At 55.6% G+C, this 57,671-nt stretch carries 52 protein-coding genes and 1 tRNA gene (2 of these 53 running past the window's edge); 36 read left to right on the forward strand and 17 right to left on the reverse strand.

Annotated elements, in window-relative coordinates; genetic code table 11:
• Window positions 1–448 carry the 5' portion of a S9 family peptidase gene (locus LG383_RS03460; protein ID WP_225758322.1) on the reverse strand. 431 nt of this gene lie to the left of the window's left edge, so 448 of the gene's 879 nt are visible here — the first part of the coding sequence; its start codon is at window positions 446–448; its stop codon lies beyond the left edge, outside the window.
• 128 nt (window positions 449–576) lie between these two features.
• On the opposite strand from LG383_RS03460, the gene LG383_RS03465 reads away from it, so the two are divergent.
• The 8 genes from LG383_RS03465 to LG383_RS03500 all read left to right on the forward strand — a co-directional run bounded on the left by LG383_RS03465 (window position 577) and on the right by LG383_RS03500 (window position 14,860).
• Complete coding sequence (locus tag LG383_RS03465) at window positions 577–2,238, forward strand: Mur ligase (RefSeq protein ID WP_225758323.1); 1,662 nt, start codon at window positions 577–579, stop codon at window positions 2,236–2,238.
• Window positions 2,239–2,247: 9 nt separating this feature from the next.
• Window positions 2,248–2,943 (forward strand): cysteine protease LapG, encoded by a 696-nt coding sequence (lapG, locus tag LG383_RS03470; protein ID WP_225758324.1) that lies wholly within the window; start codon window positions 2,248–2,250, stop codon window positions 2,941–2,943.
• Window positions 2,944–2,952: 9 nt separating this feature from the next.
• The gene (lapD, locus tag LG383_RS03475; protein WP_225758325.1) at window positions 2,953–4,899 is read left to right on the forward strand and encodes a cyclic di-GMP receptor LapD; all 1,947 of its coding nucleotides are present in this window, start codon (window positions 2,953–2,955) and stop codon (window positions 4,897–4,899) included.
• A 26-nt stretch (window positions 4,900–4,925) separates the two neighbouring features.
• Window positions 4,926–5,267 (forward strand): tryptophan synthase subunit beta, encoded by a 342-nt coding sequence (locus LG383_RS03480; protein ID WP_106994696.1) that lies wholly within the window; start codon window positions 4,926–4,928, stop codon window positions 5,265–5,267.
• A 267-nt stretch (window positions 5,268–5,534) separates the two neighbouring features.
• Complete coding sequence (locus LG383_RS03485; protein ID WP_225758326.1) at window positions 5,535–9,695, forward strand: retention module-containing protein; 4,161 nt, start codon at window positions 5,535–5,537, stop codon at window positions 9,693–9,695.
• 181 nt (window positions 9,696–9,876) lie between these two features.
• The gene (locus LG383_RS03490; protein WP_225758327.1) at window positions 9,877–11,226 is read left to right on the forward strand and encodes a TolC family outer membrane protein; all 1,350 of its coding nucleotides are present in this window, start codon (window positions 9,877–9,879) and stop codon (window positions 11,224–11,226) included.
• 96 nt (window positions 11,227–11,322) lie between these two features.
• A complete protein-coding gene (locus tag LG383_RS03495; RefSeq protein WP_225758328.1) occupies window positions 11,323–13,509 on the forward strand; it encodes a type I secretion system permease/ATPase in 2,187 nt (728 codons plus the stop codon).
• Complete coding sequence (locus LG383_RS03500; RefSeq protein WP_106994699.1) at window positions 13,496–14,860, forward strand: HlyD family type I secretion periplasmic adaptor subunit; 1,365 nt, start codon at window positions 13,496–13,498, stop codon at window positions 14,858–14,860. Before LG383_RS03495 ends, LG383_RS03500 begins: the two co-directional genes overlap by 14 nt.
• A gap of 42 nt (window positions 14,861–14,902) precedes the next feature.
• Here the strand turns inward: LG383_RS03500 and LG383_RS03505 are convergent, their stop codons facing one another.
• From LG383_RS03505 to LG383_RS03535, 7 genes are all read right to left on the reverse strand, one after another.
• On the reverse strand, window positions 14,903–15,442 hold the full coding sequence (locus tag LG383_RS03505; protein ID WP_106994700.1) for a DUF2058 domain-containing protein: 540 nt from the start codon (window positions 15,440–15,442) through the stop codon (window positions 14,903–14,905).
• An 89-nt stretch (window positions 15,443–15,531) separates the two neighbouring features.
• Complete coding sequence (locus LG383_RS03510) at window positions 15,532–16,071, reverse strand: isochorismatase family protein (RefSeq protein ID WP_225758329.1); 540 nt, start codon at window positions 16,069–16,071, stop codon at window positions 15,532–15,534.
• A 125-nt stretch (window positions 16,072–16,196) separates the two neighbouring features.
• Complete coding sequence (locus LG383_RS03515; protein WP_106994702.1) at window positions 16,197–16,418, reverse strand: hypothetical protein; 222 nt, start codon at window positions 16,416–16,418, stop codon at window positions 16,197–16,199.
• 375 nt (window positions 16,419–16,793) lie between these two features.
• Window positions 16,794–17,465 carry a retron Ec48 family effector membrane protein gene (locus tag LG383_RS03520; protein ID WP_225758330.1) on the reverse strand — a complete coding sequence of 224 codons (672 nt, stop codon included), beginning with the start codon at window positions 17,463–17,465 and terminating at the stop codon, window positions 16,794–16,796.
• A complete protein-coding gene (locus LG383_RS03525) occupies window positions 17,455–18,636 on the reverse strand; it encodes a reverse transcriptase family protein (RefSeq protein ID WP_225758331.1) in 1,182 nt (393 codons plus the stop codon). Before LG383_RS03525 ends, LG383_RS03520 begins: the two co-directional genes overlap by 11 nt.
• Before the next feature lie 364 nt (window positions 18,637–19,000).
• Entirely contained in the window at window positions 19,001–19,912 is a 912-nt protein-coding gene (locus LG383_RS03530) for a hypothetical protein (RefSeq protein WP_225758332.1), read from the reverse strand.
• A gap of 33 nt (window positions 19,913–19,945) precedes the next feature.
• Window positions 19,946–20,518 carry a recombinase family protein gene (locus tag LG383_RS03535; RefSeq protein WP_225758333.1) on the reverse strand — a complete coding sequence of 191 codons (573 nt, stop codon included), beginning with the start codon at window positions 20,516–20,518 and terminating at the stop codon, window positions 19,946–19,948.
• 153 nt (window positions 20,519–20,671) lie between these two features.
• Between LG383_RS03535 and LG383_RS03540 the strand changes: the two genes are divergently transcribed.
• Complete coding sequence (locus LG383_RS03540) at window positions 20,672–20,932, forward strand: pyocin activator PrtN family protein (RefSeq protein ID WP_225759503.1); 261 nt, start codon at window positions 20,672–20,674, stop codon at window positions 20,930–20,932.
• 1,082 nt (window positions 20,933–22,014) lie between these two features.
• On the opposite strand, the gene LG383_RS03545 is transcribed toward LG383_RS03540, so the two are convergent.
• The 5 genes from LG383_RS03545 to LG383_RS03560 all read right to left on the reverse strand — a co-directional run bounded on the left by LG383_RS03545 (window position 22,015) and on the right by LG383_RS03560 (window position 26,250).
• A complete protein-coding gene (locus tag LG383_RS03545; protein ID WP_225758334.1) occupies window positions 22,015–23,550 on the reverse strand; it encodes a DUF927 domain-containing protein in 1,536 nt (511 codons plus the stop codon).
• The gene (locus LG383_RS03550) at window positions 23,526–24,719 is read right to left on the reverse strand and encodes a toprim domain-containing protein (RefSeq protein WP_225758335.1); all 1,194 of its coding nucleotides are present in this window, start codon (window positions 24,717–24,719) and stop codon (window positions 23,526–23,528) included. The genes LG383_RS03545 and LG383_RS03550 overlap by 25 nt, the downstream gene beginning before the upstream one ends.
• Window positions 24,720–24,867: 148 nt before the next feature.
• On the reverse strand, window positions 24,868–24,993 hold the full coding sequence (locus LG383_RS22990; RefSeq protein WP_370635125.1) for an integrase arm-type DNA-binding domain-containing protein: 126 nt from the start codon (window positions 24,991–24,993) through the stop codon (window positions 24,868–24,870).
• Between the two features lie 165 nt (window positions 24,994–25,158).
• Window positions 25,159–25,233, reverse strand: a tRNA-Arg gene (locus LG383_RS03555).
• Window positions 25,234–25,308: 75 nt separating this feature from the next.
• A complete protein-coding gene (locus LG383_RS03560; protein WP_225758336.1) occupies window positions 25,309–26,250 on the reverse strand; it encodes a formate/nitrite transporter family protein in 942 nt (313 codons plus the stop codon).
• Between the two features lie 315 nt (window positions 26,251–26,565).
• Here LG383_RS03560 and mlaA point away from each other — a divergent pair, with 315 nt between their 5' ends.
• Window positions 26,566–27,318, forward strand: a complete 753-nt coding sequence (gene mlaA / locus LG383_RS03565; protein ID WP_106994704.1) for a phospholipid-binding lipoprotein MlaA — start codon at window positions 26,566–26,568, stop codon at window positions 27,316–27,318.
• A 47-nt stretch (window positions 27,319–27,365) separates the two neighbouring features.
• On the opposite strand, the gene fadL is transcribed toward mlaA, so the two are convergent.
• Window positions 27,366–28,703 carry a long-chain fatty acid transporter FadL gene (fadL, locus tag LG383_RS03570; RefSeq protein WP_106994705.1) on the reverse strand — a complete coding sequence of 446 codons (1,338 nt, stop codon included), beginning with the start codon at window positions 28,701–28,703 and terminating at the stop codon, window positions 27,366–27,368.
• A gap of 371 nt (window positions 28,704–29,074) precedes the next feature.
• On the opposite strand from fadL, the gene LG383_RS03575 reads away from it, so the two are divergent.
• The 4 genes from LG383_RS03575 (at window position 29,075) to sixA (ending at window position 33,669) form a co-directional block, all read left to right on the forward strand.
• Window positions 29,075–29,359, forward strand: coding sequence for a YfcZ/YiiS family protein (locus LG383_RS03575; protein ID WP_106994706.1), 285 nt, complete (start codon window positions 29,075–29,077; stop codon window positions 29,357–29,359).
• Window positions 29,360–29,515: 156 nt separating this feature from the next.
• A complete protein-coding gene (gene fadI, locus LG383_RS03580) occupies window positions 29,516–30,826 on the forward strand; it encodes an acetyl-CoA C-acyltransferase FadI (protein WP_225758337.1) in 1,311 nt (436 codons plus the stop codon).
• On the forward strand, window positions 30,826–32,973 hold the full coding sequence (gene fadJ, locus LG383_RS03585; protein WP_225758338.1) for a fatty acid oxidation complex subunit alpha FadJ: 2,148 nt from the start codon (window positions 30,826–30,828) through the stop codon (window positions 32,971–32,973). Before fadI ends, fadJ begins: the two co-directional genes overlap by 1 nt.
• Before the next feature lie 210 nt (window positions 32,974–33,183).
• Window positions 33,184–33,669: a phosphohistidine phosphatase SixA gene (gene sixA, locus LG383_RS03590; RefSeq protein WP_106994737.1), complete on the forward strand. Its 486-nt coding sequence runs from the start codon at window positions 33,184–33,186 to the stop codon at window positions 33,667–33,669.
• A 45-nt stretch (window positions 33,670–33,714) separates the two neighbouring features.
• On the opposite strand, the gene smrB is transcribed toward sixA, so the two are convergent.
• Entirely contained in the window at window positions 33,715–34,266 is a 552-nt protein-coding gene (smrB, locus tag LG383_RS03595; RefSeq protein WP_106994709.1) for an endonuclease SmrB, read from the reverse strand.
• 157 nt (window positions 34,267–34,423) lie between these two features.
• Between smrB and prmB the strand changes: the two genes are divergently transcribed.
• The 6 genes from prmB (at window position 34,424) to LG383_RS03625 (ending at window position 38,991) form a co-directional block, all read left to right on the forward strand.
• On the forward strand, window positions 34,424–35,356 hold the full coding sequence (gene prmB / locus LG383_RS03600; RefSeq protein ID WP_106994710.1) for a 50S ribosomal protein L3 N(5)-glutamine methyltransferase: 933 nt from the start codon (window positions 34,424–34,426) through the stop codon (window positions 35,354–35,356).
• A 76-nt stretch (window positions 35,357–35,432) separates the two neighbouring features.
• On the forward strand, window positions 35,433–36,518 hold the full coding sequence (gene aroC / locus LG383_RS03605; RefSeq protein WP_106994711.1) for a chorismate synthase: 1,086 nt from the start codon (window positions 35,433–35,435) through the stop codon (window positions 36,516–36,518).
• 2 nt (window positions 36,519–36,520) lie between these two features.
• A complete protein-coding gene (gene mepA / locus LG383_RS03610; RefSeq protein ID WP_225758339.1) occupies window positions 36,521–37,345 on the forward strand; it encodes a penicillin-insensitive murein endopeptidase in 825 nt (274 codons plus the stop codon).
• The gene (locus LG383_RS03615) at window positions 37,345–38,154 is read left to right on the forward strand and encodes a sulfite exporter TauE/SafE family protein (protein ID WP_106994713.1); all 810 of its coding nucleotides are present in this window, start codon (window positions 37,345–37,347) and stop codon (window positions 38,152–38,154) included. The genes mepA and LG383_RS03615 overlap by 1 nt, the downstream gene beginning before the upstream one ends.
• Entirely contained in the window at window positions 38,154–38,699 is a 546-nt protein-coding gene (locus LG383_RS03620; RefSeq protein ID WP_106994714.1) for an elongation factor P hydroxylase, read from the forward strand. Before LG383_RS03615 ends, LG383_RS03620 begins: the two co-directional genes overlap by 1 nt.
• 13 nt (window positions 38,700–38,712) lie before the next feature.
• A complete protein-coding gene (locus tag LG383_RS03625; protein WP_106994715.1) occupies window positions 38,713–38,991 on the forward strand; it encodes a YfcL family protein in 279 nt (92 codons plus the stop codon).
• Between the two features lie 35 nt (window positions 38,992–39,026).
• Here the strand turns inward: LG383_RS03625 and mnmC are convergent, their stop codons facing one another.
• Window positions 39,027–41,030 (reverse strand): bifunctional tRNA (5-methylaminomethyl-2-thiouridine)(34)-methyltransferase MnmD/FAD-dependent 5-carboxymethylaminomethyl-2-thiouridine(34) oxidoreductase MnmC, encoded by a 2,004-nt coding sequence (mnmC, locus tag LG383_RS03630; protein ID WP_225758340.1) that lies wholly within the window; start codon window positions 41,028–41,030, stop codon window positions 39,027–39,029.
• Window positions 41,031–41,188: 158 nt separating this feature from the next.
• On the opposite strand from mnmC, the gene fabB reads away from it, so the two are divergent.
• Window positions 41,189–42,406, forward strand: coding sequence for a beta-ketoacyl-ACP synthase I (fabB, locus tag LG383_RS03635; RefSeq protein WP_225758341.1), 1,218 nt, complete (start codon window positions 41,189–41,191; stop codon window positions 42,404–42,406).
• A 67-nt stretch (window positions 42,407–42,473) separates the two neighbouring features.
• Window positions 42,474–43,652, forward strand: coding sequence for an MFS transporter (locus LG383_RS03640; RefSeq protein WP_225758342.1), 1,179 nt, complete (start codon window positions 42,474–42,476; stop codon window positions 43,650–43,652).
• 89 nt (window positions 43,653–43,741) lie between these two features.
• Here the strand turns inward: LG383_RS03640 and flk are convergent, their stop codons facing one another.
• Window positions 43,742–44,746, reverse strand: a complete 1,005-nt coding sequence (gene flk / locus LG383_RS03645; protein ID WP_225758343.1) for a flagella biosynthesis regulator Flk — start codon at window positions 44,744–44,746, stop codon at window positions 43,742–43,744.
• A gap of 113 nt (window positions 44,747–44,859) precedes the next feature.
• Here flk and pdxB point away from each other — a divergent pair, with 113 nt between their 5' ends.
• The 14 genes from pdxB to hisM all read left to right on the forward strand — a co-directional run.
• Complete coding sequence (gene pdxB, locus LG383_RS03650) at window positions 44,860–45,996, forward strand: 4-phosphoerythronate dehydrogenase PdxB (protein WP_106994720.1); 1,137 nt, start codon at window positions 44,860–44,862, stop codon at window positions 45,994–45,996.
• Between the two features lie 67 nt (window positions 45,997–46,063).
• A complete protein-coding gene (locus LG383_RS03655; RefSeq protein WP_225758344.1) occupies window positions 46,064–47,077 on the forward strand; it encodes an aspartate-semialdehyde dehydrogenase in 1,014 nt (337 codons plus the stop codon).
• Window positions 47,077–47,889 carry a tRNA pseudouridine(38-40) synthase TruA gene (gene truA, locus LG383_RS03660; protein ID WP_106994722.1) on the forward strand — a complete coding sequence of 271 codons (813 nt, stop codon included), beginning with the start codon at window positions 47,077–47,079 and terminating at the stop codon, window positions 47,887–47,889. Before LG383_RS03655 ends, truA begins: the two co-directional genes overlap by 1 nt.
• A gap of 27 nt (window positions 47,890–47,916) precedes the next feature.
• Window positions 47,917–48,576, forward strand: a complete 660-nt coding sequence (locus LG383_RS03665) for a DedA family protein (RefSeq protein WP_106994723.1) — start codon at window positions 47,917–47,919, stop codon at window positions 48,574–48,576.
• A 142-nt stretch (window positions 48,577–48,718) separates the two neighbouring features.
• Window positions 48,719–49,624 carry an acetyl-CoA carboxylase, carboxyltransferase subunit beta gene (gene accD / locus LG383_RS03670; RefSeq protein ID WP_039030948.1) on the forward strand — a complete coding sequence of 302 codons (906 nt, stop codon included), beginning with the start codon at window positions 48,719–48,721 and terminating at the stop codon, window positions 49,622–49,624.
• 68 nt (window positions 49,625–49,692) lie between these two features.
• Complete coding sequence (gene folC, locus LG383_RS03675; protein ID WP_106994724.1) at window positions 49,693–50,961, forward strand: bifunctional tetrahydrofolate synthase/dihydrofolate synthase; 1,269 nt, start codon at window positions 49,693–49,695, stop codon at window positions 50,959–50,961.
• A complete protein-coding gene (dedD, locus tag LG383_RS03680; protein ID WP_225758345.1) occupies window positions 50,951–51,646 on the forward strand; it encodes a cell division protein DedD in 696 nt (231 codons plus the stop codon). Before folC ends, dedD begins: the two co-directional genes overlap by 11 nt.
• A 185-nt stretch (window positions 51,647–51,831) precedes the next feature.
• Window positions 51,832–52,320, forward strand: coding sequence for a colicin V production protein (gene cvpA / locus LG383_RS03685; RefSeq protein WP_106994725.1), 489 nt, complete (start codon window positions 51,832–51,834; stop codon window positions 52,318–52,320).
• A gap of 33 nt (window positions 52,321–52,353) precedes the next feature.
• Window positions 52,354–53,871 (forward strand): amidophosphoribosyltransferase, encoded by a 1,518-nt coding sequence (purF, locus tag LG383_RS03690; protein WP_106994726.1) that lies wholly within the window; start codon window positions 52,354–52,356, stop codon window positions 53,869–53,871.
• A gap of 88 nt (window positions 53,872–53,959) precedes the next feature.
• The gene (locus tag LG383_RS03695) at window positions 53,960–54,529 is read left to right on the forward strand and encodes a UbiX family flavin prenyltransferase (protein ID WP_106994727.1); all 570 of its coding nucleotides are present in this window, start codon (window positions 53,960–53,962) and stop codon (window positions 54,527–54,529) included.
• A gap of 297 nt (window positions 54,530–54,826) precedes the next feature.
• A complete protein-coding gene (gene argT / locus LG383_RS03700; RefSeq protein WP_106994728.1) occupies window positions 54,827–55,609 on the forward strand; it encodes a lysine/arginine/ornithine ABC transporter substrate-binding protein ArgT in 783 nt (260 codons plus the stop codon).
• Window positions 55,610–55,851: 242 nt separating this feature from the next.
• Window positions 55,852–56,634: a histidine ABC transporter substrate-binding protein HisJ gene (hisJ, locus tag LG383_RS03705; RefSeq protein WP_032612831.1), complete on the forward strand. Its 783-nt coding sequence runs from the start codon at window positions 55,852–55,854 to the stop codon at window positions 56,632–56,634.
• An 88-nt stretch (window positions 56,635–56,722) separates the two neighbouring features.
• Entirely contained in the window at window positions 56,723–57,409 is a 687-nt protein-coding gene (locus LG383_RS03710; protein WP_225758346.1) for a histidine ABC transporter permease HisQ, read from the forward strand.
• A protein-coding gene (hisM, locus tag LG383_RS03715; protein ID WP_106994730.1) for a histidine ABC transporter permease HisM crosses the window boundary here: on the forward strand, window positions 57,406–57,671 show its 5' end (the start). 448 nt of this gene lie beyond the right edge of the window; the window shows 266 of its 714 coding nt (coding positions 1–266); its start codon is at window positions 57,406–57,408; its stop codon lies off the right edge, out of view. Before LG383_RS03710 ends, hisM begins: the two co-directional genes overlap by 4 nt.

Raw genomic sequence — 57,671 nt, forward strand, 5'->3', positions numbered from 1 at the left:
CGCTGAGGATAAAACGCTGAATACCGTATCGGGCTTTGATGGCGTCGAGGCTTGCCGCGATCGCCTGAAACTCTTCCGCCTGGCGGCGGCGGTAGTGGTTGCCGCTGGAGCCGTAGGTGCCGGGACGAGCGATAATAATCGTCGGCAATCCGGTCTGGCGCAGCATGGCCCGGGCCTGACGGCGCTGAGCGTTGGCGGTATTGCCGGGAATAGCGTCCGGGGAGCGTTTAATCTGCGCGACCCGGTCGCCTTTCAGTACCACCAGGGCCAGGGGAGCGTCACGCAGCGTGCCCGCGCTGAAATAGCGCATGCAGGCTTCGCCGCTCGGGTACTGCACCCAGACGGCGTCGTTGCTGGTTGGACAGTGTTGTCGGCTGGGCGGTTGGTTCCACAGCAGGGGCGTCTCAGCGTAAGCGAAAACGCTTATCAGCAGCAGAAATCCTGACACACACCATCGACTCACAACACCGCCCCGGGGAAACAACAGACATACAGAATACACAACTTGTCATACATAATGGTATCATCGGTTAGGATTTTTCTGACAGGGTGCCTCTGGCGTTTTCAGGAGTTAACATGCCGCTCAGCGACTTACTTGCGCAAACCCGCCCGGCGATGGAATTGCTGGACGTTGCGCCTAAACCGTCGATTTGCCCCACCTGGGCGATCTTTTTTAGTGCCTCCGACAGTCAACGCCGTGCCCAGATTGTGCAGGGTTGCGGCGACACCTTTGAACAGGCCTGGCAGCAGGGGGCGCAGGCGCTACAGCAGTGGCAACAGCAGAGCGGCACTGACGTCTGCTGGCTGCGGGTTGACCTTGTCGATAAGGTGGAGGCATTGCGCTGGGACTCGCTGGAAGCCCGACTCGGCAAAACCAAGCGTAACTATTTTCGCTATGGCCTGAGCCTCGATCCGGCGTTTCGCTACGCCATGCTGGAGCAGGAGATTGCCGCCAACGCGCTGCTCTACCACGGTGACCACGGCGTCGCCACGCCGAATGCCAACAACCTGGCCCATTTCTCCCGCCGTCGCTTCGGGGCGGTGCTGAACTGGCCCGAACAGCCTGACCAGACGCTCTGGCGCTTCACCACCCGGGCGCTGTTTTGCGACGGCGAGCAGTTGCTGCCCATCGAATCGACCGGGCGTAACAGCGGCTATCGCCAGCTCCCCGACTGGCAGGCGACGGCCCTGGAGCCGATGATCGCCTCGGCCACCGACTATCTGGCGCGCCAGATCACTGCTACCGGGCGCTACCACTACGGCTGGTTTCCCTGCTTCGATCGCGCCATTCCGACCTATAACGCCCTGCGTCACGCCAGCTCGACCTATGCCCTGCTTGAAGGCTGGGAAGTCACGCGCGAGCCAGAGCAGTTCGCGGCCATCGAGCGGGCGCTAAACGACCTCTGCACCAGCTTCATTCGCACCTGTACCCTGCCGGATAGCAGCGAGGCTGATTTCCTGGTGGATACCGGGGATGAGATCAAGCTTGGCGGCAACGCGGTGTGCATCCTGGCGATGGCGAAATACAGCGAGCTGACCGGGGATAACCGCTTCCTGGCGCAGATGGCGCGGCTGGCGAACGGGATCGGCTTTATGCAGGATCCGCAGACCGGCGGGTTTGTGCATGTACTGAATGCCGGAGATCTCTCTCTTAAGGCGGCGCACCGCATTATCTATTACGACGGCGAAGCAGCCTTCGCGCTGATGCGCCTTTACGGCCTGACGAAGGCCCCGCGCTGGCTGGAGATGGTCGAGCGGGCGATGGATTACTTTATCGCACAGAAGCACTGGCAGGCCCACGATCACTGGCTCAGCTACTGCGTCAACGAGCTGACGCTCTACCGGCCGCTGGAGCGTTACTACCAGTTTGGGCTGGATAACGTGCGCGACCACCTCGATTTTGTCCAGAACCGGGTTACCACCTATCCCACGCTGCTGGAGCTGATGATGGCGGCATCAAAGATGATCGCCCGGCTGGAGACCTCGCCGCATAAGCACCTGCTGGCTGGCTTCGATATGGACGTGTTCAACCAGGCGCTGGAGACCCGCGCCCGCTATCTGGCGAATGGCTTTTTCTGGCCGGAACTGGCGATGTTCTTTAAAAATCCGCCGCGGATCGTCGGCAGCTTTTTTATTCGTCACCACAGCTATCGGGTGCGGATCGACGACGTCGAGCACTACCTCTCTGGCTATGTCGCGTATCGCCAACGCTGGCGCGCCCGGTCAGACGAGCAGTAAGCCGCCTCTATGCGACCTCTTCGCTCCCTCATATCAGTGCGTTGTCGACGTTGGTTGTCGCTCTGGCTGGTGGCATTGCTGGTTATCTCGCCAGGGCTCGGTGCCGGGTGGGATTTCAGCGCCATCAGCACCCGCACCGAGCGGCTGTATGGCCCGGCCACCCCCGCCGCCCGACAGCGGATCGCTGAGTGGGCGGCCTTGCTTAACACCCCGTCGCAGGGCACGATCCAGGACACGTTAAAGCAGGTAAATCAGTTTTTTAACGCCAGAATGGCTTTTCGGGATGATATCGTCGTCTGGAAGCAGCAGGATTACTGGGCAACGCCGATTGAATTTCTGCGTAAAGGGGCAGGGGACTGCGAGGACTTTGCGCTGGCGAAATATTTCACCCTGCGTGAAATGGGCGTACCCGCGAACCAGTTACGTATTACCTATGTAAAAGCACTCGAACTGAATCAGGCGCACATGGTGGTGACATGGTATTCCACCCCCACGGCGATCCCGCTGGTTCTGGATAATCTGAAAACCGCCATCCTGCCGGCCACCCAGCGTACGGACCTGCTTCCGGTCTACGCGTTTAACGGCGAAGGGCTCTGGCTGCCGCAGTCCGGCGGCAACAAACGCGTGGGCGACAGCAAACGGCTCTCCCGCTGGCAGGATCTTCTCACCCGCATGCGTGCAGAAGGATTTGAAATTAATGAATAGGATAGGGCCATGTCTCTTTATAAACAGCTACTGATCGGCATCTGTTTATTTACGTTTGTCATCTTCTGCGGCAACTTCGTGGTAACCCTTGAGAGTTCCCGCGAGCAGTACCGCAATCAGCTTAGCGCCCACGCGCAGGATGCGGCGACGGCGCTGGGGCTGTCGCTGACCACCCATATCGACGACCCGACGATGACCGAGCTAATGGTCAACTCCATCTTCGACAGCGGTTATTTCTATCGCATTCGCGTGATCGACATTAAGACCAATAAACCGATCATCGAGCGCAGCGATGTGCCCCAGAATACCCGCGTTCCGCAGTGGTTCGTGCGGCTGGTGCACCTCAACCCCGGTGAAGGCGACGCCATTGTGATGCGCGGCTGGACGCAGGCCGCCCGGGTCGAGGTGGTCAGCCATCCGATGTTCGCCCTGGCCCGCCTGTGGAACAGCATTGTCGCCAGCTTTTTGTGGCTGACCGGCTGTAGCCTGCTGTTCCTGCTCGCCGCCACCCTGCTGTTACGGCGTATGCTGCGCCCGCTTAACTATATCGTCGACCAGGCGATGGCGATCACCCGCCGTGAGTTTCTCAATGTATCGGCCTTGCCGAAGACCCCGGAGCTGCGGCGGGTGGTTGAGGCCACCAACATGATGGTGACCCAGCTTAAGGTGTTATTCAGCGATCAGGCCCGGCGCACCGAATCCCTGCGTCAGGAGGCCTATCACGACAGCCTGACCGGGCTGAGCAACCGTCGGGCGTTTGATATGCAGCTGCAGTCGCGCCTGAGCGATGAAGAGAACCCTGCCGGACACATCATGCTGCTGCGGGTCCAGGATCTGATGGGGCTCAACCAGCGTCTGGGCGGGGCGAAATCCGATCAATTGCTGGTGGCGGTGGCGGATATTCTTAGCGGTCTGCAGCGCAACTATTTTCACAACGAAGGCTTTGTCGCCCGCGTGCGCGGCGGGGAGTTCGCTATTATCGCCCCGCTGATGCTGGGGCAGGATCTGGATAACCTGAGCAACACCCTCACCACCCAGCTGAAGGCGCTGTCTGAAACCGGCATGAGCGACCTTTCGCCGGTGGCCCACTTCGCGCTGGTGCCTTTTAACGTCGGCGATACCCCGCAGGCGGTGCTGGCGCAGGCGGATCAGGCCCTGGCGAGAGCGGAAACCGAGATGCGCTTCTTTGCCAGCCCCGATACTGCCCCGGCCGGTGAGCGCGAAGAGGATCATCACAGCTGGTACACCCGGCTGGACGCGGTGCTGACCAACGGCGCCTTCGAGCTCTTCTCGCAGCCGGTGTATGCGTGTAATAACCCGCATGTGGTGCTGCACCATAAGATCCTCGCCCGCATTAAAACCCGGGAGGGTGAGCTGGTGCCGGCGGGACGCTTTATGCCGTGGATCCACCGTCTCGATCTCAGCCGTCGCATGGATATCGTGATGCTCCAGCAGACCCTGCAGGAGCTGGCTAAATCGCCGCGCCCGCTGGCGCTGAGTATCAGCGGTGCCAGCGTGGCTGACGACCAGAGTCTGAAGGCTCTCCTGCAACCGCTGAAAGGCGCGCCGCAGCTGGCGTCCTGGCTGACCCTTGAACTCGATGAGAACGAGCTTCCCGACGTCGAACGCGTCAACGTGCTGGTCAGTCGCCTGAAGGCGTTGGGTTGCCGTCTGGGGATCCAGCATTTTGGTGGTCGCTTCCATCTTATTGGCAATTTACCGCAGTGGGGTCTGGCCTGGATTAAAGTCGATGGCAGTTATATTCGCAATATAGACAGTGAAGATGATAAGAAACTGTTTATTGAGGCCATTTACTGGGCAACCCGCCAGATTAATCTTCCCCTTATTGCCGAACGAGTGGAAACAGCTGGGGAACTGGCGATTCTGGAAAACATTGGCCTGCATGGTGCGATGGGGCGCTATTTCGCTGACGCCAGTACACTGGGTAGAAATTAACCTCACAGAGTGAGTGGAGGCTGAAAATGTATTACGTAGAACGCGATACGGAAAGACGAATTATACGGGTGGAGCTGACGCCTTTTACCACCATGACGGAACAACATGATCTCTGCACCCCCGAGATTGACGAGTGGATGCGCCAGCGAGAAATCCGTGAAGCCACGCTGTATCAGCTGCGGCAGAGCGATCTGGAGATGGTGCGTGTGCTGGAGGATTTGATCGAGGTGCTGATGAGCAAAGGCGTCATCACCATTACCGACCTGCCACCGGCCGCGCAGGCGAAACTCACCAGCCGCGCGCAGGCGCGCCGCTCGCTGAGTGGTCTGGAAGGGTTAATCGCGGATGATGACGAGGGGCTTATTTAAGCTGCCTTCATTACCTGACGGATTAATAGGGAGCCAATAGCCTGGCTCCCTGTTTTGATAGTGCATACCTTTTTAGATTCCTATTTATTCATGTCATCAATTAATATAGGGGGCTGACACGGACCTGCATCAATAAATTTCTTATTGAGAGGCGTATCCTTGTCAGCGTTGCACAGCAAATTACTAATACAGATTTAATTCTTTTTTAGCATTCTAAGCCTGAGTAAGGGATGAATTGGGCATGTAAAGGATTGAGGGAAAAAATATATGAGCGGCGTATCCGGGATCGTCAAAGCAGTAATAGGGCAGGTATTCGCAGTCAGTCCTGACGGCAGCACAAGGTTGCTGACGGAAGGCGACAGGATCCTCGACGGGGAACAAATTCAGACGGGCGCGACTGGCGCGATTACCTTATCGCTGGCGGATGGCAAACAGGTAGATCTGGGCCGTGACAGCCACTGGGACAGCACAGGGCACGTGACCACTGACGCCACGGCGTCCGAGCAGCAGGACGTGGCTGCTATTCAGCAGGCCATTGCCGACGGGCAGGACCCGACGCAGACCCTGGAGGCGCCAGCCGCAGGTCCTCAGCCCGTTAATTCTGGCGGTGAACCAGGCGGCAGCGGCGGCGGGTCGCATACCCACGTCGTGCTCGATTTAACCGCTGAGATTGTTGACCCTGATGCGGGCTACCCGACGACCGGCCTTGATTTCCCCGATGATGAGCCCCCGGAAGAATTAACGCTGCTCGATAGTGATGATTCGGATGCGGATGCGGATGCTGATGCAGATGCCGATTCTGATGCAGACGCCGATGCGGATTCCGATTCTGACTCAGATGCGGATGCGGATGCCGATGCGGATTCCGATTCTGACTCAGATGCGGATGCCGATGCCGATGCGGATTCCGATTCTGATGCGGACGCCGACGCCGATGCCGACGCCGATGCAGATGCGGATGCCGATTCTGATGCAGACGCAGATGCCGATGCGGATGCGGATTCCGATGCAGACGCAGATGCCGATGCGGATGCGGATTCCGATGCAGACGCTGATGCCGATGCGGATGCGGATTCCGATGCAGACGCTGATGCCGATGCAGACGCCGATGCCGACGCGGATGCGGATTCCGATTCTGATGCTGACGCCGATGCCGATGCCGATGCCGATGCCGATGCCGATGCCGACGCGGATGCCGATTCTGACTCAGATGCGGATGCAGACTCAGATTCTGATGCCGATGCAGACGCTGATGCAGATGCTGATGCGGATGCTGATGCGGATGCCGATGCGGATTCCGACGCCGACGCCGACGCCGACGCCGACGCCGACGCGGATGCGGACACCGATTCTGACTCAGATGCAGATGCAGATGCGGATGCCGATGCAGACGCTGATGCAGATGCAGACGCGGATGCCGATGCCGATTCTGATTCAGATGCAGACGCTGATGCTGACGCAGATGCGGATGCCGATGCGGATGCCGATGCTGACGCAGATGCGGATGCGGATGCCGACGCAGATGCTGATGCTGATGCAGATTCTGATGCCGACGCCGACGCCGACGCCGACGCCGACGCCGACGCGGATGCGGATGCGGATTCCGATTCTGATGCAGACGCTGACGCCGATGCTGATGCCGACGCCGACGCCGACGCCGACGCCGATGCAGATGCCGACACCGACGCCGACGCTGATGCAGATGCAGACGCGGATGCCGATGCCGATGCCGATGCCGATGCTGATGCTGATGCAGATGCGGATGCGGATGCGGATGCAGATTCTGACGCCGATGCGGATTCAGATGCGGACGCTGACGCGGATGCGGATTCCGATGCAGACGCCGACGCCGACGCCGATGCTGATGCCGATTCTGACTCAGATGCGGATGCAGACTCAGATGCAGATTCTGACGCCGATGCCGACGCGGATGCGGACTCCGATTCTGACTCAGATGCGGATGCCGATGCAGATGCCGACGCTGATGCCGATTCTGATGCAGACGCTGACGCTGATGCCGATTCTGATGCAGACGCTGACGCCGATGCCGATTCTGATGCAGACGCTGATGCCGATGCCGATTCTGACTCAGATGCGGATGCAGACTCAGATTCTGATGCTGATGCGGATGCCGACGCGGATGCGGACGCCGATGCGGATTCCGATTCTGATGCCGATGCGGATTCCGATTCTGATGCGGATGCGGATGCGGATGCGGATGCCGATTCCGACGCTGATGCCGACGCCGATGCCGACGCGGATGCGGACGCCGACGCGGATGCGGACTCCGATTCTGACTCAGATGCAGATGCGGACGCTGATGCGGATGCTGATGCCGATTCCGACGCGGATGCGGATGCCGACGCGGATGCTGATTCAGACGCTGATGCCGATGCGGATGCCGACGCGGATGCAGATGCAGATGCCGATGCGGACGCTGACGCGGATGCCGATGCCGATGCCGATGCGGATTCCGATGCAGACGCGGATGCCGATGCTGATGCGGATGCGGATGCGGATGCAGATTCCGACGCGGATGCGGATGCCGACGCGGATGCGGATGCCGACGCGGATGCGGATGCCGACGCGGATGCGGATGCCGACGCGGATGCAGATGCAGATGCAGATTCTGACGCTGATGCAGATGCAGATGCAGATGCAGACTCAGATGCTGATGCTGATGCTGATGCTGATGCTGATGCTGATGCGGACGCCGACGCCGATGCAGATTCTGACGCCGATGCGGATTCAGATGCGGACGCTGACGCAGATACCGATGCGGATGCAGATTCCGATGCAGACGCCGACGCTGATGCCGATGCGGACGCTGACGCGGATGCCGATGCGGATTCTGATGCAGATGCGGATGCTGATGCCGACGCGGACGCCGATGCGGATGCGGATGCGGATGCCGATGCTGACGCGGATGCCGACGCAGATGCAGATGCCGACGCAGATGCCGATGCCGATGCCGACGTCAAACTGACCGTTACCGTTACCCCTGGCGATAAGACGACCGAGACGTCAGATGACAAAATCATCCACATCAACGGCGGCAGCGGCGATCCGAACGGGTACGATATCCAGAACGGTGTCATCGTGGCGATCGGCAGTAACGTGCATGTCTGGCTGACCCCGGATAGCCCGGACGGCAAGATTCAGGGCGACTTTGTGCCGAAGGCCGACAGCCCGGATCAGATCCACTACTACACCAGCCAGGGTAACGCCAACGCCAACAATGGCGATAAGACCCATACCGATATCTTTGTGGTGGGTGATCATACTGGTGGCTACTACCAGCAGGGCGACTGGTCGCAGGATCACTATGAATTCCGACCGCTCAACGGCATTACTGGCAACCAGGGCTTACCGCAGAGCAGCGTAGGTAAGGACTATATCTTTGTTCAGGGTAATGAAGCTGACTACACCGTCACCGGTGTCGATCATCCGCAGAACGGCAAAAACAACGACATAGACAACCTGCATGTGGTCGATAACGATACCGGGAAGTCGCCATTCCAGAATGCCAACGGCATCGAGGGCGTTGTTTTCGGCGACGGGCCTTCCGGAACGCACGGCGGCGATACCACCGTCACCACCACGGCCACCCTGAACCTCGACGTGAATCTGGAAAGCTCAAACAGCAGCGACCATCTGACCAGCCTCACGCTGGGGGGCATTCCTGAGAATGCGACCTTTACGGGTAACTACACCAGCGTCAGTTACGACGCGGACAACAAGGTCTACCACCTGACCTTCGATAACGACACCTCGCACTTTACCGGCCAGGTCACTGTTGAACTCCCGAACGGTGAGAGCGATTTCGGTGACATCACGCTGGAAGTAGGCTCTACCGCCGACAATCAGCACCAAAGTGACTTTACCATTGACGGTAAAGAGGGCGGCACCGTCGTCAGCGAAAGCCACGGTGGGGAAGAGCATGCAGATGACGCTGTTGACGACGATCACCCTCTGATGGCCAGCCACAGCGTTGAGGAGAGCCATACCGATCATGACGGCGAGGCGAGCGATAAGCTGTCGCATACCGGCAGCCTGGATGCTGACGATCACGCTGCCTCGTTAATTGATGACGATAATCTGATGCTCAACACCACCGCAGCGCTAACGGCCGATCATGCTGGTGATGCGCTGCTGAACGATGCGCAGAGTGAAACCCTCACTACGCTGCAGAGCGCCGGTCCGGATCAGGACGAGCAGCTGAACTTTAGCGATCTCATTCATGACGAAGAGCATAACGATCTCAGCACCCTGATTCAGGCCGGGCCGCAGAGCGATGCGGCGGATGGCCCAGCGGAGATCGAACATGTTCCCGCTGAAGGTGGCGAGATAGCCGGAACGGAAGGTTACGATGCCGGAAACGAAGCGATGCTGGATAACTTGATCGCCAAACCGGAAGATCACGCCTGATCGGCTGCCGCGCAGAGTGCGGTTGGGCTCTGCGCGGCAACAACGATGATTTGAATTCAGGTCAGACGAAGGATCCCGTCCGATCATAAACCCGCAGGATGCATTTTATCCCTCGGTCTGATGGGATTTTCTCAGGTGGATAATGATCCACACTCAAGGGATGTGAAGGAAAAACAACAAGATGAAACACTATAGTCAGATTATGATGGGTGCGGCGCTGGTGTTGAGCGCCACGCAGAGCCAGGCCACTACCCTGGAGCAGGCCGTAAAAGACAGCCTGCTGTGGCACCCGGAAGTTAACGCGTCGGTAAACAGCCGATATTCCGCCGATCAGGATCTTCGCGCCGCCAAAGGTGGCTATCTGCCGACCCTGGATCTCACTGCTGGTACCGGTTGGGAGCAAACCGATAACGCCAGCACCCGTGCAGGAGGCGATCATCTGCGTGATTTGCACCGCAGTGAATCCGCTATCAACCTGCGCCAGAACGTCTTCAATGGTTTTGCGACCACCAGCGAAGTGGGCCGCCAGAAAGCGACGGTCAACTCCCGGGCCTGGACGGTGCTGAATACCAGCGAATCCACCGCCCTGCAGGCGATCCAGAGCTATCTCGACGTGCTGATGCGCCAGAAGATGGTGGCGCTGGCAGAAGATAACCTTAAGAATCACGAGCGGGTATTCGATCAGATCCGCCTGCGTACCGAGCAGGGCGTGGGTCGTCAGGCAGACTTTGAGCAGGCTCAGGCCCGTCTGGCACAGGCGCGCAACAATCTGCTGACCGAGCAAACCAACCTCGAAGACTCCCGCGCTAACTACCAGAGCGTCACTGGCAAAGAGCCTGATACTCTGGTGATGCCCGCTAAAATCGCGGTTCCCGCCTCGCTGGATGCTGCGCGTTCGGTGATGCTGGAAAACAACCCGCTGCTGAAACAGGCCGATGCCGATGTGGAAGCGACCCGCCAGCAGTATGAGGCGGCAAAATCGCGCTTCTACCCGGATGTGAACGTTGAAGTTGGACGTACCATGGATAACAACATCGATGGCACCCGCGGGCACAGCCAGGAGTGGCAGGCGATGCTGCGCATGCGCTACAACCTCTATAACGGCGGCAGCGATCAGGCCACGCTCACCTCTTACGCCTACAAAATGAAAGAGGCGGAGGATGTGAAAAAGAATGCCCAGCGTCAGCTGAACGAAGATCTGCGTCTGGCCTGGAACGCCCTGAGAAACGCCCACCAGCAGGTGCCGATCGCCAAAGAGTATGCCGATCGCAGCGTACAGGTGCGTAGCGCCTATCAGGAGCAGTTCAGCCTGGGCGACCGCACTCTGCTCGATATGCTCGACAGCGAAAACGAAGTATTCAGCGCCCAGCGCCGCTACGTTGAGCTGCAGTTTGTCGACATGTTTACCACCTATCGCATCAACGCCCGTACCGGTGAGCTGCTCAGGAACCTGAACATTCAGGCGCCGTCGGCAGCGCAGCCGCTCGATCAGGCGCAACGTACCCAGGCAGAGCTGCCTGAGTTAAAATAGGGCCTTTGAAGGCTGACGGGGGTTATTCCGGCTGACACCGGGACAACCCTCTCTTTTTTATCTGCGGCATCGGTCTGCAGAACACTGAGGCAGAGAATGACGCCTGATATTGACTCCTCCGATCGCATTGAGACCACCCCGCAGGCGCAGGGCAGGCAGGATCCGCGGCAAAGCCATGACGATCCGCTCCTGGATGCGCTGATGATCGTCTGTAAATTGCATAACATTGCCACCAGCCGCAATGTCCTGACTACCGGCCTGCCGCTGGAAGCCCATACCCTGACGATTGAAACCTTTCCGCGCGCTGCCGGACGGGCAGGGCTCAAGGCGCGGGTGGTGCAGCGTCCGCTGGAAAACATTACTGCGATGTCTCTGCCCGCTATCCTGCTGCTGAAGAACAAGCAGACCGCGGTGCTGATTGGCTGGGATGAGCAGCAGCGCGCGCGTCTGCTGCCCAGCGAAACGGAAGGCGGTGAGATTACCGTATCCCCCGAGACGCTGGCGGAAAACTACAGCGGCCGGGTGATTTTTATCTCCCCGGAACATGAATTCGATGCCCAGCCGACGGCCACGCTGCCGCGCACTACCGCCTGGTTCCAGGACACGCTCAGGCTGTCGAAATTCCTCTACGTGGATGCGGTGGTCGCCAGCTTCCTCGTGAACCTGGTGGCGCTCGCCGCCCCGCTGTTTGTAATGAACGTCTATGACCGGGTGGTGCCCAACCAGGCCACGGCCACCCTGTGGGTACTGGCGATTGGCATCAGCATTGCGTATGTGTTCGACTTTGTACTGAAGATCCTGCGCGGTATTTGCCTCGACCTGGCGGGTAAAAAGACCGACCTGGTGGTCTCTTCGGCGCTGTTCGAGCGGCTGCTGGGGATGAAGATGAAGCTCCGCCCGCCGCGGGTGGGGAGCTTCGCGCAGAACTTCCAGGAGTTCCAGTCGATCCGCGACTTCCTGTCGTCGCTGACGCTCACCGCCTTTATCGACCTGCCGTTTACCCTGCTGATCCTGCTGGTGATTGGCATCATCGGGGGGCCGCTGGTGTTTATCCCGCTGCTCTGCTATCCGCTGGCGCTGCTGGTGAACTGGCTGATCCAGCGCCCGCTGATGTCGCGGGTCAAGAAAACCTATCAGCTCTCCAACGAACGCCAGGCGATGCTGGTGGAGACGCTCACCGGCCTGGATGCCATCAAGATCAATAACGCCCAGAGCGAGCGCCAGTATCAGTGGGAACACCTCACCGGCCAGCTGAGCAAGCTGGAGCTGCGGGTGAAGTCGCTCTCCTATGTGGCGGTGAACTTTACCGCCTGGCTGCAGCAGTTCAGCGGCGTGGCCATTATCGTGGCCGGGGTCTACATCATTATTGGCGGCAACCTGAGCATGGGCGGGCTGATTGCCTGCTACCTGCTGCACCGTCGCGCCATGATGCCCATCGGCCAGCTGTGCAGCCTGATCACCCGCTACCAGCGGGCGCGGATGACTAAAGCCACTATCGATCGGATGATGAACCTCGAGCAGGAGGTGCAGGATGACGAGGTGCCCCTGAAGCGGGAAACGCTCTCCGGCGCCATTGAGCTGCGCGACGTCACCTTCGTCTACCCGGGCAACCAGTACGCCTCGCTCAGCAATGTGTCGCTGACCATCCAGCCCGGCGAGAAGGTAGGGATCATCGGCCGCAGCGGGTCGGGCAAAAGCTCGCTGGCGAAACTGCTGGTCGGCTTTTATCAGCCGGACAGCGGCAATGTGCTGATTGACGGTATTGATGCCCGCCAGATCGATGTCCACGATCTGCGCCACAACATCGGCTATGCCCCGCAGGATATCCATCTGTTCAGCGGCACCCTGCGGGAGAATCTGGTCTACGGCGCCAGCTACGTTGACGACGAGACCATGCTGCGGGTCGCCACCCTCACCGGGGTGCACGAGTTCGCCCGTCGCCATCCGTCCGGGTACAACATGCAGGTAGGCGAGCGGGGGATGAGCCTCTCCGGCGGCCAGCGGCAGGCGGTGGCTTTAGCGCGTGCGCTGCTGCTCGATCCGCCGGTACTGCTGATGGATGAGCCCACCAGCTCGATGGATAACACCAGCGAAGATCTGATTAAAAAGGCGCTGATACCGGTCATCAGCAACAAAACGCTGCTGATGGTGACGCATCGTGCCTCGCTGCTGACCCTGGTGGACCGTCTTATTATTGTCGACAACGGCAAAATTATTGCCGACGGCCCGAAAGAGAGCGTCATGAGCGCGCTGAAGAAGGGACAAATTCATGCGAATCGTTGAGTCGCTTAGCCGCCTGATGAGCTGGCTGTCAGGAGATAAACAGCCCGCACCGTTCACCACTAACGAGGTCAACAAAGCTCTGCTGGATGATGCCCCGCGAGTGGTGCGCGTCACGCTGTGGGCCATCTTCGCCTTCTTTATCGCCATGATCCTCTGGGCGTCGCTGGCGAATATTGATGAGGTGACGCGTGGGGAAGGGCGGGCCATTCCCTCCTCGCGCCTGCAGAAAGTGCAGAACCTTGAAGGCGGGATCGTGGCCGAGGTCTTTGTGCATGAAGGGGAGGTGGTGAAAGCCGGGGCGCCGCTGCTGCGTCTGGATGATACTCAGTTTCGCTCCAACGCCGGGGAGTCCGACGCCGATCGGCTGGCCCTGCAGGCACGGATCCAGCGTCTGACCGCTCAGCTTGACGATGCGAAAACGCTGACCCTGGCACCGGAGATTGTGCAGAAGGCGCCGGATATCGCCAATGGTGAAATGGAGCTGTTCGCCAGCGTTAACAAACGTATCCAGAGCGAGCTGGACGGACTCAACGAACAGCTGGTGCAGAAGAAGCAGGAGCTGCTCGACTTCCAGGGCAAGGTCAGCCAGTACCGCCGTAGCCTCGGGCTGCAGCAGCAGGAGGTCAGTATGTCTGAACCCCTGGTGGCCAAAGGGGCAATCTCAAAAGTAGAGGTATTGCGCCTGCGTCGTGGCGTGGTGGAAACCCAGGGACAGCTGGACTCGGTGCTGCTCGCCATTCCCCGGGCGGAAGCGGCCATCAAGGAGATTGAGAGTAAGGTCAGCGAAACGCGGGGGCGTTACCGCAGCGAGGCGCTGGGGCAGCTCAACGAGGCGCGAACCGATCTCAGCAAAATTGAGGCCTCGGGCAAGGCGATTTCCGACCGGGTGAACCGCACCCTGGTGACTTCCCCGGTGCGCGGCGTGGTCCAGCAGCTGCTGGTCAACACCATCGGCGGCGTGATCCAGCCGGGTAACGACCTGGTGGAGATTGTTCCGCTGGACGATACGCTGCTGGTGGAAGCGAAGATTCGCCCGCAGGACATCGCGTTTTTACGTCCGGGCCAGGAAGCGACGGTGAAGTTCACCGCTTACGATTACACCATCTATGGCGGACTAAAGGGCACGCTGGAGCAGATCAGCCCCGACACGGTGACCGACAAAGACGGGAAGAGTTTTTACATTATTCGTCTGCGCACCGACAAAAACCACCTCGGTACGGATGAGAAACCACTGTTGATTATTCCGGGGATGGTGGCCTCGGTGGATATTATTACCGGTAAGAAAACGGTGATGGCCTATCTGCTGAAACCGATCCTGCGCGCCAGAGCGGAGGCGTTCCACGAGCGTTAAGAAGGGAGACAGACCACCTCCTGGAGAGGTGGTCTGTCAGTATTACCACATCAGATCGTCAGGCACGACAAAATCGGCGTATGGATCGTCTTCGTCCTTCGCTTCCTGAGTCAATTCGCTGCTTAACACGATATAGCTCGCATCACGCTGGGAAATTTTCTCGGCAACGATGGCGGGGATAATCGCATATTCGCTCTCACGGCCCGCGTCGGCAACCAGACGCGCAATGGCGAGACGGCCATTGATCAGCTGTGCTTGCGTGGTTTTATCGACATAGATTTTTTTGATCAGGTTATCGTCGGTGAAGTTAAAACCGATATCGCCTTTTGCCACCACGATCCGGTTCATCTCGATTAACTGCTTGATCTGCGCCTTATACTCTTTCGCCAGGGCGGCCTGCTTTTGCTGCTCGCTTAACGCTTTATCACGTTCAACCTGCGCCTGCTTATTCACTTCAACCGCTTCGCGTGCCTCACGCGCCTGCACGCGGGATTTTTTGGCGGTGCGCTGCACTTTCGCCATTTTTTTGCTGGTGACTAAGCCAGCTTTAAGCATCTGCTCTTGTAGTGTGAGTTTGGTCATGTTCGTTTCTGAAATCCGTCAAATGATTGGCAGATTATACCCTGGAGCGTTGGTGGCGTGCCAGGTGATGGACGCCCGGGGCACAGTATTCAGGAAAGCTGGAACGCCGCGGCGTCGGTAACCTGCGCAAAACCGGCGTCGAGCAGACCCAGGGTCACATCATGAATGGCCTTTGCGCTGAGCTGATGGCTTTCCAGCTCAAAGCTGAGTACCGCATCTTTTAGCACCGTCATCTTTAACCCCAGATCGGCGCCCATTCTGACGGTTGAGTTAACACAAAATCCGGCCACAGCACCGATAACCACCACCTCAGCAATATGCGCCTCCTGGAGATAAGCCAGTAATCCCGTTGAGCTGAACGCGGAGGAGGTGTGTTTAATAAATACCGGTTCGTCAGCGCGCTCTTTGAACGCGTCAAGAGGCTGGCTTGATGGCGAGCTGTGATGGAGAGGAGAACCCTGCTCAGGCGTCTGGTGGCGTACGTGGATGACGGGGGTGCCAGAGGTTCTGAATTTTTCAATTACCGAGGTCATGTTTTCAATGCTGTTCTGAGGGAAGTAATCCACGCCCTGCTGGATTCTCTCTTTTACAAAATTCTGCATATCGATGATGAGTAGCGCTTTTGACATATTACCCTCTGTAAACCGGACTGGTGGCATGGTGAGTCAGCGTTCTAGAGTAACTGTTTTTGCTCAGAGGCGTCAGCGCCCTGGTTTGGTGGGGGGGAGCTCCGATAGTCCGGAGCTCTGGCGTCTTAGCGAACCACGTTACCGTGCTGTACGCAGCGACCATCGTTGCAGTTAACGGCATCCACTCTGGCGGCGCGGTGGTTTCTTGCCTGCGCGGTCACCGTCGCGGCAGCGACCGGATGCGCGGAGTTTGCCACTACCGCAGCGCGCTCAACCGGGTGAAAGATAACCCCGGCAAAGGCAGAGCAAGGAGCGATTAAGGCCAGAACGATCAGGATTTTTTTCATGTGCTTTCTCCGTTGTTTTTCTGAGGTGCGAATTCGTTTTAACGGCGCGAGAGTACAGCACAGCGATGTGGGACGTTGTGTGTATGGGTGCTATTGGGGAACGGAAGACGGGAGAATGTCCCCTGCAGGAATCTAATTTAATCTTAAATGACTGATTTTTATATTTATTTTTGTAATTTATTTTAAGGGGAGATCCTTTAAGAGATAAATTATCTAGTATGATTGGCAAAAGTACTCAGGTTCTTAGCAACTACTAAGTGGTCGATATGTAACCTAAAAGGTAAAGCTATGACAAATTGGCAATATTGTCAGCTCCCGGTAAGATTATAAAAACAACTTTATAATCTAGGACTGCTACGCGTTTCTCATTTCTTGTTAATTTGTCTCATTTTCCTCAATTATGATGCCAAACCATACTTCAATTATCTCGATCATTAAAAAGCAAATTGAATTAATAACTTCATCCATTCTTTCGAGTTCTATTTCATCATCTACTTTAAAACCGAAGGTAATAGCTATAACAAGAATGCTATCCTTATATTTTTCCTTTTTTTCTTCAGGTAGTAAGTTTATTTTTCCTTGTGAATTTTTGAGTTTAAAATAAGACTCTATTTTTTCTTTTGCTTTCGTGTTAAATTTCAATTCATCATCAAAAAGAGAATTGAATAGCTTTTTTTTATTTAATGCCTCTATCAGATGCTCTTCTTCATTGTGATGTTCTTTTAAATACGAATAAAAATCCCGTTCTTTGTTCAACATATTGTTGTTTTTAGTATTTTTTATTGCTAGTTGGTAATTATATAAACCGATGAAAAACACAAAAACAGGGATAAAAATCAGTGATTGTTTTAAAATTGAAATGGGTGTTTCAAATATTTTTCCAGCAGAAACAATACATTTTTCAGTCAAGCAAATAACTAAGTCTCGATTGCTAATGATATCGAGAAAACTGATTACAGCCAAAACGATTAATGAAATGAAAGCTATAATAATTAATGTAAGAAGAGTGAAGGAAAAGGAACTTGCAAGTATGGATTTAATTTTCATTTTTAATTGGACTTATTAATTTTAAGCGAAGCTTAAATTCATTTGCCTCTACTGGGTAAAGTTTTTTCAAGATCTCAATGCGAAATATGACTTGGAAATATCTTCTCAAATATCTTTCAGTATTGCCACATACAGCATAATCCTTTGATAAGTTAGAAATTACTCTATTAATTCTTTTTATTTCTTTATGTTCAGGAAGAGGGTCGCAATGCCTCGAAAGCAGTTTTTTTAAAACAGGATAATCTGGGCAATTAACCCTTTTTAATTTGGTTGTTTTACCTTTTACAGAAAAATAGGAATTATGATAATTTTTGTCCATTCGAATTTTATCATTCCCATAGCCTGTTTTTACAATTCTGTTAACTTGTGTTTTTATAACAAGCCTTTCATTCTTGGTAAATCTTGGTGATGATTCTTCTATGCATAGACCATGCACTTTAAATGATTGAGTTGAATGAGTTGAAAGAAGTTTAGTTTTTTTATCATTAATAGTTAATTCTTTCTGCTTGATGAAATCTGAAATAATTCCTTCTACAAATTTCCAATCACCCTCTTTCTCAAGACGCGATATAGTGATGTCATCGATTAAGCGAGTATATCTAAAGCCAAGACTCCGAAGGTAACTTACCTTATTAGGCTCGCAATCATGAAAGTAAAGATTTGCTAAATAGGTGCTTGTAGGTGCTCCTTGTGGAACAAAACCATCATAGGTTGTTAGTTTTGTTAGAATATCAGAGACCTCATCTGAAAATTTGAAAACTTCTTTAAATAGCTTGAAAACGAATTTCGCTTTCATCGTAGGAAAAAAATTTTCAATATCTATTTTTATGAGGATTTTAGCTTTACAATGTTGCTGTGCACACAAGATATAATCACGTGGATTTTCTTTATCAGGTATTGAACCGTATAAATAGTTAGGGTAGTTTATTTGATTGAATATTTTATTGTTTATTTTGCGTAAGATTGTTTTTAACATCCGATTTGGTGCGTAAACTATTCTTTCACCACCATTCTTCTTTTTTATCGGAGGTTTAACATAATATGATCTTTCAACACCATCCCTAACGAGATTGTTGAATTTTTCGACATCTTTAATCCCAAGGAGTGCAATTAAACTTTCCTTTTTTTGAATGGGAGTAAAAGTATCTTTAAATGAGAAATCCTTCGGCATGTGATCCTTCTTAGATAAAAGTTAGCGTCCTCGCGGCCAGGAAGGGCAGTTGAATCCGAAGGAAGCAACACAAAAGTATAAAGTCCACCCTACCTTCACTAACTTTTTCCAACTGTGTACTGTACTCCGTGGTCTAGCTTTCGCATGGCTCGCCAGAGTGCACCCAGAAAGACCTTTCGGTCGTCCTAGAGATAAGGACAGGTCTTTTTGCTTTAACGCTTCCCTTTTCATCAAGTGAGGTGTTTATCCCACGACATTGTTTTAACAGAATTGGGATTGTTCTTAAAGCTTTTTTACGGGCTACATTAGCTTTTCTTGCACTCAATCATTTATAGGCAGTTCAAACATAAATTTCACTTAAAAGCTATCTACAGGCACTATCAATTGAATGGGTTTGAGGCGGAATCTCTTTGTATGTATAGAGAAGCCCACCAGCAAGAGCAGTGATAAAGCTATCAACATCATCATCCAGTCCCCACCAGATGGATTGCTGTGCAATACCAAATTGTGACGGATAAATGTTAAGTTTTTCAACCGGGCTAGCGTCAATAGGGATTCGACTGTCAGGGTATACTTCAGCATATCCTTCAGGATCATGGTGCCGCCAAAGTTCTTCATGTGTCAGTCCAGGTTCATCATATGTAAGCACATTAGTAACTATTGCTACATCCACCAGCTCAGTGACTTCCATGATGATTAATCCTGCGATCATTGGCGGTAGTTCGTCAGTCTCAATGCCTCGCACAATAGTATGTGCATACTCTCGGTAACGCTGATCCTCACCCTGATAGCGATACTGCTTGATCAGATCAGCAATCCGACAAAGTGTATTTGAAATCTCTCTTCTGTCCTTTTCGGCGCTTCTACGAAAAGGTATAGACATCATCTTTGTAAGAATGTCCAGATAGTATGGTTTAAGACCATTAAACCGCTCTTGCAGCGTTTCTACTGCATTGTTGACCCATGACTCGTATTTTTTCTTTCCATTAGTATTAAGCACATTACGCGCACTGATAACGAGTCCTCTGACATAGCCAAGCCCCAATAGATATTGGGTTAACACTTCAGTTGATTGCTTACTGTAGAGTTTTTTAATGGCTAGGGCACGAATACCAAGAGCATTCGTTAGCGAGGGGGCAAAGTCGGGCTTAACGTACGTCATTGGCTCCTGATGTTCTCTTAGTTCTTTAAAGGCGGCACTAAGCTTCGCAATACGATTTGTTGTAGTTTGGGCATCACTGGTGTCACTAATGCTTGGTGTCATTGATAAATTCATTGGGCAATTCTTGCGGTAACGGAAAGAAGGCGATCAATTCTTAAAACGGTAGATCGTGGTTTTGCCAGCTTTTATGTTCTTCGCTGCCAGTGATGCAACAATTTGAGGGTAGCTCATTCCATCAGACCACATAGCTGCAATCAGTTCGCCATATTTATATTTAGGGCGACCCATATGCACCCCCTCGGCTCTTGCCCGCGTGATACCCGCAGTGCGACGCTCTGCGATAAGGTTTTTTTCCATCTCAGCAAAACCCGCCATCATATGAAGCATCATTTTCCCGGCAGGCGTGCTGAGGTCGAATCCTTCCCGAAGGCTGACAACTTTCACGCCTTTAGATTCGAGAGCTTTAACTGTGGTCAGAACGTCAACGGCATCGCGGCCAAGTCGGTCAATTGCAACCACAACAAATACGTCACCCTTACGAGCCGTTTTGATTGCTTCATTCAGAGCGGGGCGCTTTTTGGCGGGAACTGCACCGCTAACACCCTCATCATAAAATTCGAAGTCCTGCTCTACCTGATACCCGGCTTCCTGAATCTGGCGGCGCTGGTTATCTATGCTTTGGTCGTTTGTTGAAACTCGAAGGTAGGTGATAAGTGCCATCGGTAGGGTATCCGTGTTCAAAAAGTTAGTTCGTAAATTGTATAGTTCGTAAATACACAAAACAATCTTTATGAACACTCGATGGGTGGCTTTTAGTGCTGTTCGTAAAGGAGTACCTTTGTGAACTTCAACAAGCCCAAAGTGCGAGGCAATATGAATACAATATTTTTGCTCATGGCTGAATACGAAACGCCTACAGTTCCTCTAGCGGAAATTTGCGAAAAGTATCTGGGGCTCAAACCCAGGACGGCGGAGGATAAGGCGGCTTTGGGGCAATTGCCGTTACCTACCTTTAGGCTCGGAACTAGTCAAAAATCACCACGGCTAGTACATCTTCAAGATTTGGCCGAACTTATTGACCAGAAGAGAAAAGAAGCAAAAAAGCAGCATGAGTATATGAATGGGCGACCCTAATGCAATCCGCATCCCTAAATGTGATTGCTCGTTAGCTTGAGGGGAATGGTTTTTATTATTTGGGACGGCAGATAACAAAAACCCGCCGAGGTAGGCGGGTGTTTGTCTGGGGTTTATTGTCCATAGACATCGTTCATGGCGGCGTCTTTATCCACATCCAGTATTTGCCCGGAACGCTCCAATTGCGCTACGCGCTCCCTACAGAAATTATCTATGTCGTAAAGATTCCATACTCCTAAGACTGTAACACCACCCGAAGTAGCGCATCCATAGGCTGTTCGTCCATCCATATGCTGTGCGTTATCACGCGAAACTGTACACCCGGTCAGTGTGATCACAGTAAGTATCACCAGTAATTGATTTCTCATTTTATTTTCCATGTTTAGAAAGCCGACATGCTGACCTAGTTGTTAATAATTATTGTGAGAATAAATGCTAAGTAAAAAATCGGCATACCCACCCCAACCCCGAGTACAGCGCCAGAACTCAACGCCACAAATATGCATTAACTCACTGGCGGGGACGGAAAAGGGCGGCAACACGCTGAGGCAGTAAGCAATTTGTCTGCACAGGAGCTGTTTTGTCTGCATGGAGGGGGAATTTGTCTGCATGAAATGATTTCCAGGGAGATCTTTTGAAGGTCACGCAATTCCTCGTGCAGACATGTAGACAATACAGACAACCAAAAATACCTATATACGTACACGTAATGACGTGACGCTGTATTAAAAACGCACGGCGCGGCGCATTCTAATTTCCTCATACGCGAGAAAACACATGTCTGCATTGTCTGCATGTCTGCAAGGTTGTTTATATTCATGTATAACAAGTGGTTATGACTATTTTTTGCAGACATCATGCAGACAAAATGCTTGTCATGCAGACATTTGAATATTAAATGAACTACGACCCACATCGGTTTGTATGCAAAGTGAGCATAAAAAATAAAAAAGTTGTAGTGAGGTAAAAGATAGTGTGGCTGTGAACGAAAATTAAGCCCTATTCCGTTAGGGCTTGGTTTTTGCTTTTGGGGTTTTATAGAGGTGAGGTTGTTAGGGGGAGCCCGCTGAAACGATAGGTGGTTAAATCTCACCTATCTCCTCTGGCGCGGAAATTTTTATCACCCTCACATTAGTTGTCGCCGACCCGCTTCTTACGCGGCGCTGTACTGTTCCGTCCCTTTCGCCACGAGCGTCTAGCGGTATTTCGTGGTAGCCGTATTTTGTGAGTATCGACAACATGTCTCCACCAGACATCCCGCAGGCTTCCTTTGCGGCGTTGTTGAGTTGGCGCTTGTTGAGGTAGAACACCGGGCGACATTCATCACCGTTGCCAGATTCAACCATATCGAGCCATCCCGCTGACTCATCACCACCTCGCTGGAGGTTAGCTTTGTTTCCTTCTCTGGCTATAGCCCCCATGCGACCAGTTGCACCCGTCAGGTAATCCCAAAGCTCGATGGCCGCAGCCATATCACGAGCATGGCCTACATCGTTGCTTGCCATCTCCTTAATCATGTTTTCCCTTACCGCATCAAATATCTCATCCGGGCTGTAACCTGTGATACCCGTTGACATCATCCCGGCAGCATAAATAATTCCATACAGAGAGTGCGCTCTGACTTTATGACCCTCTCGGGCATTCATCACATCCGGGTACAGATCGCACATCAGGCATTCGAACCGCTCGGAATAGCTCTTTAGCTCGGCTTGAATCCTACCCCATCCAAGCTCAGCAAGGTGCTTGAGCCATTCAATCCCAGCCACGCCGTTATATGACAGCATAGCCGACGTAAGAGAGCTGGCGAACGCCCTTATATCTCTGTTTCCTTTGAGGTCTTCCGGCTCAATGAATGGTTGTTCGATTAGACGACCTTCAGCACCAGCTTTAAATCTGTGCTTCTCTTTTTGCCAGAGTTCGTCGGCGATGGTCTTTTCGGCGGTCATCAGACAGATGGTGCTAAATGAAGTTACAGGCAGGTTCTTTCCGTCCTGTCCGCTGCGGCCTTTAGCTTTGCCGTTTGCGATTGAGTAAACAAGGTTCTCAAAATCAGCACCTCGGAGGTTAGGCATTGCTGACAGGTCATCGATACGCATCGCGGAGCCGCTGGAGTTCACCGCGCTATTAATTATCGCTGTATATGTGGCGTTTGCGCTTTCTGTGAGCTGGTCAGGGTCGCCCCATAAGCTTGCGCCGAGCTTCATAGCCAGTGTTTTACCTTTGCCTGAGCGCCCATATACATTGACCGTGATACCTTCAGCCTTGATTGAGCCGTTACGGACAGGAAACAGGACTGATGCCAGCTCCAGCAGTATTTGAAACGTCAGACCGTGGTTGCCTTTGGTTAACCCAATAACATTTTCGCGATAATCTGAAATGGACCCTGTTGGGGTGGTCCTGTATTTGCTTTCAATGGGGCTATCGAACTCAAAAAGCACGCTATCAGCCAGATATGTTTTCCCCGCTTGAGAAACGTAGAATTTTTTGCCGTCATGCTCATGCCAGCCAGGAGCCGAGCCATAGACGGCAAATGGTAAGTCCTGCTCTACCAGATAAGCATTGCGGTAGAAGTCAATATAAGCACCGTCAACTACTACCTCCGAGCCAAGCGAGCGCAATGCAGCAGCCAGGCGCTTAGCATCACTTTCTGCGCAGTACCCAATACAGCCTCTTGCCCGGAGGCTTTTTCTTTTCTGGCCTTCTCCAGTTCCCGCTTAAACTTCTCTGTCATCAGTTCGGCTCCCAACTCCATGCGCACATCATCCCAATCCTGTTTCTTTCTTCCCAGGCATAGCGGGGCGACCACCAGCCCATTGACAGCACTGGCGGCTTCATTGGCTTTCACCAACCCGGTGTTTTGCTTTGGTCTACCATGGGCATCAACATCGCTAGGCGCGTGATAGTCATTGTCTGCAGCTATAACAATCTCAAGTGCCGGGAAACGATCCCTAAAGGCCGTGGCGACGTTTTGCAGATTGTTTGCGTTAATGGCTGCAACAATATGCGCGGATGGCTCCGCAAGCGATACGCTGCGTGCAGTGGCGTACCCCTCGGTAATGATGAGGATGTTTGCTTTGTCATTTGGCTGCACGTCGATAAATGCGCCGGAAATTGGCGCGTTTTTCATTAAGTTTTTGTGTCGGGGCTGGCCTTCATTGTCTAAAGCGTTTGGGGCGGGCAGGTATTGCACTGAACGGTCACGATTATCAATGTCCGTCAGACGTAATACACCATCACCACGAGCGGTAACGGGAAGAACGCAGTTTTCAAAGCCTTTAGCCTTGAGGTACTCACATTCCGATGATTGCGCTTTGTCTTGGACGGCACGAACTCGCGGCGCGGCTGCTGCAATCTGCTGCGCCTCCAGTTCTGCGTATTCACGCTGTCTCTGTTCAAGGGCTTCTTTCTGTTCCCGCTCTCTTGCTGTCCTTTCTTCGGCGCTTGGCGGTGTGTAGCTGTCGTCCGCTGCGAAGAATCCAAGGCCCATGCGCTCATCCACCAGCTTAGCGGCTTGGCGAATGAGGGAGCCCGGTACTTTCTCATTTGTGGGGGCGCCCAGTTCTTTACGCGCTATCAGGTCGAGCACACCGAAACCGCAGCCTTTGACGCTGCATGTGCAAATATAGGTTCCGGCTGTCGCACCAGCCATGCGGACCCGGAATTTACGCTTACCGCAGAGCGGACATTCGTGCTCTTTACTGGTTGCTTCGCATGGGATTGAAAACGCCGCACAAGCGGCGGCGTAATTGGTTTTCATCCAGTGCTTTACGTTGTCGAGGGCGCTCATTTTACGTATCCCCATTCATGGGCATAGCGTCCGCCTTTGGATGTGTTCACACCTATCCTAAGCTCACGCGCGTTCAGAGCACCAACTCGCACCATGAAGCCATCACCAGTAGTAAGAAAAGGCTTTCCTGTCGCAGGGATGGCGCCGGTTAGCGAAAACGCCAAAGCTTTGAGCCGTTAGGCTTGATGATCATGAATAAACCAGAGCCATCCGTGAGGGTATAATCCGTTTCTCTTGGGGGTGCGCCTTTGATTTGAAGGTTAGTTAAAGCCATAAGTATCTCTCCCGAAGTTCTAACAGCGCGAGAGTAACCAAAAGAGATACTTTTGATCGTAGCTAAGGGTGCTATTTACTGGAAATGAATGGATAAAGAAATAGGCTTCAGGCCTTGCGTAGTGCGGGGTTTGCGACGTTTACTTGCTACTAATAAAAACGGTCATGGTGTCCCCTGCAGGAATCGAACCTGCAACTAGCCCTTAGGAGGGGCTCGTTATATCCATTTAACTAAGGGGACAAAGCGGCACGAGTATAACGCCATTTATACAAGGCGTTAAGCTCGCCACCGCCTGACTGCTTAAAGTGTCGCCATTCAGGCCGATTTTTTATTCTCTTCCGCTTCCTCCTGCCGGGCCTGCTCTTTGGCTTTGATCTCGGCTTTGCGCTTATTCGACATATCGTTACGAATTTGCGCATGGCTCAGCAGGGCAAAAATAAAGGTGCCGCCGCAGATATTGCCTGCCAGGGTAGGGATCGCGAAGGGCCAGAAGAACTCGCTCCAGTGGATGGTGCCGTTAAAGACCAGATATAAAATCTCCACCGTGCCCACCACGATATGGGTGGTATCGGCCAGGGCGATAAGCCAGGTCATCAGAATAATAACCACGATTTTGGCCGAACCGGCAGAAGGGAACATCCACACCATGGTGGCGACGATCCAGCCGGAGATGATGGCGTTAGAGAACATTTCGAGAGGGCTGTTTTCCATCACCCCGGTGCCGATTTTCACAAACGCGTCGCGGGTGGGCTCGTCAAATATCGGCATATATTCAAACGCCCATGCCGCGACGCCGGTACCGATAATATTACCGAATAACACCACGCTCCACAGGCGCATCAGCAGGCCGAAATTGCCCCATGTCGGGCTCTGCATCACCGGCAGTACTGCGGTGACGGTATTCTCGGTAAACAGCTGCTGGCGCGCCATAATCACGATAATAAAGCCAAAGGTATAGCCGAGGTTTTCCACTACCATCCCGCCGGGAATACCTTCAAACTGAACGTGAAAAATCCCTTTGGCCAGAAAAGAGGCGCTCATTGATAACCCGGCAGCGATGGCCGACCACAGCAGAGCCATGGCATCGCGTTCCAGCTCTTTTTCACCGTCCTGGCGAATATGTTCGTGGATCGCCATGGCGCGCGAGGGGAGGTGGTCCTCATCGACCTCAATCTTCTTTCCCCGGCGGTTCTCCTCGCTTTCAACTTCCAGCTCTTCAGTATGATTGTCTAATTTCTCTTCTTTGAGTTCGTCCATTGTGGTGCTCCTGATGTGACTGATACCCATAAGCGTAGCGGTTTTTATCTCATCGCCCGTGGGTATGCTCTTAAATTCCTGTTATGGCAATAAACGCGATACATCCCCGGCTAAGGCCGTATAAAATTGCCAGCCTAACGAAAACGTAAAGCCAGGCTATTCTGAGATCATAAAGAAGGTGCTTTATTGCCCCGATTTGTGGTCGTAGACATCAGTAAGCGTGCTGATACAATCACTTGCACATTTACAGACGGAGCGCGAAAGCGCCAGTACGGATGGCTTTTGGTGATAGCCATACTTAACAGGGAGAAAGATATGAAACTTCGGCTGTCGGTGGTTGCGCTGGGCACCACGTTGCTGATGGGCTGCGCCAGTTCTGGCGAGCAACAGGGGCGCTCCGATCCTTTGGAAGGATTCAACCGCTCCATGTATAACTTCAACTACAACGTGCTGGATCCCTATGTGGTGCGTCCGGTTGCGGTGGCATGGCGTGACTATGTTCCACAACCTGCCCGTAACGGGCTGAGCAACTTCACCAGCAACCTTGAAGAGCCTGCGGTGATGGCGAACTACTTCCTGCAGGGCAATCCCTATCAGGGGATGGTCCACTTCACCCGCTTCTTCCTGAATACCCTGTTAGGGATGGGTGGCTTTATTGATGTTGCCGGAATGGCGAATCCGAAGCTGCAACGCGAGCAGCCCCACCGTTTCGGTAGTACCCTGGGTCATTACAATGTAGGTTACGGCCCGTATGTCCATTTACCGTTCTACGGCAGCTTCACCCTGCGTGAAGACGGTGGTGATGCGGTGGATACCCTCTATCCGGTGCTGTCATGGCTGACCTGGCCGCTATCGGTAGGTAAATGGACGCTGGAAGGGGTGGAGACGCGCGCCCAGCTGCTGGATTCCGACGGCCTGCTGCGTCAGTCCTCCGATCCGTACCTCATGGTGCGTGAAGCTTACTTCCAGAACCATGACTTTATTGCTAACGGCGGCAAGCTGAAACCGGAAGATAACCCGAACGCAAAAGCGATCGAGAATGAACTCTCCGAGATTGATGCGGAATAAAAAAGAAAAGGTGAGCACGAGGCTCACCTTTTTTTATCGCTACGTAATTAGAACGCGTAGTTGAAGTTGGTCCCGAACAGCCACGCCTTACCTTCGGAAGTGAAGTTATACGCCGCCGCGCCTTCGCCCTCGGTGAAGCTCACTTTCTGACCATGCATGTAAGATGCGCCAACGTCGATAGAGGCATCATCGTTAAAGGCGTAGGACATACCGGCGCTCAGCCACAGACGGTCCTGATCCGGAATAGAGATAGAACGCTTGTTGGCCGGAACCGGGCTGTCATCAAAGGCGATACCGGTGCGGAAGGTCCAGTTTTTGTCGTAGTAGTAGGTGGTACCCAGCGCAATACGGTACGCGTCCTTAAAGCTTTCTTCTTTATAGAACAGGGTTTGATCGTTGCTGCCGGTGGCCTTCAGCTCCTGGAACTGGCTCCAGCTGGTGTAGGTCAGGCTGTAGTGGACAGCCCACTGTGGCGCCACGAGGTTATACCCGGAGACTTCCCACATTTCTGGCAGATGCAGCGACAGAGAACCACTCTCGGTGCGACCACCGGTGCCTGACGGCAGACCCATACTGCCCAGGATGCTGTTCAGAGCCGGGTTGATGGAGCTCTTATAATCGCCCTCGAAGTCGATTTTCACTTCTGAACGGTAGGTCAGACCCCAGCGGTTATTTTTATCCAGCTCGTACAGGATACCGGCGTTCCAGCCGAAGCCCCATTCGTCGCCTTTCAGGTAGGCAATCTGATCGTCAGGTTCGTTAATACCATTCAGGTAGGATGGCGGTACACGGCCGGTCAGCTGACGTGACAGCAATGGACCCAGCGAACCGGCATAACGCTCAATTTTGGCTCTCGCGTAAACGGCATCAAAGCCCACGCCAAAGCTCCAGTTGCTGTCGAGACGATAAGCCCCGCTCAGGTTCAGGTTGAGGGTTTCCAGATCGGTTTTACCGCCGTAGATACCTGCCCCGTAGCTATCGTTAAATTCGGTTGCCAGACCGTAGTTGGAGGTAACAGACGCACCCCAACCAAACTGATCATTGATTGGCATAACAAAGTGCACGTTAGGCACCCATGCAGTAGGGGCGATGTTGTCCTGGTTTGCACTTTGTCCTGTTAAGGCGGAGTTACCCGTGACATTCACATCAGGATCGATATAGACGGCACCGATAGAGAAAGTCGGGCGATCGAACATGGTGATCAGCGCCGGGTTACGGCTCGCGTTCCCTGCGTCATCAGCGATGGCACCTTCCCCGGAATAGGCGCGGCCCAGCCCTGAGGAGGAGAACTCGTTAAGCTGAAAGCCCGCTGACCAGGCGGAGGTGGAGACGATTGCCACTGCGATTGCGAGCGCAGTTTTTTTGAACAGGGTTTTCTGGCTCATGACCATAACCTCATTGAGTTATTTTTATTCAATATTTGTTACACACCGTAACAGGAGCGCGAAGTGTAGGGTCTGTGGTAACACTTAGAAATCAGACCAGTGGCGAGAGTATAGGTCTGACCAGATGGAATGTTGCAAGTGTGTTTATTAATATTTACTGATATGTTTTTCGAAACGGGATCTGGTTGGCAAAATTGTGACCAGTTCGCTTACTCCGAACGGGTGATTTTTGTTTTAGATCATTTTTACGTGTGATATTGCTCACTTACCGGCGTTTACGCCATTAACGACTGGAGCCCCTCCCGGGCGGGGCGTAAAATATCAGCATTGTGTCTATTTCGCGCCGTGCGCGACTACAGAGGAAATCTACTATGAGTAAATGCAGTGCTGATGAAACCCCGGTTTGCTGCTGTATGGATGTGGGTACCATCGTGGATAACACGGATTGCACCGCCTCTTACAGCCGTGTCTTCGCCAGCCGTGCTGAAGCCGAAGAGACTCTGGCAGCCCTGACCGCGAAAGCACGCGGCGTGGAGTCTGAACCGTGCGACATCTCTTCCACCTTCACCGAAGTGGACGGCGGGGTGCGCCTGGACATCGACTTCGTGTTCAGCTGCGAAGCTGAGTCCCTGATTTTCCAGCTCGGTCTGCGTTAATTTCCCTTCAACGCCTCCATTCATGGGGGCGTTTCATTTGAGCTCTGTGGCTTCGCTCGCAATTTTTCTTCTCCCCGATTGGCTAATGTAAAAATTTGGTTAAGACTGTTATCAGGTCAGACCACTTTGCGTATTTGTTATTCACAGGGGAGCGTTATGAGTCAGGCATTACCGCTAATCACCCGTCAGGGGGATCGCATTGCCATTGTCAGTGGATTACGCACGCCATTTGCCCGTCAGGCGACGGCTTTTCATGGCATACCTGCAGTCGATCTGGGAAAAATGGTCGTAGGGGAGTTACTGGCTCGCAGCGAAATACCGCCCGAGGTGATTGAACAGCTGGTCTTTGGCCAGGTGGTGCAGATGCCGGAAGCGCCCAATATCGCCCGTGAAATCGTGCTGGGCACCGGGATGAATGTCCATACCGATGCCTACAGCGTCAGCCGTGCCTGCGCCACCAGCTTTCAGGCGGTGGCGAACGTCGCGGAAAGCCTGATAACAGGCACCATTCGCGCCGGGATCGCCGGCGGGGCCGACTCCTCATCCGTATTACCCATAGGCGTCAGCAAAAAACTGGCCCGCGTGCTGGTGGACGTCAACAAAGCCCGCACCATCGGGCAGCGCTTATCGCTTTTCTCGCGCCTGCGCTTGCGCGATCTGCTCCCTGTGCCGCCTGCCGTCGCCGAGTACTCCACCGGCCTGCGGATGGGCGACACCGCCGAACAGATGGCGAAGACCTACGGCATCACCCGCGAACAGCAGGATGCGCTGGCGCACCGCTCACATCAGCGCGCCGCTCAGGCCTGGGCCGAAGGCAAGCTGGCGGGAGAGGTGATGACGGCCTACACCCCGCCATACCGCGAGCCGCTCAGTGAAGACAACAATATCCGCGGCACCTCAACGCTGGCGGATTACGCAAAACTGCGCCCGGCATTTGACCGCAAGCACGGCACCGTGACCGCCGCCAACAGTACGCCGTTAACCGACGGTGCGGCGGCGGTGATCCTGATGACCGAATCCCGCGCTAAAGAGCTGGGCCTGACTCCGCTCGGTTACCTGCGCAGCTATGCCTTTACCGCCATTGATGTCTGGCAGGACATGCTCCTGGGGCCAGCCTGGTCCACGCCGTTGGCGCTGGAGCGTGCCGGGCTGACGATGGCCGACCTGACGCTTATCGACATGCATGAAGCCTTTGCCGCCCAGACCCTGGCCAACCTGCAGCTGCTGGCCAGCGAACGCTTTGCCCGGGATGTGTTAGGCCGGGCCCACGCGACGGGCGAGGTCGATGAAAGCAAATTTAACGTGCTGGGCGGCTCCATTGCCTACGGTCACCCCTTTGCGGCGACCGGCGCGAGGATGATCACCCAGACGCTGCATGAGTTACGCCGTCGCGGCGGTGGGTTTGGCCTGGTAACCGCCTGCGCGGCGGGTGGTCTGGGTGCCGCAATGGTTCTGGAGGCGGAATAATGGAGATGACAACGGCGTTTACCCTGCATGTACGACTGGACAACGTGGCGGTAGTCACCATCGATGCGCCAGGCGAAAAGATGAATACCCTGAAAGCCGAATTTGGCGGTCAGGTGCGCGCTATCCTCAAGCAGGTGCGTGAAAACAAAACGCTTCGCGGGCTGGTATTTATCTCGGCCAAGCCGGACAACTTTATTGCCGGGGCCGATATCAACATGATTGCCCGCGCGAGCAGCGCCCAGGAAGCGGAAGATCTGGCCCGTCAGGGGCAGCAGATCATGGCTGAAATTCATGCCCTGCCGATCCCGGTGATTGCGGCAATCCACGGCGCCTGCCTCGGCGGCGGTCTGGAGCTGGCGCTGGCCTGTCACGGGCGGATCTGTACCGACGACGGCAAAACGGTGCTGGGCCTGCCGGAAGTGCAGCTTGGCTTGCTGCCCGGCTCGGGCGGCACCCAGCGTCTGCCGCGGCTGGTGGGCGTCAGCACGGCGCTGGAGATGATCCTCACCGGCAAACAGCTGCGTCCGCGTCAGGCCCTGAAGGTCGGGCTGGTGGATGAGGTGGTTCCGCCGTCGATTTTGCTTGAATCCGCGGTTGCGCTGGCGCTGAAAGACAAACCGGCCGGGCGTCGCTTACCGGTGCGCGAGCGCGTGCTGGCAGGTCCGCTGGGCCGCACGCTGCTGTTCAGAATGGTGGCGAACAAAACCGAACAAAAAACCCAGGGTAATTACCCGGCGGCAAAACGCATTCTCGAGGTTATCCATACCGGTCTGACCCAGGGCAGCAGCAGCGGCTATGCCGCAGAAGCTAAAGCCTTTGGTGAGCTGGCGATGACCCCGCAGTCGCAGGCGCTGCGCAGCATTTTCTTTGCCAGCACCGAGGTGAAAAAAGATCCCGGCAGCGAGGCGGAGCCTGCACCGCTTGAGGCCATCGGCGTGCTGGGTGGCGGGCTGATGGGAGGCGGTATCGCCTTCGTGACCGCCAGCAAGGGCAAATTACCGGTGCGGATCAAAGACATCACTCCGAAAGGGATCAACCACGCCCTGCAATACAGCTGGCAGCTGCTTGATAAGAAGGTCAAACGCCGCCATATCAAAGCCAGTGAGCGCGATCGCCAGCTGGCGCTGATCTCCGGTACCACGGACTACAGCGGATTCCGCCATCGCGAGGTGGTGATTGAGGCGGTATTTGAAGATCTGGCCCTGAAACAGCAGATGGTGGCCGAGGTCGAAGCGCACTGCGCGCCGCACACTATCTTTGCCTCTAACACCTCATCGCTGCCAATTGGCGATATTGCGGCCCAGGCCGCGCGTCCTGAACAGGTGATCGGGCTGCATTACTTTAGCCCGGTCGAAAAAATGCCGCTGGTGGAAGTGATTCCTCACGTCGGCACCAGCCCGCAGACCGTTGCCACAATTGTAAAGCTGGCGAAAATGCAGGGTAAAACGCCGGTGGTGGTGGCGGATAAAGCCGGGTTCTACGTTAACCGCATTCTGGCCCCTTACATCAACGAAGCCATGCGCCTGCTGATCGAAGGGGAAAAGGTTGATCACATTGATAATGCGCTGGTGAAGTTTGGTTTCCCCGTTGGGCCAATCCAACTTTTGGATGAGGTGGGAATCGATACCGGCACTAAAATTATACCTGTGCTGGAAAGTGCTTACGGGGAACGATTTAGCGCCCCTGCAAACATTGTTTCAGCAATTTTGAATGACGATCGCAAAGGCAGAAAAAATGGACGCGGTTTCTATCTTTACGATCCAAAAGGGCGTAAAAGCAAGAAGCAGGTAGACCCGGCGATCTATGGGCTTATTAAGCCCACCGGCGAGGGCAAATTGTCTGCGACACAGTGCGCAGAACGCTGTGTGATGATGATGCTCAACGAGGCGGCGCGCTGCTTTGATGAGCGGGTGATCAAGAACGCTCGCGACGGCGATATTGGCGCGGTGTTTGGCATTGGTTTTCCACCTTTCCTGGGTGGCCCGTTCCGCTATATGGATAGCATTGGCGCGGGTGAAGTTGTTGCGATTTTACAACGACTGGCTGTGCAATATGGGCCGCGGTTTACACCGTGTGACACATTATTGCAGATGGCGGATCAGGGGCTGCGATTTTGGCCAGCAAAGGAAACTGACCCGGTAAATTAAGGTCAAATAAGAGTAAATCCGCCGTTGAAGGGTCTGGTCCTGTCTAATTTATAAACTGACATTGACTATACTTACGCCGTTGAGGTAAAAAACAGCGTTTCATTCAACGGATGGATCAGGCACAATGCCCGGCCATCGGGTTTTCTACCTCGTGATGTGTTCACGCGGGGTGTTAACACCGGTGATCCTGGTCAACAAAAGCGGTGCAATATGCAAGTTTTTATCATGCGTCACGGTGACGCGGCACTCGATGCTGCCAGTGACTCTGTTCGTCCTCTGACGCCTTGCGGCTGTGACGAGTCCCGTCAAATGGCAACCTGGCTGAAAGGGCAAAAAGTGGATATTGAGCGTGTCCTCGTCAGCCCGTTCCTGCGTGCTGAACAGACACTGGACGTGGTAGGGGAGTGTATGAACCTGCCTGCTGGCGTCGATATCCTGCAAGAGCTTACCCCTTGTGGCGATGTAGGTCTGGTCAGTGCCTATCTTCAGGCCCTGAGCAGTGAAGGCGTTACCTCTGCGCTGGTGATTTCCCATCTGCCGTTAGTCGGCTACCTGGTCTCTGAACTCTGCCCGGGCGAAACGCCGCCGATGTTCAGTACCTCTGCCATTGCCAATGTCACCCTCGATGAAACGGGTGTCGGCGTGTTCAACTGGCAGATGAGCCCCTGCAATCTGAAGATGGCGAAAGCTATCTGACGTAAACCACATCCAGGCGGGTAGCCTCAGCCACCCGCCTGCCTGTCAGGGCAGCTCAGGCGGTTGCCACTCTTCAACTTCAATCAGCACCAGCAAGGCGGCATCTCCGCCGTACTCTTTGGGTGCCTGATGAAAAGCCATTACGTGCGGATGCTGGGCAAGCCACAGCGGCGTTTGCTGCTTCAGAATATGCTTCCCGTGACCGTGCATCACGCAGGCGCAAAACAGATGTTCCCGGCGACAGGCGGCAATCAACGCTCCCAGCTCCTGCTTGGCCTGCATCTGGGTCAACCCGTGCAGATCGAGAAACAGCTCCGGCGAATAATCCCCGCGACGTAATTTTTTCAGCTCGAAATGGCTCACATCCGCGCGCACATATTTTACCGCGCCCTCGGTGTTCAGCAGCGGCTGAAACTCATCGGAAAAATAGTGGCTGGCGTCGGCCTGCTCCTGGATTAACCGTTTTACCGGCACTTCACTCACTTTTTTGCGTATCGGAGGGTGGACGATGGTGTCCTGCTTGATTTTACGCGTGCCGGTCATCAGCTGACGAAACAGCGTTTGATCCTCCTCGCTCAGCGATGTTTTCTTTTTCATGGGTCCGTCTCATCTCTTATTTCCGACAGTGTACCTGACTCGCCGCACGGCAAAACGCATTTTTTACCCGCAAGGCGTTAGCGACAATGCTGATTTATCGCCGTCTTCGTGGCACACTAGCCGCCGAAAATTTAGCGAGCATGCCCTGGAGAACATAGTGGATAAAATTTTTGTCGATGAAGCGGTGAATGAGCTGCAAACCATTCAGGACATGTTGCGTTGGGCGGTCAGCCGTTTCAGCGCGGCCAATATCTGGTACGGTCACGGCACTGATAACCCGTGGGACGAGGCGGTGCAGCTGGTGCTGCCATCCCTCTATCTGCCGCTGGATATTCCGGAAGATATGCGCTCTGCGCGCCTGACCTCCAGCGAGAAACACCGCATCGTTGAGCGCGTGATCCGCCGCGTCAACGAACGTATCCCGGTGGCCTACCTGACCAATAAAGCCTGGTTCTGCGGACATGAGTTCTTTGTCGATGAACGCGTGCTGGTGCCGCGCTCGCCGATCGGTGAGCTGATCAACAACCAGTTTGCTGGTCTGATTGACCATCAGCCGGAGCACATTCTGGATATGTGTACCGGCAGCGCCTGCATCGCCATTGCCTGCGCCTACGCCTTCCCGGATGCGGAAGTGGACGCGGTGGACATCTCCTCTGATGCGCTGGCGGTAGCGGAACACAATATTGAAGAGCACGGCCTGATCCATCACGTAACGCCAATCCGTTCCGATCTGTTCCGCGATCTGCCGAAAGTGCAGTACGACCTGATCGTCACCAACCCGCCATACGTTGACGCAGAAGATATGTCCGACCTGCCGAACGAATATCGTCATGAACCGGAACTGGGTCTGGCGTCCGGCTCTGACGGCCTGAAGCTGACCCGCCGCATTCTTGCCTGCGCGCCGGATTATCTGACCGATGACGGCATTCTGATTTGTGAAGTGGGTAACAGCATGGTACATCTGATGGAGCAATATCCGGATGTGCCGTTCACCTGGCTCGAGTTCGACAATGGTGGCGACGGCGTCTTCATGCTGACCAAAGCGCAGCTTCTCGCCGCGCGCGAACACTTCAGCATCTACAAAGATTAATCCAACGGGCTTCGGCCCGTTTCACATTGCGCAAACACAGAAAGCTCAAACACAGAACAACGAAAACGGAGCCGTGATGGCAGGAAACAGTATTGGACAATTATTCCGCGTGACCACCTTTGGTGAGTCGCATGGTCTGGCGCTGGGTTGCATCGTTGATGGCGTACCGCCAGGCATCGAACTGACTGAGGCCGATTTACAACACGATCTCGACCGCCGCCGCCCCGGGACATCGCGCTACACCACCCAGCGCCGCGAGCCGGATCAAGTCAAAATCCTGTCAGGCGTCTTCGAAGGACGCACCACCGGCACCAGCATTGGCCTGCTGATTGAGAATACCGATCAGCGTTCGCAGGACTACGGCGCCATCAAGGACGTGTTCCGTCCGGGCCATGCCGATTACACCTACGAGCAAAAATACGGTTTCCGCGACTATCGCGGCGGCGGTCGTTCTTCCGCCCGTGAAACCGCCATGCGCGTTGCCGCAGGCGCTATCGCTAAAAAATATCTGGCGCAGAAATTTGGCATCGTGATCCGCGGCTGTCTGACCCAGATGGGCGATATCCCGCTGGCGATCGAAGACTGGGATCAGGTCGAACAGAACCCATTCTTCTGCGCGGATGCCTCAAAGCTGGAGGCGCTGGATGAACTGATGCGCGGCCTGAAGAAAGAGGGCGACTCCATCGGTGCCAAAGTCACGGTGGTGGCTGACGGCGTACCGCCGGGCTGGGGTGAGCCGGTCTTTGACCGCCTCGATGCCGATATCGCCCATGCGATGATGAGCATCAACGCGGTGAAAGGGGTAGAGATTGGCGACGGTTTTGACGTTGTGGCCCTGCGCGGCAGCGAGAACCGCGACGAGATTACGAAAGAGGGCTTCCAGAGCAACCACGCGGGCGGCGTGCTCGGCGGGATCAGCAGCGGGCAGCAGATTGTTACCCATATCGCGCTGAAACCGACCTCCAGCATTACCGTACCGGGGCGCACCCTGAACCGCGCGGGCGAAGAAGTCGAGATGATCACCAAAGGGCGTCACGATCCGTGTGTCGGGATCCGCGCTGTGCCGATCGCAGAAGCGATGCTGGCGATCGTGCTGATGGATCACTTCCTGCGCCAGCGCGCGCAGAATGCGGATGTGACGACTCCTCTTCCACGCTGGTAACCATGAAAAAAACCGCAATTGCTCTGCTGGCGCTGCTCGCCAGCGGGGCCTCGCTGGCGGCAACGCCGTGGCAGAAAATCACTCACCCGGTCGCCGGGAGCGCCCAGTCGATTGGCGCCTTTTCCAATGGCTGTATCGTCGGTGCCCAGGCGCTGCCGCTGCAGTCCGGTACCTGGCAGGTGATGCGCACCGATCAGCGCCGCTACTTTGGCCACCCGGATCTGGTGCTATTTATTCAGCGGCTGGGTAATCAGGTGCATAACCTGGGGCTGGGCACGATGCTGATTGGCGATATGGGCATGCCTGCGGGCGGACGCTTCAACAGCGGCCACGCCAGCCATCAGACCGGGCTGGATGTCGACATCTTCCTCCAGTTGCCAAAAACGCGCTGGTCCTCCTCCCAGCTGCTGAAGCCGCAGGCGCTCGATCTGGTCGCCAGCGACGGTAAGCGTGTGGTGCCGTCGCGCTGGTCGCAGGACGTTTCCAGCATGATCAAGCTGGCGGCGGAAGATAACGAGGTGACGCGCATCTTCGTCAACCCGGCCATCAAGCAGCAGCTCTGTGAAGATGCCGGAACCGACCGCGACTGGCTGCGCAAAGTGCGGCCGTGGTTCCAGCACCGGGCACATATGCACGTCCGTCTGCGTTGCCCGGCAAACAGCCTTGAGTGTGAAGATCAGCCGTTACCGCCGCCAGGCGATGGCTGCGGCGCGGAATTACAAAGCTGGTTTGAGCCAGCGAAACCTGGACCCACTAAGCCTGTGAAGAAGACACCGCCGCCGTTGCCGCCTTCCTGCCAGGCGCTACTGGATGAGCATGCCCTGTGATGGACCAATTTACCGAGTTGTTTATGGTGTCGCCGCTGTTGCTGGTGGCGCTGTTTTTTATCGCCATGCTGGCCGGATTTATTGATGCCCTGGCCGGCGGCGGCGGATTACTGACCGTTCCGGCGCTGCTGGCGGCGGGGATGAGCCCGGCCCAGGCGCTGGCGACCAACAAGCTGCAGGCCTGCGGTGGGTCGCTCTCCGCGTCGATCTATTTTATCCGCCGCAAGGTGGTGAGCCTTGCGGATCAGAAGCTCAATATTCTGATGACCTTTATCGGGTCGACCTCCGGGGCGCTGCTGGTTCAGCATGTGCAGTCCGACATCTTGCGCCAGATTTTGCCGATCCTCGTCATCTGTATTGGTCTCTACTTTTTGCTGATGCCAAAGCTCGGGGAAGAGGATCGCCAGCGCCGCCTGCACGGTCTGCCGTTTGCCCTGATCGCGGGTGGCTGCGTCGGCTTCTATGATGGCTTTTTTGGCCCGGGTGCCGGGTCGTTTTACGCCCTGGCCTTTGTGACCCTGGCCGGGTTTAACCTCGCCAAATCCACCGCTCACGCCAAGGTGCTGAACGCCACTTCTAACCTCGGCGGCCTGCTGCTGTTTATCATCGGCGGGAAGGTGATCTGGGCAACCGGCTTTGTGATGATGGCCGGACAGTTTATGGGCGCACGGGTAGGATCGCGCCTGGTATTAAGCAAAGGGCAACAGCTCATCCGTCCGATGATTGTCATTGTCTCGGCCGTCATGAGTGCCAAACTTCTTTATGACAGCCACGGACAGGAGATCCTCCACTGGTTGGGGATGAACTAATGAACAGTACGCATAAATATGAACAGCTGATCGAGATATTCGACGGCTGTTTTGCTGATGATTTTAATACCCGTCTGATTAAAGGCGACGACGAACCGATCTATCTTCCTGCAGATGCTGAGCTTCCGTATAACCGGATCGTCTTTGCACACGGCTTTTATGCCAGCGGTTTGCATGAAATATCGCACTGGTGTATTGCCGGAAAAGCGCGTCGCGAGCTGGTGGACTTTGGCTACTGGTACTGCCCGGACGGACGTGACGCGGCGACCCAGGGACAGTTTGAAGATGTGGAAGTGAAACCCCAGGCGCTGGAATGGTTGTTCTGCGTGGCGGCAGGATTCCCGTTCAACGTCAGCTGTGACAACCTCGAAGGCGACTTCGAGCCAGATCGTATTGTCTTCCAGCGCCGCGTTCACGCGCAGGTGATGGACTATCTTGAGAATGGCATCCCGGAACGTCCGGCGCGCTTGATCAAGGCTTTACAGAATTATTACCACACGCCGGAGATCACGGCGGAATGCTTCCCGTGGCCGGAAGATCTTTAATAGAGGAAAGAAGATGATCGCAGAATTTGAATCACGCATTCTGGCGTTAATTGATGACATGGTAGAACACGCCAGTGACGATGAGCTGTTCGCCAGCGGTTATCTGCGTGGACACCTGACGCTGGCCGTTGCCGAGCTGGAAGCCGGAGACGACCATTCACCACAGGCGGTGCACGCCGAAGTATCCCGTAGCCTGGAAAAAGCCATTCTGGCCGGCGAACTCTCTCCGCGCGACCAGTCGTTAGTGCTGGGGATGTGGGAAACCTTGTTTCAGAAAGCCAGCCTGAACTAATCGGGAATCGCCCGGTGGCGCTACGCTTACCGGGCCTACGCTTTAACCATCTTCCCCTTCAACAACTTCCTCACCCATAACCGGTTCGGATTCAGCGCCGCCAGCGTATGCGCATCCAGCGGGATCGGCTCGTGACTCATTTGCGCGGCAAGAACTTCTGCCGTCAGCGGCGCCGTACAGAGCCCGCGTGAACCCAGCCCGCCCAGCATAAACAGATTGCGGAATTCAGGGGCACTCACCGCCTGGTCTTTGTTGTTCACTAAATCCTGATACGCCGCCAGGGTGGCGTCATAGTCCGGCACCGCCCCGGTCATCGGGAGATGATCCCGGGTGGCACAGCGAATACCGTTCCGCGCTTCTCCTGCGCTGACATCCACCTCACGCGCCCATGCCGCCTGGGGGAAACAGTCGATCAGCCGCTGACGGTTGTGCTGCTGATCGTCGTCGCTGTACTGCGGCTCGGTCTGCCCGCGGTGATAGCTGGCGCCGATACAGTGCTGGCCATTAGTCGGGTTTTGCGGGGTTAGATACCCGTCGTAGCAGAGCACCTGACGCAGCTGGCTCAACTGCGGGGCCGCCGGGATATGGCTGACCTGTCCGCCCACCGGATACACCGGCAGCGGTGCGGTCTGGCTGAACTGGTTGATGCCATGCCCGTTTGCGAGCACCACGCTGCCGTGCTGTGCCTGCTCACCGTTGGCAAAGTGTAATTTCCACTGCGTATCGGTCTGCTCCAGAGACATAACCTGGCGGCCATAGTGCACCTGCAGGCCAAGGGTCTGCGCCAGAGTGATGACTGCGGCAGTAAGTTGCGCCGGGCACAGCCAGCCGCCGAGCGGATACTGGATCCCGCCGCAGTCGGTCGGCACTCCGGTGCTCTCTGCCACCTGTTGGGCATCGACCGCCACGGCGATCTGCTCTGGCAGGTCCATAAGGAGCATCTGGTTAATTTTCTGCTGGCTCTTCTCGTCCCAGCCAAGCTGGGTGACGCCGCACCAGGCATGATCAAATGCCACCGGCAGGGCATCGTACAGACGACGGGCGAAGGTAAATGCCGTCGGGAAAAACTGGCTCAACGCCGTATCCTGGGCACTCAGCAGAGGGTAGAGCGCCCCCTGACGATTACCGGAGGCGCCCGTTGCCGGGGCATCGTCGGCGCAGTAGAGCGTCACCTGCCAGCCACGGCGTAACAGCGCCAGCGACAGCAGGGCGCTGGCAATCCCGCCGCCCACCACGGCGGTTTCCCGCCCGTCGCTGGCGGTGCGGGTAAACCATGGCGTGCGGGCAGGGGAGGGGCGATCCTGCTTCATCACCCCGACGAGCATTTCGCGCTTACGGCCAAAGCCTTTGGTTTTTTGCATGGTGAAGCCGGCTTCCTGCAGGCCACGACGCACAAATCCGGCGCAGGTAAAGGTGGCGAGCGTTGCCCCGGGGCGGGCCAGGCGGGCCATCGCGGCAAACAGCTGCGGGCTCCACATATCCGGGTTTTTGGCCGGCGCAAAGCCGTCGAGGAACCAGGCGTCAACTTGCTGGTTAAGGGAGTCATCGAGCCGATCAGTGAGGTCGTTGATATCGCCGAGCCAGATATCGAGCGTGACGCGCCCGCCGTCCAGCAGCAGACGATGGCAGCCCGCGATGGGCAGCGGCCACTGGGCCTGGAGCTGCTCAGCCCAGGGCGCTAATTCCGGCCAGTGTTGATGGGCCAGACGCAGATCGGCGGCGGCCAGCGGGAATTTCTCAAAACTGATGAAATGTAATCTTTGCAGCGTAGCCTCAGGGTGGGCCGCACGGAAGCGATCGAAGGCCTGCCAGAGGGTAAGAAAGTTCAGGCCAGTGCCAAAACCGCTCTCCGCCACCACGAACAGATCGCGGGGATGTGCCGGAAAACGGGCGTTCAGCTGATTTCCATCGAGGAAAACATAACGTGTCTCTTCCAGTCCGTTATCATTAGAGAAGTAGACATCATCAAAATCTCGGGAAACAGGTGTACCCTCAGCGTTGAATTCGAGGTTGGCAGGTTGTATGGCGTTTTGTTTCACGTAAGTTACTCGTCTGACAGGCTGTGCCGCGATCTTAACGATGTGCGTCTGTTGGTGCAAATTTCCGCAGAAAATGGCTGATCGGACTTGTTCGGCGTACAAGTGTACGCTATTGTGCGACTCGAAACTTAAAATAGTGCGACTTACAGAGGTATTGAATGAAACGTGCAGTGATTACTGGCTTGGGCATCGTTTCCAGCATCGGTAATAACCAGCAGGAAGTCCTGGCATCTCTGCGAGAAGGACGCTCCGGGATCACCTTCTCTGAAGAGTTTAAAGATTCTGGCATGCGCAGCCATGTCTGGGGTAATGTCAAACTTGACACCACGGGCATGATCGATCGCAAAGTGGTCCGTTTCATGAACGATGCCTCTATCTACGCCTACCTCTCCATGCAGGAAGCGATTGCTGATGCAGGCCTGAGCGAAGACGTTTACCAGAACAACCCACGTGTGGGTCTGATCGCTGGCTCCGGCGGCTCGTCAAAAGCGCAGGTGTTCGGTGCTGACGCCATGCGTAGCCCGCGCGGCCTGAAAGCGGTGGGTCCTTACGTGGTGACCAAAGCGATGGGCTCAGCGGTATCCGCGTGCCTCGCAACGCCATTCAAAATTCACGGCGTAAACTACTCCATCAGCTCCGCCTGTGCGACTTCCGCTCACTGTATCGGTAATGCGGTAGAGCAGATCCAGCTGGGCAAGCAGGACATCGTGTTTGCTGGCGGCGGCGAAGAGCTGGGCTGGGAAATGGCCTGTGAATTCGACGCAATGGGCGCCCTGTCCACCAAATACAACGAAACGCCAGAAAAAGCGTCCCGTACCTATGATGCGAGCCGTGACGGCTTCGTTATCGCAGGCGGCGGCGGTATGGTTGTGGTTGAAGAGCTGGAACACGCTCTGGCCCGTGGCGCGCACATCTATGCTGAGATCGTGGGCTACGGCGCAACCTCCGACGGCGCAGACATGGTTGCACCATCCGGTGAAGGCGCAGTGCGCTGCATGAAGATGGCGATGCACGGTCTGGATACCCCAATCGACTACCTGAACTCCCACGGTACTTCTACTCCGGTAGGCGACGTGAAAGAGCTGGGTGCAATCCGCGAAGTGTTTGGCGACAACAGCCCGGCCATCTCCGCGACCAAAGCCATGACCGGTCACTCTCTGGGTGCGGCTGGCGTGCAGGAAGCGATCTACTCCCTGCTGATGCTGGAACACGGCTTTATCGCCCCAAGTATCAACGTGGAAGAGCTGGACGAGCAGGCTGCTGGCCTGAACATCGTCACCGCGCCAACCGAGCGTGAGCTGAACACCGTGATGTCTAACAGCTTCGGTTTCGGCGGCACCAACGCCACGCTGGTCATGCGTAAGCTGAAAGCATAAGCGTTTGAATGTATAGTAGAAGGGAGCCTGAGGGCTCCCTTTTTTATGCCTGAAATCGGAGTTATGCATGACGGCCGTTACCTCAGAAAAAAACGCCTCCTCCGGGAATACCTCCCTGTTCCGCATCGCCTTTGCGGTATTCCTGACCTATATGACCGTTGGCCTGCCGCTGCCGGTGATCCCGCTGTTTGTTCATCAGGAGCTGGGCTATGGCAATACCATGGTCGGCATCGCCGTGGGTATTCAGTTTTTAGCCACGGTGTTAACCCGCGGCTACGCCGGACGTCTGGCGGATCAACATGGCGCAAAACGCTCGGCGCTGCAGGGCATGTTTGCCTGCGGACTGGCGGGCGGTGCATGGCTACTGGCCGCGCTGCTGCCGGTGGATGTTGCGTATAAATTCGCGCTGCTGGTGGTGGGGCGCTTAATTCTCGGCTTTGGTGAAAGTCAGCTCCTGACCGGCACTTTGACCTGGGGAATGGGGCTGGTCGGGCCCGCACGTTCCGGCAAAGTGATGTCGTGGAACGGGATGGCCATCTACGGTGCGCTGGCGGCGGGTGCTCCGCTGGGTCTGTTCATTAACAGTCAGTTTGGCTTTGCGGCGTTGGCTGCTACCACGATGGTATTGCCGCTGCTGGCATGGGCGTTTAACGGCACGGTGCGCAACGTTCCGGCTCATAAAGGGGAACGACCCTCCCTGTGGAGTGTGGTGGGGCAAATCTGGCAGCCGGGCCTGGGGCTTGCGCTGCAGGGCGTAGGTTTTGCGGTGATTGGGACCTTCGTCTCGCTGTACTTTATGAGCCGCGGCTGGGCGATGGCCGGGTTTACCCTCACCGCCTTTGGCGGCGCGTTTGTCCTGATGCGGGTGCTGTTCGGCTGGATGCCGGATCGTTATGGCGGCGTGAAGGTGGCGGTGGCGTCGCTGGTGATTGAAACCCTTGGCCTGGTGCTGCTCTGGCAGGCCCCCTCCGAGCCGGTCGCCCTGCTGGGCGCAGCTCTCACCGGCTGCGGCTGTTCGCTGATTTTCCCGGCGCTGGGGGTTGAAGTGGTGAAACGCGTCGCTCCACAGGTACGCGGTACGGCGCTGGGCGGTTATGCCGCGTTTCAGGATATCTCATACGGAGTCACCGGGCCGCTGGCAGGGCTGTTAGCCACCTCGTTTGGCTATCCGTCGGTGTTCCTCGCGGGGGCGGTTTCTGCGGTGGTGGGGATTGTCGTCACCTTAGTGGCGTTTCGTAAATCGTAGCGGTTAGTGCCGGGTGGCGGCTGCGCCTTACCCGGCCTACGGTTCTTGCTTATGTAGGCCCGGTAAGCGGAGCGCCACCGGGCAAAACATCACGCCACCAGCCAGAAAATCGCCAGCGCAATGATTAACGCAATTAACATCAGCCCGGGGCGGGCAGACAGGGTTTTGAACGTCTCCACGACCGGCGCAAACAGCGGGCTGTAGATTGGCTGAATGTTTCGCGCCTCCGGCACACCCGCTTCTCGCTCGCTACGGCGAATAAAGATCTGATTCAACAGATCCTGCACCTGGGCGGTGGTCAGCACCGTCTGCGGCGTAGCCTGCCAGTTCTGGCGGGCGTAATCCTGAATGCTGTCCCACTCCTGGGTTTCCAGCGGCTGTTTCAGCGCCGCCTGCAGGCTGTGCAGCGTTGGCGCGGTCTGAGTGCTCAGGGTCTGGCGGGCCTGCAGCCAGGTGGCAAGATGGGTAAACTGTCTGGCCGGTATCAGCTCTCCTGCCTTCACGCCTGACAACTCCAGCATCGACTGCCAGATCAGTTTGGTCGGCTCGCCCGTGGCGGCGGCGAGTTTGGTCACCATCTGCTTGAGCGTATTGTGTTCGGCTGGCAGCAGTGGGCGTTCGGTGGCCTGACGCTGCTGTGGCTGTGGAATAGCGAGCTGGTTATTTTGCAGCAGCGTCAGCACCGTTTTCAGCTGGTCGGGCGTCAGCTGGCTCAGCGCCGTCTGGCCATACTGCTGGCGAATAAAATCGCTGACCGCCTGGCGGTTATTCCCCTGGCTTAACAGCTCTGTCAGCTGCGAGACCATCTGCCGGGTGGTGTGGTTCTGCTGCGCGGTGTTCAGGCGCTGGTTCAGGTTTTGCTCAGCCGCAGGGAAGTGGCGCGACAGCATGGGCGCATCACTCTTCAGGCCCAGATCGTGTTTGACCCCGGCCCATACCTCCGCATTTTGCTGCGACGTCAGGGCAATCAGCCGGGTGATCAGGCGTTCCAGTACGGTGCGCTGCTGTGTGGAGAGGGGCTGTTCGCCTGCGACATGAGACGGACGCGGGCCGTCACCCGGAGGTTGCGGCGGCGTACCTGAAATGGGCTGCATCGTCAAAAAATCCTTAAAGTCGTTACTCAGCGTAAACCAGGTTACGTATATGCCTGGCGGCCAGATTATGGCACACTTGACCGGTTAACTTCCTCTCAAACAGGTACTCAGACGTGAAAATCCTCGTTGATGAAAATATGCCTTACGCCCGCGAGCTGTTCAGCCGCCTGGGTGAGGTTAAGGCCGTTCCCGGACGCCCGATCCCGCTCGCTGAGCTGGATGATGCCGACGCGCTGATGGTGCGCTCAGTGACCAAAGTGAATGAGGCGCTGCTGTCTGGCAAAGGGGTGAAGTTTGTCGGTACGGCGACCGCGGGAACCGATCATGTGGATGACGCGTGGCTGAAGCAGGCGGGGATCGGTTTTTCCGCCGCGCCGGGCTGTAACGCTATCGCGGTCGTGGAGTATGTTTTCTCGTCCCTGCTGATGCTGGCCGAGCGTGACGGGTTTACCCTCGCCGATCGTACCGTCGGTATTGTCGGGGTGGGTAACGTCGGCGGTCGCCTGCAAAAGCGCCTCGAGGCGTTAGGAATCCGCACGCTGCTGTGCGATCCCCCGCGTGCCGACCGTGGCGATGAGGGCGATTTCCGCAGCCTGGACGAGCTGGTGGCCGAATGTGACGTGCTCACCTTCCATACGCCGCTGTTTAAAGACGGGCCCTATAAATCCCTGCATCTGGCCGATGAGGCCCTGATTAGCCGCCTGAAGCCGGGCGCTATTCTGATCAACGCCTGTCGTGGCCCGGTCGTGGATAACGCCGCGCTGCTGAAGCGTCTGGATGCCGGTCAGGATCTCAGCGTGGTGCTGGACGTCTGGGAGCCAGAGCCGGATCTCAACGTGGCCCTGCTGAATAAAGTGGATATTGGCACCGCGCACATCGCGGGCTATACCCTGGAAGGTAAAGCACGCGGCACCACTCAGGTGTTCGAGGCCTACAGCGCCTTTATTGGCAAATCGCAGCAGGTGGCGCTGGATACCCTGCTGCCGACCCCGGATTTTGGCCGCATTACTCTGCATGGCCCGCTGGATCAGGCAACGCTGAAAAGGCTGGTGCATTTAGTGTATGATGTGCGCCGCGATGACGCGCTGCTGCGAAAAGTAGCGGGTATGCCGGGTGAGTTCGACAAGCTGCGCAAGCACTATGTGGAGCGCCGGGAATGGTCTTCCCTGTATGTGATGTGTGATGACGCTGCGGCGGCATCACTGCTGCATAAGCTGGGCTTCAACGCCACTCATCACCCGGTACGTTAATGTCTTCTTAATGCTCCCTGGCGGATAACCCGCCGGGGACGCTTTTTTATTTCTGGAGTAAACCACCATGTCTGAAGGCTGGAACATTGCCATACTGGGCGCAACGGGCGCCGTGGGCGAAGCCCTGCTCGAAACCCTTGCTGAGCGTCAGTTCCCGGTGGGGGAGATCTTTGCCCTGGCGCGTAATGAGAGCGCAGGTGAACATCTGCGTTATGAGGGCAAATCGGTACGCGTGCAGGATGCGGCTGAATTTGACTGGACTCAGGCGCAGCTGGCCTTTTTTGTCGCCGGGGCTGAAGCCTCCGCAACCTATATTGAAGAAGCCACCAACGCGGGCTGTCTGGTGATTGATTCCAGCGGCCTGTTCGCCCTTGAGCCGGACGTACCGCTGGTGGTGCCGGACGTCAACCCGTTCGTACTGGCCGACTACCGTAACCGTAATATCATCGCCGTCCCGGACAGCCTCACCAGCCAGCTGCTGACCGCTCTGAAACCGCTGATCGATGAAGGCGGTTTATCCCGCATCACCGTGACCAGCCTGCTGTCGGCCTCCGCCCACGGTAAAAAGGCGGTGGATGCGCTGGCCGGGCAGAGCGCGAAGCTGCTGAACGGTATTCCGGTGGATGAAGAGGACTTCTTTGGTCGTCAGCTGGCCTTCAACATGCTGCCACTGCTGCCGGATCGTGAAGGCAGCGTGCGTGAAGAGCGCCAAATTGTCGATCAGGTGCGCAAGATCCTGCAGGATGACGGCCTGATGATCTCCGCCAACTGCGTGCAGTCGCCGGTGTTTTACGGTCATGCCCAGATGGTGAGCTTTGAAGCGATGCGTCCGCTGGCGGCGGAAGAGGCGCGCGACGCCTTTGCCCGCGTCGAGGAGATCGAGCTGTCTGAAGAGCGCGAGTTCCCCACCCAGGTGGGTGACGCAACGGGCAACGCCCGTCTCTCCATCGGCTGTGTGCGTAACGATTACGGCATGCCGGAGCAGATCCAGTTCTGGTCGGTGGCCGATAACGTCCGCTTCGGCGGCGCGCTAATGGCGGTAAAAGTCGCTGAGAAACTGGTGCAGGAGTATCTGTACTGATGTCAGAAGTGGAACAAAAGCCGGTCCATAAAATTGCCCTCGGGATTGAGTACGATGGCAGTAAATATTATGGCTGGCAGCGACAGAATGAGGTGCGCAGCGTCCAGGAGAAGCTGGAGAAAGCGCTCTCTCAGGTGGCGAATGAGCCCATCAATGTCCTGTGCGCAGGGCGTACCGATGCCGGTGTCCATGGTACCGGGCAGGTGGTTCACTTTCAAACCACTGCGGTGCGTAAAGACGCGGCCTGGACGCTGGGGGTAAATGCGAATTTACCTGGAGACATCGCGGTGCGTTGGGTCAAAACTGTGCCCGATGATTTTCACGCGCGTTTCAGCGCCACCGCGCGCCGCTACCGCTATATCATCTATAACCAGCGCCTGCGTCCGGCTGTATTGGGCCAGGGCGTAACGCATTTTTACGCGCCGCTGGATGCCGAACGTATGCAACGCGCCGCGCAGGCGCTGATTGGCGAAAACGACTTTACCTCGTTTCGCGCGGTTCAGTGCCAGTCGCGCACGCCGTGGCGCAACGTAATGCACATTAACGTCAGCCGCTATGGCGCGTATGTGGTGGTTGATATCAAAGCCAATGCCTTTGTACATCATATGGTGCGGAATATTGTTGGCAGCCTGATGGAAGTGGGCGCCGGACACCAGCCGGAGAGCTGGATTGCAGAGTTGCTGGCAGCGAAGGACAGAACCCTGGCAGCAGCAACGGCGAGAGCGGAAGGGCTCTATCTGGTCTCGGTCGATTACCCGGATCGTTTTGACCTTCCAAAACCGCCAATGGGCCCGCTGTTTTTAGCGGACTGATAGCCGTGCAATAAAGGTTTAGACAATATGGATTTTATTCGCTTTGTAATTGATTTTATTCTGCATATTGATGTTCACCTGGCCGAGCTGGTCGCTGATTATGGCGTCTGGGTGTATGCGATTCTGTTCCTGATCCTGTTTTGTGAAACCGGGCTGGTGGTGACCCCGTTTTTACCGGGCGATTCGCTGCTGTTCGTGGCGGGGGCGCTGGCCTCCCTTGAAACCAACGACATCAACGTTCACCTGATGGTGGTCCTGATGCTTATCGCCGCGATCCTTGGCGATGCGGTGAACTACACTATTGGTCGGCTATTTGGCGACCGGTTGTTCAGTAACCCGGACTCGAAGATTTTCCGTCGCAGCTATCTGGATAAAACCCATACGTTTTATGAGAAGCACGGCGGTAAAACCATTATCCTCGCACGCTTTGTGCCCATCGTCAGAACCTTTGCCCCCTTTGTAGCGGGGATGGGGCATATGTCGTACCGTCAGTTTGCGCTTTATAACGTGACGGGTGCGCTGTTATGGGTACTCAGCTTTACCTACGCGGGCTATTTCTTCGGTACTATTCCCATGATTCAGGAAAACCTTAAGTTACTGATCGTAGGGATTATTGTGGTCTCCATTCTGCCCGGCGTGATCGAAATTATTCGTCACCGGCGCGCGGCGGCAAAACAGGCAAAATAAAAGCACGACTGCGGTTCGACCACTTTTTTATCCAAAGTTTCGGGCTGTTATGTTTTAATGTGCAACATTCATGGTCTGTCGGGGGCAAAAATGGCATTATGCGCCCCTTACAGCAAACCTGGTTCAGGCAGAAAGGTTATCAATGAGCTGGATTGAACGAATTAAAAGCAACATCACCCCAACCCGCAAAGCGAGTATTCCTGAAGGGGTGTGGACCAAATGTGACAGCTGTGGCCAGGTCCTGTACCGTGCCGAGCTGGAGCGTAATCTGGAAGTTTGTCCGAAGTGCGATCACCACATGCGTATGTCGGCGCGTAACCGCCTGCATAGCCTGCTGGATGAAGGTTCTCTGGTTGAACTGGGCAGCGAGCTTGAGCCGAAAGATGTGCTTAAGTTCCGCGACTCCAAAAAATACAAAGACCGTCTGGCCTCTGCGCAGAAAGAGACCGGCGAGAAAGACGCCCTGGTGGTGATGAAAGGCACTCTGCACGAGATGCCGGTTGTCGCAGCAGCGTTTGAGTTCTCCTTTATGGGCGGCTCAATGGGTTCCGTGGTCGGCGCGCGCTTCGTGCGTGCGGTAGAGCAGGCGCTGGAGGACAACTGTCCGCTGATCTGCTTCTCCGCCTCCGGTGGTGCCCGTATGCAGGAAGCGCTGATGTCGCTGATGCAGATGGCGAAAACCTCCGCAGCGCTGGCGAAAATGCAGGAACGCGGTCTGCCGTATATCTCCGTACTGACCGACCCGACCATGGGCGGCGTATCGGCAAGCTTTGCGATGCTGGGCGATCTGAACATCGCTGAACCGAAAGCGCTGATCGGCTTTGCCGGCCCGCGTGTTATCGAACAAACGGTTCGTGAGAAACTGCCGCCGGGCTTCCAGCGCAGTGAGTTCCTTATCGAGAAAGGCGCTATCGACATGATCGTTCGCCGTCCGGAAATGCGCCTGAAACTGGCAAGCGTTCTGGCGAAGCTGATGAATCTGCCGTCGCCGAGCCCGGATGAGCCGCGCGAAGGCGTGGTAGTACCGGATCAGGAACCCGAGGCCTGATAACTGAAAAGGGCAGGGCCAATGGCGCTGCCCTTTTGCTTTCTAACCGTAACTGAAAAGCGCGCAACATGGAAAATATCACTCTTCCCCAAGCCACGTCGCCCCTGGCCGCGTGGCTTTCTTATCTGGAAAACCTGCACAGTAAAGCCATCGACATGGGACTTGAGCGCGTCAGCCAGGTAGCGGCGCGCCTTGACGTTCTGAAACCGGCTCCTTTTGTCTTCACGGTGGCAGGCACCAACGGCAAGGGCACCACCTGCCGCACGCTGGAATCCATGCTGATGGCGGCGGGCTACAAAGTGGGTGTCTACAGTTCGCCCCATCTGGTGCGCTACACCGAGCGTGTGCGGGTACAGAACACCGAACTCGCTGAATCAGCCCATACCGCCTCGTTCGCAGAGATCGAAGCCGCGCGTGGCGACACGTCGCTGACCTATTTCGAATACGGCACGCTGTCGGCGCTGTGGCTGTTTAAGCAGGCCCAGCTGGACGTGGTGATCCTCGAGGTCGGGTTAGGCGGGCGGCTGGACGCCACTAACATCGTGGATCCGGACGTGGCGGTGGTTACCAGCATCGCGCTGGATCATACCGACTGGCTGGGGCCCGATCGCGAAAGCATTGGCCGTGAGAAAGCCGGTATTTTCCGCGCCGGTAAACCGGCGATTGTCGGCGAGCCCGATATGCCGCACACCATCGCTGATGTGGCCCGGGAGAAGGGTGCGCTGTTGCAGCGTCGTGACGTCGACTGGCGCTACAGCGTGACGGAGAGCGGCTGGCGCTTTGAAGATGCCAGAGGCGCGCTGGACAACCTGCCGCTGCCGCAGGTGCCGCAGCCGAACGCCGCCACGGCACTGGCCGCCCTGCGCGCCAGCGGTCTGACGGTGAACGAGCAGGCCATTCGCGACGGCATTCAGCAGGCTATCCTTGCCGGACGTTTCCAGATTGTCAGCGACTCACCGCGTCTGATTCTGGATGTGGCGCATAACCCCCATGCCGCGGCTTACCTCGCCGGACGTCTCAAATCATTGCCAAAAACCGGGCGCGTACTGGCGGTTATCGGTATGCTTCATGATAAAGATATTGGCGGCACGCTGGCCTGCATGGAGACTGTGGTCGATAGCTGGTATTGTGCACCTCTGGAAGGCCCACGCGGGGCGACGGCTGAACAGCTGATGGAACATCTCGGCGAGGGCCAGAGTTTTGCCAGCGTCGAGCTGGCATGGCGTGCGGCGATGGCGGATGCCAGACCAGAAGATACCGTGCTGGTGTGTGGATCTTTCCACACGGTGGCACATGTCATGGACGTAATGGATGCGGGGAGAACCGGTGGCAAGTAAGTTTCAGAACCGTTTAGCAGGCACCATTGTGCTGGTGGCGCTGGGAGTGATTATTCTCCCCGGGCTGCTTGATGGACAGAAAAAACATTATCAGGATGAGTTTGCAGCGATCCCGCTGGTGCCGAAACCTGGCGACCGGGATGAGCCGGATATGCTGCCGGCGGCGACGCAGGCGTTACCTGCTCAACCGCCTGAAGGCGCGGCTGAAGAGGTGCAGGCGGGCGATGCCGCGGCACCGTCCTTAGACCCTACGCGTCTCGCGACCGGGAATAACAACGAACTGGATCCGGCGCCGGTGGAGCAGTATGCGCCAAAACCGGTGCAAAAACCAAAACCGGTTGAGAAGCCGAAACCGCAGCGCGATAACACCAGCCAGCAGCTGGCAGCGGCGACGGAAACACCTCCGGCCAAACCGGCGGCAGAAGAGAAACCTGCGCCAACCGGTAAAGCCTATGTCGTGCAGCTCGGCGCGTTGAAAAATGCCGACAAGGTCAACGAGGTGGTGGCTAAACTCCGTGGCGCGGGGTATCGCGTTTACACTTCACCTACGACGCCGGTACAGGGTAAAATCACCCGTATTCTCGTCGGCCCGGATGCATCGAGAGATAAGCTGAAGGGGTCGCTTGGCGAGTTGAATCAACTCTCCGGTCTGAGCGGCGTAGTGATGAACTACAGCGTGAACTGAGTTTTTCGCTGACTAAAAAACAGGCGCAGCAGATTGCCTGAGAAGGTAACCCGCCTGGGGCGCTGAATATTTTTTCAGCGCTTTTTTTATTTACGCGCGGGAAGGAAATCCCTACGCAAACGTTTTCTTTTTCTGTTAGAATTCGCCCCGAACTGGATGACAGGGCGTTTAATCGTGGGACGTATATGGTCTGGATTGATTACGCCATCATTGCGGTGATAGGTTTTTCCTGTCTGGTTAGCCTGATCCGTGGCTTTGTTCGTGAAGCGTTATCGCTGGTAACCTGGGGCTGTGCCTTCTTTGTTGCCAGTCATTACTACACTTACCTGTCTGTCTGGTTCACGGGCTTTGAAGATGAACTGGTCCGAAACGGAATCGCCATCGCGGTGCTGTTTATCGCGACGCTGATTGTAGGCGCCATTGTTAACTTCGTGATTGGCCAGCTGGTTGAGAAAACCGGTTTGTCAGGAACGGACAGGGTGCTCGGGATCTGTTTCGGTGCATTGCGAGGAGCGTTGATTGTAGCCGCGATACTGTTCTTCCTTGATACCTTTACCGGGTTTTCAAAAAGTGAAGACTGGCAGAAGTCGCAGCTGATCCCGCAGTTCAGCTTCATCATCAGATTGTTCTTCGACTATCTGCAAAGCTCGTCGAGTTTTTTGCCCAGGGCATAAACCCTGAGATGTGGCTTAACGAGGAAATGACGAATGTGCGGTATTGTCGGTATCGCCGGTTTCATGCCGGTAAACCAGTCTATTTATGACGCATTATCGGTGCTTCAGCACCGTGGGCAGGATGCTGCGGGTATCATCACCATTGATGCACACAACTGCTTCCGTTTACGTAAGGCCAACGGCCTGGTAAACGATGTGTTTGAAGCCCGCCATATGCAGCGTCTGCAGGGTAACATGGGTATTGGTCACGTTCGTTACCCTACCGCAGGCAGTTCCAGCGCCTCTGAAGCGCAGCCTTTCTACGTTAACTCTCCGTATGGCATCACGCTTGCTCACAACGGCAACCTGACCAATGCCCACGAGCTGCGTAAAAAGCTGTTTGAAGAGAAGCGTCGCCACATTAACACCACTTCTGACTCTGAAATTCTGCTTAACGTCTTTGCCAGCGAACTGGATAATTTCCGTCACTATCCGCTGGAAGCCGACAACATTTTTGCTGCCGTGGCGGCGACGAATCGTCTGATTCGCGGGGCCTATGCCTGCGTGGCGATGATTATCGGCCACGGTATGGTCGCGTTCCGCGATCCGAACGGTATTCGTCCGCTGGTGCTGGGTAAACGTGATATTGGCGATGGCCGCACCGAGTATATGGTGGCCTCCGAAAGCGTGGCCCTGGACACCCTGGGCTTCGAGTTCCTGCGCGACGTTGCCCCGGGCGAAGCGGTCTACATCACTGAGAAAGGCCAGCTGTTTACCCGCCAGTGTGCGGAAAACCCGGTCACTAATCCGTGCCTGTTCGAGTACGTCTACTTTGCTCGTCCGGACTCCTTCATCGACAAGATCTCCGTCTACAGCGCCCGTGTGAATATGGGTACCAAGCTCGGGGAGAAGATTGCCCGCGAGTGGGAAGATCTGGACATCGACGTAGTTATCCCGATCCCGGAAACCTCCTGCGATATCGCGCTGGAGATGGCGCGTATCCTGGGTAAACCGTACCGTCAGGGCTTTGTGAAAAACCGCTACGTTGGCCGCACCTTCATCATGCCAGGCCAGCATCTGCGCCGTAAATCGGTACGCCGCAAGCTGAACGCTAACCGCGCTGAGTTCCGCGACAAGAACGTTCTGCTGGTGGATGATTCCATCGTGCGTGGCACCACCTCAGAGCAGATTATCGAGATGGCCCGTGAAGCAGGGGCGAAGAAGGTCTACCTGGCCTCTGCGGCACCGGAAATTCGCTTCCCGAACGTGTACGGCATCGACATGCCGACCGCCAACGAGCTGATTGCTCACGGTCGTGAAGTGGACGAGATCCGCCAGATCATCGGCGCCGATGGCCTGATTTTCCAGGATCTGAACGATCTGATCGACGCGGTGCGCGCCGAGAACCCGGATATTCAGCAGTTTGAGTGCTCGGTGTTTAACGGTATCTACGTCACCAAAGATGTTGATCAGCAGTATCTCGACTATCTCGACTCTCTGCGTAACGACGACGCGAAAGCCGTGCAGATGGCGAACGATCTCGAAAGCTTAGAGATGCACAACGAAGGTTAATCCTTATCGCAGGCGAGGGCGTCCGCCCTCGCTTGCAACTCCCGCCAAAATCCTGCACAGTCTGCCCTGTTACAGTAAGGGCGATAATATGAAACGATTGATAGTAGGGCTCTCAGGGGCCAGCGGCGCGATTTACGGTGTCCGTTTGCTGCAGGTATTACGCGACGTCGCTGACGTTGAAACCCATCTGGTGATGAGCCAGGCCGCGCGTCAGACCCTCTCTCTCGAAACCGATTACTCCCTGCGTGACGTTCAGGCGTTGGCCGATGTGGTGCACGATGCCCGCGATATCGCCGCCAGCATCTCCTCCGGGTCGTTTAAGACCGCGGGGATGGTGATCCTGCCCTGTTCCATCAAAACCCTCTCCGGCATCGTCAACAGCTATACCGATACCCTGGTGACCCGCGCCGCCGACGTGGTGCTGAAAGAGCGCCGCCCGCTGGTGCTCTGCGTGCGTGAAACCCCGCTCCATCTGGGCCACCTGCGGCTGATGACCCAGGCTGCCGAACTGGGGGCGGTGATCATGCCGCCGGTCCCGGCGTTCTACCACCGCCCGCAAAGCCTGGATGACGTCATTAATCAAACCGTGAACCGGGTTATTGACCAGTTCGATATTGAACTGCCGGACGATCTCTTCGCCCGCTGGCAGGGCGTCTGACGGCAAAGGTGTCCTGCTCTGGGGCAGGTCAGCGCAACGTGCCCTGTTTCAGGGCAATTCTGCAACCGCGATCATATCCTCAACATTTAATTCCTTTTTTCCTTTCTTCCCACTGCGGTTCGTTTGGCAGACCTGCTATCTTTCACCATTAAGGCAATCTTGCAACCTTTCGTTAACATATTTAACGTCGTAATTTTGCACTCATTGCAATCTGGCATAAGACCTGCAAGGGATCGCCTGTAACAACACACAACATCATCTATTACAAAATAAAATCACGACACTTGAGGGTAATGTATGAAGAAGACGGTTCTGGCTCTGTCTTTGCTGGTGGGATTAAGCGCAGCGGCAAGCAGCTATGCGGCGCTCCCACAGACCGTACGTATCGGTACTGACGCGACCTATGCGCCGTTCTCATCGAAAGATGCGAAAGGCGACTTTGTCGGGTTTGATATCGACCTGGGGAATGAGATGTGCAAACGCATGTCCGTGAAATGCACCTGGGTGGGCAGCGACTTTGATGCGCTGATCCCCTCCCTGAAAGCCAAAAAAATCGACGCGATTATCTCCTCGCTCTCCATTACCGAGAAGCGTCAGCAGGAGATCGCCTTCTCTGAAAAACTGTACGCAGCGGATTCACGCCTGATTGCGGCGAAAGGCTCGCCGATCCAGCCGACCATTGATTCGCTGAAAGGTAAGCACGTTGGTGTCCTGCAGGGCTCCACCCAGGAAGGCTTTGCCAATGCCAACTGGCGTGAAAAAGGCGTCGATGTGGTTGCCTACCAGAACCAGGATTTAATCTATTCCGATCTGGCGGCAGGGCGTCTGGATGCCGCTTTCCAGGATGAAGTCGCGGCGAGCGAAGGCTTCCTGAAACAACCGGCAGGGAAAGAGTTTGTCTTTGCGGGTCCGTCGGTCAAAGACAAAAAATACTTTGGTGACGGTACCGGGATCGGCCTGCGTAAGGACGATGCCGAACTGAAAGCGGCATTTGATAAAGCCTTTACCGAACTGCGTAAAGACGGCACCTACGACAAACTGGCGAAGAAATACTTCGACTTCAATGTCTACGGCGACTAACCGTTACTGACGGGTGCGCACCATAATGGTTCCCTGTTATGGTGCTCCAGTAACAATTGCGAACCACAACGGTGCATATCCTGTGCCGCATTGGTTATAAAGTGAATAGTTAAGCACTCGCAATGCACTTTTTCGCGCGCGCGGGGCATAATCTTTTGCCTTGCCGCGGCGATTAATGGCACATTAAGAGCACCCCCGTCGGCGTTAAAATCCCGTAAGAAGACAGTCTGTTGAGGATAGATATGAAAAAACTGGTGTTGTCACTTTCTCTGGCTCTGGCATTTTCCAGCGCTACTGCGGCATTCGCAGCAATTCCGCAAAAAGTACGTATTGGTACTGATCCGACTTATGCCCCCTTCGAATCGAAGAATGCGCAGGGTGAACTGGTAGGATTTGATATCGATTTGGCGAAAGAGCTGTGCAAACGTATCAAAACAGAGTGTACCTTCGTTGAAAACCCACTGGATGCGCTGATCCCTTCGCTGAAAGCGAAAAAAATCGACGCCATTATGTCTTCACTCTCCATCACCGAAAAACGCCAGCAGGAGATTGCCTTCACAGACAAACTTTATGCAGCGGATTCCCGTCTGGTGGTAGCAAAATCTTCCGATATCCAGCCAACCCTGGAGTCACTGAAAGGTAAACGTGTGGGCGTGCTGCAGGGCACCACCCAGGAGACCTTTGGTAACGAGCACTGGGCACCGAAAGGGATCGAAATCGTCTCTTATCAGGGCCAGGAGAATATCTACGCTGACCTGACTGCGGGCCGTATCGACGCCGCTTTCCAGGACGAAGTTGCCGCCAGCGAAGGCTTCCTGAAGCAGCCTGTCGGGAAAGATTATAAGTTCGGCGGTCCGTCCATTAAGGACGAAAAACTCTTCGGCGTGGGCACCGGTATGGGGCTGCGTAAAGAGGACAACGAACTGCGTGAAGCGCTGAATAAAGCCTTTGCCGAGATGCGTGCGGACGGGACTTACGAAAAACTGGCGAAGAAATACTTCGACTTTGATGTCTACGGTGGCTAAACGCCCCACTCAATAACGTGCGACCCCTCCCGTTAGGGGAGGGGAAAAGACACGGCGTCACCACTCACGACACGACAGGGCAGGCGGTATGCTGTACGGATTTTCTGGCGTAATTTTACAAGGCGCACTCGTCACCCTTGAACTGGCTCTCAGTTCGGTAGTGCTGGCGGTGTTAATAGGCCTGGCGGGCGCGGGCGCGAAGCTTTCGACCAATCGGGCGCTGGCTCTGCTGTTTGAAGGCTATACCACCCTGATCCGCGGCGTGCCTGACCTGGTGCTGATGCTGCTGATCTTCTACGGTCTGCAAATCGCCCTTAACGGCCTGACGGATGCCATCGGTATGGCACAGATTGATATCGATCCTATGGTGGCTGGTATCATCACCCTGGGCTTTATCTATGGGGCCTACTTTACGGAAACCTTCCGTGGCGCCTATATCGCGGTGCCGAAAGGGCATATCGAAGCGGCCACGGCCTTCGGTTTAACCTCCTCTCAAACCTTCCGCCGTATTATGTTTCCGGCCATGATGCGCTTTGCGCTGCCGGGCATCGGTAACAACTGGCAGGTTATCCTCAAAGCGACGGCGCTGGTCTCGTTACTGGGGCTGGAAGATGTGGTGAAAGCCACGCAGCTGGCGGGTAAAAGTACCTGGGAACCGTTCTATTTCGCCATCGTGTGCGGGGTGATTTATCTGGTGTTTACCACCGTTTCCAATGGTGTACTGCTGTTGCTTGAGCGTCGCTACTCCGTGGGTGTGAAGAGGGCTGACCTGTGATCGAGATTATTCAGGAATACTGGAAATCGCTGCTGTGGACCGACGGATACCGCTTTACCGGTGTGGCGATCACCCTCTGGCTGCTGATTTCTTCCGTGGTGATGGGTGGCATTCTGGCGGTGTTTCTCGCCATTGGTCGCGTCTCCAGCAATAACTACATCCGCTTCCCCATCTGGCTGTTTACCTATATTTTCCGTGGGACGCCGCTGTATGTGCAGCTGCTGGTCTTCTACTCCGGGATGTACACGCTGGAGATCGTCAA

The organism is Leclercia sp. Marseille-Q4284 (assembly GCF_916618945.1).
GTDB classification, from domain to species: domain Bacteria; phylum Pseudomonadota; class Gammaproteobacteria; order Enterobacterales; family Enterobacteriaceae; genus Enterobacter; species Enterobacter tamurae.

Excerpts from the sequence above, each read along its gene's own strand:
- LG383_RS03465 (WP_225758323.1), top strand. The coding sequence starts at position 577 with ATGCCGCTCAGCGACTTACTTGCGCAAACCCGCCCGGCGATGGAATTG.
- lapG (WP_225758324.1), top strand. The coding sequence starts at position 2,248 with ATGCGACCTCTTCGCTCCCTCATATCAGTGCGTTGTCGACGTTGGTTG.
- lapD (WP_225758325.1), top strand. The coding sequence starts at position 2,953 with ATGTCTCTTTATAAACAGCTACTGATCGGCATCTGTTTATTTACGTTT.
- LG383_RS03480 (WP_106994696.1), top strand. The coding sequence starts at position 4,926 with ATGTATTACGTAGAACGCGATACGGAAAGACGAATTATACGGGTGGAG.
- LG383_RS03485 (WP_225758326.1), top strand. The coding sequence starts at position 5,535 with ATGAGCGGCGTATCCGGGATCGTCAAAGCAGTAATAGGGCAGGTATTC.
- LG383_RS03490 (WP_225758327.1), top strand. The coding sequence starts at position 9,877 with ATGAAACACTATAGTCAGATTATGATGGGTGCGGCGCTGGTGTTGAGC.
- LG383_RS03495 (WP_225758328.1), top strand. The coding sequence starts at position 11,323 with ATGACGCCTGATATTGACTCCTCCGATCGCATTGAGACCACCCCGCAG.
- LG383_RS03500 (WP_106994699.1), top strand. The coding sequence starts at position 13,496 with ATGCGAATCGTTGAGTCGCTTAGCCGCCTGATGAGCTGGCTGTCAGGA.
- LG383_RS03505 (WP_106994700.1), bottom strand. The coding sequence starts at position 15,442 with ATGACCAAACTCACACTACAAGAGCAGATGCTTAAAGCTGGCTTAGTC.
- LG383_RS03510 (WP_225758329.1), bottom strand. The coding sequence starts at position 16,071 with ATGTCAAAAGCGCTACTCATCATCGATATGCAGAATTTTGTAAAAGAG.
- LG383_RS03515 (WP_106994702.1), bottom strand. The coding sequence starts at position 16,418 with ATGAAAAAAATCCTGATCGTTCTGGCCTTAATCGCTCCTTGCTCTGCC.
- LG383_RS03520 (WP_225758330.1), bottom strand. The coding sequence starts at position 17,465 with ATGAAAATTAAATCCATACTTGCAAGTTCCTTTTCCTTCACTCTTCTT.
- LG383_RS03525 (WP_225758331.1), bottom strand. The coding sequence starts at position 18,636 with ATGCCGAAGGATTTCTCATTTAAAGATACTTTTACTCCCATTCAAAAA.
- LG383_RS03530 (WP_225758332.1), bottom strand. The coding sequence starts at position 19,912 with ATGAATTTATCAATGACACCAAGCATTAGTGACACCAGTGATGCCCAA.
- LG383_RS03535 (WP_225758333.1), bottom strand. The coding sequence starts at position 20,518 with ATGGCACTTATCACCTACCTTCGAGTTTCAACAAACGACCAAAGCATA.
- LG383_RS03540 (WP_225759503.1), top strand. The coding sequence starts at position 20,672 with ATGAATACAATATTTTTGCTCATGGCTGAATACGAAACGCCTACAGTT.
- LG383_RS03550 (WP_225758335.1), bottom strand. The coding sequence starts at position 24,719 with ATGAGCGCCCTCGACAACGTAAAGCACTGGATGAAAACCAATTACGCC.
- LG383_RS22990 (WP_370635125.1), bottom strand. The coding sequence starts at position 24,993 with ATGGCTTTAACTAACCTTCAAATCAAAGGCGCACCCCCAAGAGAAACG.
- LG383_RS03560 (WP_225758336.1), bottom strand. The coding sequence starts at position 26,250 with ATGGACGAACTCAAAGAAGAGAAATTAGACAATCATACTGAAGAGCTG.
- mlaA (WP_106994704.1), top strand. The coding sequence starts at position 26,566 with ATGAAACTTCGGCTGTCGGTGGTTGCGCTGGGCACCACGTTGCTGATG.
- fadL (WP_106994705.1), bottom strand. The coding sequence starts at position 28,703 with ATGAGCCAGAAAACCCTGTTCAAAAAAACTGCGCTCGCAATCGCAGTG.
- LG383_RS03575 (WP_106994706.1), top strand. The coding sequence starts at position 29,075 with ATGAGTAAATGCAGTGCTGATGAAACCCCGGTTTGCTGCTGTATGGAT.
- fadI (WP_225758337.1), top strand. The coding sequence starts at position 29,516 with ATGAGTCAGGCATTACCGCTAATCACCCGTCAGGGGGATCGCATTGCC.
- fadJ (WP_225758338.1), top strand. The coding sequence starts at position 30,826 with ATGGAGATGACAACGGCGTTTACCCTGCATGTACGACTGGACAACGTG.
- sixA (WP_106994737.1), top strand. The coding sequence starts at position 33,184 with ATGCAAGTTTTTATCATGCGTCACGGTGACGCGGCACTCGATGCTGCC.
- smrB (WP_106994709.1), bottom strand. The coding sequence starts at position 34,266 with ATGAAAAAGAAAACATCGCTGAGCGAGGAGGATCAAACGCTGTTTCGT.
- aroC (WP_106994711.1), top strand. The coding sequence starts at position 35,433 with ATGGCAGGAAACAGTATTGGACAATTATTCCGCGTGACCACCTTTGGT.
- mepA (WP_225758339.1), top strand. The coding sequence starts at position 36,521 with ATGAAAAAAACCGCAATTGCTCTGCTGGCGCTGCTCGCCAGCGGGGCC.
- LG383_RS03615 (WP_106994713.1), top strand. The coding sequence starts at position 37,345 with ATGGACCAATTTACCGAGTTGTTTATGGTGTCGCCGCTGTTGCTGGTG.
- LG383_RS03620 (WP_106994714.1), top strand. The coding sequence starts at position 38,154 with ATGAACAGTACGCATAAATATGAACAGCTGATCGAGATATTCGACGGC.
- LG383_RS03625 (WP_106994715.1), top strand. The coding sequence starts at position 38,713 with ATGATCGCAGAATTTGAATCACGCATTCTGGCGTTAATTGATGACATG.
- fabB (WP_225758341.1), top strand. The coding sequence starts at position 41,189 with ATGAAACGTGCAGTGATTACTGGCTTGGGCATCGTTTCCAGCATCGGT.
- LG383_RS03640 (WP_225758342.1), top strand. The coding sequence starts at position 42,474 with ATGACGGCCGTTACCTCAGAAAAAAACGCCTCCTCCGGGAATACCTCC.
- flk (WP_225758343.1), bottom strand. The coding sequence starts at position 44,746 with ATGCAGCCCATTTCAGGTACGCCGCCGCAACCTCCGGGTGACGGCCCG.
- LG383_RS03655 (WP_225758344.1), top strand. The coding sequence starts at position 46,064 with ATGTCTGAAGGCTGGAACATTGCCATACTGGGCGCAACGGGCGCCGTG.
- truA (WP_106994722.1), top strand. The coding sequence starts at position 47,077 with ATGTCAGAAGTGGAACAAAAGCCGGTCCATAAAATTGCCCTCGGGATT.
- LG383_RS03665 (WP_106994723.1), top strand. The coding sequence starts at position 47,917 with ATGGATTTTATTCGCTTTGTAATTGATTTTATTCTGCATATTGATGTT.
- accD (WP_039030948.1), top strand. The coding sequence starts at position 48,719 with ATGAGCTGGATTGAACGAATTAAAAGCAACATCACCCCAACCCGCAAA.
- folC (WP_106994724.1), top strand. The coding sequence starts at position 49,693 with ATGGAAAATATCACTCTTCCCCAAGCCACGTCGCCCCTGGCCGCGTGG.
- cvpA (WP_106994725.1), top strand. The coding sequence starts at position 51,832 with ATGGTCTGGATTGATTACGCCATCATTGCGGTGATAGGTTTTTCCTGT.
- purF (WP_106994726.1), top strand. The coding sequence starts at position 52,354 with ATGTGCGGTATTGTCGGTATCGCCGGTTTCATGCCGGTAAACCAGTCT.
- LG383_RS03695 (WP_106994727.1), top strand. The coding sequence starts at position 53,960 with ATGAAACGATTGATAGTAGGGCTCTCAGGGGCCAGCGGCGCGATTTAC.
- argT (WP_106994728.1), top strand. The coding sequence starts at position 54,827 with ATGAAGAAGACGGTTCTGGCTCTGTCTTTGCTGGTGGGATTAAGCGCA.
- hisJ (WP_032612831.1), top strand. The coding sequence starts at position 55,852 with ATGAAAAAACTGGTGTTGTCACTTTCTCTGGCTCTGGCATTTTCCAGC.
- LG383_RS03710 (WP_225758346.1), top strand. The coding sequence starts at position 56,723 with ATGCTGTACGGATTTTCTGGCGTAATTTTACAAGGCGCACTCGTCACC.